This window comes from Roseococcus sp. GW821-FHT12F05 (assembly GCF_058806835.1).
Genome location: NZ_JBXAQB010000024.1, coordinates 1 through 56,238 on the forward strand (window position 1 = coordinate 1; position 56,238 = coordinate 56,238).

Consider the following 56,238-nt stretch of genomic DNA (forward strand, 5'->3'; position numbering starts at 1 on the left):
TCTGCAAATGCTGGACAGCCGAGCCTGAACGATTCAGCCTCGATCCAACCCATCAAATGCCGGGACTAAACACCTAGCACCCCAATTCCAATTGCCGATCTGCGGCCGCCCTGCGCACAGCCGGTACCGAGACTCAGTCCTGAGGAAGCAGCTTCGCCAGCGTCTCGCGCAGGGCCTTGATGAAGCCCCGCCCGGCATGGGGAAGAGGTTGCGCGGCCGGCGTCAGCAGCCAGGCCTCCATGCTCAGCGGCGGATCGAGCGGGCGCATCGCGAAGCGCCACCGCTTCGGCTCCAGCGCCATGAAAGGATCGATCACCGCGGCACCCAGCCCGGCATCGACGAACATGCAGGCGATGAGCGGGTAACGCACGGTGATCTCGGGCTGCTGCCGCACGCCATGCGCCGCGAGATGCTCGCCCACCACGTCGCCGATCGGGGTGCCGCGCTCGTAGGAGATCAGCGGCACGCTCTGCAGCGCGGCGACGGGAACCACCCTGCGCTGCGCCAGCGGCGAGCCCGCCGGCAGCGCCACGGCGCAGGGAAAGCTGCCGAGCCGCTGCGCCAGGACGGCCGGATGCGAGACCGGGAACTGCGTCAGCCCGATATCCGCCTGGCGCAGCGCGATGCGGTCCACCACGAAGGGATGCGCCGTGGTCAGCATGTCCATCCGCGCGCGCGGATGGCGGGCGCGGAAGCGCGCCACCGCGGCGGGCAGCGCCACCGCGCCGAAGCTCGGATTGGCGGCGATGCGCAGCGTGCCGCTGCTGCGGCCCAGCGCCGCCGCCAGCACCGCCACGCGCTGCATGCCTTCGAGCGCGGCTTCGGTCTCCTCACGCAGGGCCTCGGCCTCGGGCGTGGGCAGCAGCCGCGTGCCGCGCCGCTCGAAGAGCAGGTAGCCCAGCACGTCCTCCGTGTGCTTCAGCACGCGGCTGATGGCGGGCTGCGAGACGTGGAGCAGCTTGGCCGCGCCGGTCATCGAGCCGGTCTGCATCACCGCGCGGAACACCTCGGCCTGGCGCAGGTTCATCCTCGATCCATAACCTCGCGTTGGGGGGAGGCGACATATCCGAATGCCGCTGCATAGCACGCACCGCTAAGCTCCTCCACGACAGGCAGACAGACAGGGGCAGCGCGGATGGCGGATGACGCGATCATGGTCGGGACGAGGCCGGGTGAAGCCTCCACGGGCGTCCCCGTCATCGATATCTCTGGCCTTTTCTCCAGCGACGCCGAGGCCCAGCGCGCGGTCGCCCGGCAGATCGACGATGCCTGCACGCGCATCGGCTTCTTCTGCATCACCGGCCACGGCGTGGACCCCGCCCTGCAGCAGGCGATCCGCGAGGCCTCCCTGGCCTTCTTCGACCGGCCCGAGGCGGAGAAGCAGCGGGTGGAGCGCCGCCCACCCTCCTATCGCGGCTACATCCCGCTCGCGACCGAGGGCCTCGCCCGCAGCCTCGGCCGCGCCGGCGCCGCGGCGGATCTGAAGGAGGCCTTCAGCATCGGCCCGGTGGACGTGCCGCAGGACGCCTACCACGCCGCGCCCGCCGCCGCGCCGCATTTCGCCACCAATGTCTGGCCCGCCGAGCCTACTGCCTTCCGCCCGGCCTTCGAGGCCTATTACCGAGCCCTGTCCGCCCTTTCGCAGCGCCTGCTGCGCGGCTTCGCCCTGGCGCTGGACCTGCCTTCCGACTGGTTCGCCGACAAGGTGGACCGCCACATCAGCAACCTCCGCGCCCTGCATTATCCGCAACAGGCCGCGCCCGTCGCCGAGGGCCAGATCCGCGCCGGCGAGCACACCGACTACGGCGCGCTCACCATCCTGATGACAGACCGCAACTCCGGCGGGCTCGAGGTGCTGAACCGCGACGGGACGTGGGAGGCCGTGCCGAACCTGCCGGGCAGCTACGTCGTCAACATCGGCGACCTCATGGCGCAATGGACCAACGACCGCTACGTCTCGACCCTGCACCGCGTGGCGAACCCGAAGCAGGCCGAGAATGTGGGGCGGCTCTCCATCGCCTTCTTCCACCAGCCGAACCACGACGCGCTGATCGAGTGCATCCCCACCTGCCTCGCGCCCGGGGCGGCGCCGCGCCATGCGCCGATCACCTCGGGCGACCACCGGCTGATGAAGGTCTCGCGCGCCAACCAGCCGGCGACGATGCGCTAGAGCTTTCTTCGTTCGCAAGGGCTCACTGCGAAAGCTCTAGCCTGTTGTTTTGAGAGCATGATTCACGCCTCCGGTGTTTCCACCTGCGGCGATCATGCTCTAGCCGGGGCCGACGGCCCCGCAAGATTCTGACGGGAGAACGCCAGCCACCACAAAGGAGGTTGGTACGATGCAGATGAACCGCCGGCATGCCCTTCTGGGCGGAGCCGCCCTCGCCGCCGCGCCGCGCCTCGCCCAGGCGCAGAGCCGCGCCGAGACGCTGCGGCAGGTGACGGGCAACACGATCAACACGCTCGACCCCACCATGCTGGGCTCGACGCGGGAATCCTTCGGCCTCTCCATGGCGGTCTACGACCGGCTGCTGGCCTTCGGCCGCAAGCCGGTGCCCGGCGGCTTCACCTTCGACCACGGCACCTTCCGCGGCGAGCTGGCCGAGGCCTGGGAGGTCTCGCCGGACGGGCTGCGCATCACGCTGCAGATGCGCCAGGGCGCCACCTGGCACGACGGCACGCCCGTCACCGCGGCCGATGCGAAATGGTCGCTCGATCGCGCCGTGGCGGCGCCCTCGCTCGCGCCGGGCGCCATGGCGACGGGCTCGCTCACGCGCGTGGAGCAGTTCCGCGTCGTCGGCCCCATGACGGTCGAGGTGCTGCTGGAGAAGCCGGACCGCCTGGCGCTGTCCGAGCTCTGCATCCCCTACTGCATCATGGTGAACAGCACGCTCGCCAAGCGCCACGCCACCGCCGACGACCCCTGGGCCATGCGCTGGATGAAGGAGAACACGGCGGCCAGCGGCGCCTACACGGTCGAGACCTTCCGCCCCGGCGAACAGGTCGTGCTCCGGCGCAACGAGAGCTGGAAGGGCGGCATCGACGGCAGGCCCGCCGCCTTCCGCCGCATCATCGCCCAGACCGTGCCCGAGGCCGCGACGCGCGCCACGCTGCTGGAGCGCGGCGACGCCGACATCTCCATCGACCTGCAGGCCAGCGACGTGCCCGCGCTCATCCAGCGTGGCCGCGTCAAGCTCTTCACCGTGCCGGAGAGCAACGGCTTCACCCACATCTCCTTCAACACGCAGCTCGCGCCCTTCGACAACCCGAAGCTGCGCCGCGCGATCGCCGCGGCCCTGCCCTATGCCGATATGTTCCAGGCCGCGATGTTCGGCCGCGGCGCGCCGCTCTTCGGCGGTACCTGGAGCGAGGAGCCGCCGACCATCGCCTTCCCCCAGCCCATGCCGCTCGCGACCGATCTCGGCCGCGCCCGCGCGCTGCTGGCCGAGGCGGGCTTCCCGAATGGCCTCTCCACCACCTTCGCCTTCAGCGTCGGCCAGGCGCAGCGGGCCGAGCCTATGGCCGCGCTGCTGCAGGAATCGCTCGGCCGCATCGGCGTCCGCGTGGAGCTGCAGAAGATGCCGGACGCGCAGTTCAACAGCTTGGAGGCGGAGAAGCGGCTGCCCTTCTACACCGACGGCGGCGTCGCCTGGCTGCCCACGACGGACTACTATTTCCGCCTCTACTTCACCGGCAACCAGCGCTGGAATTTTTCCAGCTTCGAGAATGCCGAGATGAACGCGCTGGTGGCGCAGGCGCAGTTCGAGCTCAACTCCGCGGAATACGAGCGCATCTGCAAGCGCATGATCGGCATCCTCGGCGCCGAGGTGCCGCAGGTCATGATGTGGCAGCCCAACCACGAGGCGGTGATGGCGCACAGCATCGAAGGCTACGCCTACCACCCCTGGCGGCAGATCGATTTTCGCGACCTTCGCCGCGCATGAGCAGTGGAAGCCGCGTCGCCGTCGTGACCGGCGGCGGCTCGGGGATCGGGCGGGCCACCGCGCTGCTCTTCGCGCGGGAGGGGATGCGGGTCGGGATCGTGGACCGCGACTTCGAGGCGGCGGCCGCAGTGGCAGCGGAGATCGCGGCGGCGGGCGGCGAGGCGGTGGCACGCGGCAGCGACGTCGCCGAACCGGAGCAGGTCGCCGCCGACGCCGAAGCCGTGCTGGAACGCTGGGGTCGCATCGACGCCCTGGTGACGGCCGCCGGCTTTTCCCGCGCGGGCTCCGCCCTGACGGTCTCGCCCGAGGACTGGACGGCGGTGCTGCGCACCAACCTCGACGGGAGCTGGCTCTGGGCGCGGTCGGTGCTGCCCGCGATGCGGGCGCAGGGCGGCGGCAGCATCATCCTGATCGGCTCCGCCATGGCGCAGAGCGGCGGACGCAGCAACTGCGCCTATGTCGCCTCCAAGGGCGCCGTGGCGGCGCTTGCCCGCAGCATGGCGCTGGACTTCGCGGCGGACGGCATCCGGGTGAACACCATCCTGCCCGGCGCCATCCACACACCGCTGCTGGAACGGAGCTGGCAGCGCGCATCAGATGCAGCGGCAGCGCGCGAGGTCTCGGTCGGCCGGCACCCGGTCGGACGGCTTGGCCGTCCCGAAGAGATTGCGGCCGCGGCCCTCTACCTCGCCAGCGACGCTGCAGGATTCACCACCGGGACGGAGCTCGCGGTGGATGGCGGGTGGCAGGTTCGATGAACGCGCCCGGCCCCATGGACGGCGTGGCGGCGCTGGCCGCCCGGGCGCGCGATGACCTCCGGCGCATCGCCCATCCCCGGCCGCCCTGGACCGAGCCGCGGATCGGCCCGGACGGGCAGCCGGCGCTGGACGTGCTGATCGTCGGCGCGGGGCAATGCGGGCTCGGCATCGGCTTCGCCCTGCAGCGCGCGCGGGTGGAGAACGTGCTGCTGGTGGACCGGGCGCCGCGCGGGCTGGAGGGCCCCTGGCTGACCTATGCGCGCATGCCGACGCTGCGCTCGCCCAAGGACTTCACCGGCCCCGATCTCGACGTGCCGAGCCTGACCTACCAGTCCTGGCACGAGGCGCGCTATGGCGAGGCGCATTGGCGGGCGCTGCACCTCATCGTCAGGCAGGACTGGGCCGCGTACCTGCTCTGGCTGCGGGATACGCTGGAGCTACCGGTTGAAAACGGGCTGGAAGCGGTCGACATCGCGCCCGCCGGCGGCGGACTGCTCCGCGTGGCTCTGCGCGACGGGGACGGCGGCGTCACGCAACGCCACACGCGCAAGGTCGTGCTTGCCACGGGGCAGGAGAGCGCGGGCTGCTGGTGGATGCCGAACTTCGTCGATGCCCTGCCCACCCGCTTCCGCGCCCATGCGGCGGACGCGATCGATTTCGCCGCGCTCGCGGGAAAGCGCGTCGCGGTGCTCGGCGCCGGCGCCTCGGCCTTCGACAACGCCGCCATGGCGCTCGAAGCCGGGGCAGCCGAGGTCCACATCTTCTGCCGCCGCGCCGAACCGCAGGTGGTGCAGCCCTATCGCTGGATGACCTTCGCCGGCTTCCCGCGCCATCTTGGCGACCTGCCGGATGAATGGCGCTGGCGCTTCATGAGCCGGGCGCTCGGGATGCGCGAGGGCTTTCCGCAGCACAGCTACGACCGCTGCGCCACCCATCCGCAGTTCCGCCTCCTCCGCGGCGCGCCCTGGACCGGCGCCCGCATTTTGGACGGCGAGGTCGAGCTCGCGACGCCGCTCGGCCCGCACCGCGCCGATTTCCTGATCTGCGCGACTGGTGTCGAGATGGACTTCGCACAGCGGCCGGAGCTGGCGCGCCTCGCCGGCAACATCGCCCGATGGGCTGACTGTTACACGCCGCCCGAGGCCGAATGCGACGAGAGGCTGGCGCGCTTCCCCTACCTCGCGCCCGATTTCGCGCTGCTGCCGCGCGATCCGGAGCGCACGGCCTGGATGCGCGACATCCACCTCTTCAGCATGGCCTCGACCATGAGCCACGGCCCCTCCGGCTCCTCCATCAACGCCATGACGACGGCGGTGCCGCGGCTGGTGCAGGGCCTGACGCGCGGGCTCTTCTGCGGCGACGTTGAGCGTCACTGGGCCTCGCTGCTGGCCTATGACGAGGCACAGGCGGTCGTACCGCCGGCGTAGAGCGGGATGACCGAAGGCGCGCAGGCGCCGCAGGTCTGAATCCCGCGATACAGCAAGGACGACTCAGTGGAAGGTCCGGCCGCCATCCACCACCATCGCCACGCCCGTCATCATCGCGCTCTCGGTCCCCGTGAGGAACAGCGCGGCCTGCGCGACCTCCTGCACCGTGACGTTGCGCTTCAGCGCGTAGTGGCTGCCGTCGCCGGCGACGCCCTCGGTCATCGGCGTCTCCACCATGCCGGGGCACAGCGTGTTCACACGGATGCGCGGCGCGAGCTCGCGCGCCAGCGCCCGGCCGAGGCTGATCAGCCCGCCCTTGGAGGCGATATAGGCCGAGGCCGGCGGCCCCGCGGGCACGAGGCCCAGCGCGGAGGCGACGTTGACCACCGTGGCGAAGGGCGCCTCGCGCAGCCAGGGCAGGCTCGCGCGCAGCACCAAGTAGGGGCCGAACAGGTTCACTTCCACCACGCGCCGCCACTCTTCGGGCGGCAGCTCCGCGAGTCCGCCGATGCGGAAGAGCCCGGCGCAGTTCACCACGGCGTCGATGCCGCCCATGCCCGCAGCCGCCTGCGCCAGGGCCGCCCCCAGCTCGGCCTCGTCCGTGATGTCGAGGGGCAGCGCCGCGGCGCCGGTCACGGCGGCGACCTCCCGCAACGCATGGGCGCTGCGGTCGAGCAGGGCGAGCGCCGCGCCCTCGGCCGCGAACAGTGTCGCGATGCGCGCACCGATGCCCGAGGCCGCGCCGGTCAGGACCACCTTCCGGCCGCGCAGGCGGCCGGCCGGCGGCGGCGGATCGAAACTCGGGGCTCTCTCGGTCATCGGCTCGGCTCCATCGGTGGCGAGGCCCATGACAGCAGCTTTTGGCGCGCGTGGCGCGGGCCTCAGCCCTCCGCGGCCTTGTGCAGGATCTCGTCCGGGGTGGAGGACACCACCTTGACGTAGCGCGGCTTGAACGCCGCGGGACCACCCTCGATGTGGCGGATGAAGGTGGGCTTCATCTCCTTCAGGATCGGCAGGATGCGCGCGTGCTCCTCGATGCTTGCCCATTCGGCGATGAGGTAGAATCGCAGCGGATCCTCCACGTCGCGGCAGAGCACGCCATCCTTCACCTGCGCGCTCGACTTGTGCATCGGGTTGCCGTCCGAATAGTCGAACTCCTCGAACTCGCGGACGAACTCCTCCTCCATGCCCGGCTTGATCCGGAAATCGTAGATGTGGAGGAAGTTGCCCCTCAGGGCCAGCGGCTCCTGCGCCATCGCGCGCTCTCCTTCTCGTCGGATATATGCTGGTATACTGATGAAATTGACGCAAGCCCGAAAGGGCGCCTAGAGTGCCGATAGGGTGGCATACTGAGCATCACCCGGCGATCGGCCGCACATCCCGGAGCGCTTCATGGCCTGGCAGAAGGTCGCCGCCCTCGCGGCACTCACCGATGGTGGCGTCGACAAGGCCGAGCTCGACGGCACGCCCATCGCCCTCTTCCGCAGCGGCGGCCAGGTGCATGCCACCCACGGCATCTGCACCCATGCGCTCGCCCTGCTGGCCGAGGGCTGGGTCGAGGACGGCAAGGTCGAATGCCCGCTGCACCAGGGGCTGTTCGACATCCGCACCGGCCGCGCCCTCTGCGCCCCGCTGACGGAGGATCTGCGGACCTATGCCGTGAAAGTCGAGGACGGCGAGGTGCATGTGGACCTGGAGCGGCCGGCCGAGGCCCTCCCGCTTGCCTCGATCACCGACGCGGCCCCGGCCGTGGCGCGCGCGGAGCGCGTGGTGGTGGCCGGCGCGGGCCAGGCGGCGGCGGCGGCCATCCGCGCCCTGCGCCATCAGGGCTTCGGCGGCGAGATCGCGCTCGTCGGGCAGGAGGTCCATCTGCCCTACGAGCGACCCGCCCTCTCGAAGGCGATGCTGGCCGGCGACGGCACCCTGCCCCCCTGCCGGCTGACGGAGGCCGAGGCCCGGGCCTTCGATGTCGCCCTGCACCTCGGCACCCGCGTCGAGAGCGTGGACGCGGCGGCGCGCCAGGTGGTGCTCGGCGACGGCAGCACCTTGCCCTACGACAGGCTCCTCATCGCCACGGGAGGCCAGGCACGGCGCCTCGCCGTGCCTGGTGCCGAACATCCCGGCGTGCTGCATCTCCGCACGCTGGAGGACGCCCGGGCGATCGCGGCGGCGCTGGGCCGCGCCTCGCGCGTCGCCATCATCGGCGGCGGCTTCATCGGGCTGGAGCTCGCCTCGGCGGCCCGCGCCCGCGGCTGCGCCGTCACCCTGATCGAGCGCGAGCCGGAGCTGATGGCGCGCCTGCTGCCCGCGCCGCTCGGCGCCGCCTTCCGCGCCCTGGCAGAGCGCCACGGCGTCACCGTCCGGCTGGGCGAGGCCGTCCGCGCGATCGAGGCCGAAGGCGCCCATCTCTCCGTGCTCACCTCGGCGGGCGCCGTGCCGGCCGATGCCGTGCTGGTCGGCATCGGGCTGGACGCCGCCGCGCCGCTCGGCGCGGCCGCCGGCTGCGCCATGGAGGCGGGCTCCATCCTCGTGGATGCGGAGGGCCGCACCAGCCTACCCGGCATCTGGGCCGCCGGCGACTGCGTGGTCCTGGACGAGCCGGTACACGGCCGCCGCCTCCGGCTGGAGAGCTGGCAGAACGCCGAGGAGGGCGGCACTGCCGCCGGCCGCTCCATGGCCGGCGCCGCCGGCGCTCCCCCGAAGCGCCCCTGGTTCTGGACGGACCAGTTCGGCCTGAACATCCAGATGCTCGGCCTGCCCGGCCCCGGCGACCGCGTGGCGCTCAGCGGCCCCGCCGCCGAGGCCGGCGCCGTCTACCGCACCGTGGACCGCGCCACCGGCCGCCTGACCGGCCTGATGGCCTTCCATGCGCCCCAGGCGATCCGCGAGGCGCGCGACGCCTTCCTCCGCAATGCCGGCTTCGATCCGGCCGCCCATGACGCGCATTGGCTCGATGAAGAGGCGCCCCCCACCCCACTGGAGACCCCGACGATGGACGGTATCGGCGACATCCCGCTGCGGCAGCGCTTCCTCTGGCCCGCCGAGGGCCTCACCGCGATCCCGGACTGGGTCTACACGGACGAGACCGTCTACCAGCGCGAGGTGGAGCGCATCTTCCACGGCCACACCTGGAACTACGTGGCGCTGGAGTCCGAGATCCCCAACACGGGCGATTTCATCCGCTCGAACGTCGGCCCCACGCCCGTCGTGGTCTCCCGTGCGGAGGACGGCTCGATCCACGTCTTCGAGAACCGCTGCACCCACCGCGCGGCCGAGTTCTGCCGGGAGCTGGACGGCAACGTGAAGGAATTCGTCTGCCCCTATCACCAGTGGAGCTACGACCTGAAGGGCAACCTCGCCGGCGTGCCCTTCCGCCGCGGCGTGAACGGCCAGGGCGGCATGCCCGCGGATTTCGACGCCTCCAAGCACGGGCTGAAGCGCCTCACCGTCACCACCCATCGCGGCGTGGTCTTCGCTTCCTACGCCGAGGACATGGAAAGCTTCGCCGACTATCTCGGCCCCGAGGTGCTGCGCGAGTTCGAGGCCACCTTCGACGGGCGCAAGCTGACCATCCTCGGCCATTACCGCCACACGCTGCCCGGCAACTGGAAGCTTTACCACGAGAACCTGAAGGATCCGTATCACGCGACGCTGCTGCACACCTTCCTCGTCACCTTCGGGCTGCTGGTGGCCGGCAACAAATCCCTGATGCTGGCCGACGAGTCCGGGCGCCACGGGGTGATGGCCTCGGCCAAGTCCGACACCTCCAAGCTCTCCGCCGATTCCAAGAAGGAGATGCGCGCCTACAAGGAGGGCATGACGCTGCAGGAGCCGCGCTTCATGGACTTCGTGGAAGAGTTCGACAGCCCCTGGTCCGTCACCATGTCGACCATCTGGCCCAACCTGATCGTGCAGCGCGAGATGAACACGCTGGGCATCCGCCAGATCATCCCGACCGGCCCGCATGAGTTCATCATGAAGTGGACCATGTTCGGCTTCGAGGGCGACAGCGACGAGATGACCCGCCACCGCCTGCGCCAGGGCAACCTGATGGGCCCCGCCGGCTTCCTCGGCCTAGAGGACAACGAGGCCATCAAGTTCGTGCAGGACGGCATGCGGAACGTGCCCGGCGGCGGGCACATCGTGAAGCTGGACCCGGCGGTGGAGGCCGGCACCTCCGACACCCTCATCTCCGAAGCCGCCATCCGCGCCATGTATCGCCACTGGCGCCAGGAAATGGGGCTCTGACGATGCTGGACTCGCCCGCCACCCTGGCCGACCGCGAGGCCCGGATCGACCGGCTGCTCCTCAAGGAGGAGGTGGAGGCCTTCCATGCCGCCTACTCCACCGCGCTGGACGAGTTGCGCCTGGCCGACTGGGCGGAGATGTTCACCGAGGACGGCTTCTACGTCGTCATCTCGCGCGAGAACCACGACCGCAAGCGACCGGTCGGGCTGATCTACTGCGAGGGGATCGGCATGATCCGCGACCGCGCCTTCGCTTTGGAGAAGACGGCGATGTTCGCGCCGCGGTATCTCCGCCATATCGTCAGCAACACGCAGATCCTCGGGCCGGAGGAGAAGGGCGAGGTGCGCGCACGGGCGAACTACATCGTCCTCCAGGTCCTGTTCGACCGACCCGACGCCACGCTGCACCAGCTCGGCCGCTACGAGGACGTGTTCCGCCGCGTGGACGGGGAGCTGAAGCTGGCCTCGCGCCGCTGCATCTACGATAGCCTGCTGGTGCCGAACGCGCTCTGCATCCCGGTCTGAGCGGCCGGATCAGGCCTCGTTCGCCTTAGGGAGCCGGAGCTCGGCACGGCCATGGTGGTTGTTGGCATCGACCAGGCGCATCAGCGTCTCCACCAGGCCAAGCCGCTCCTTCTCGTCCAGCGGGGAGAGGAAGCGCTCCTGCGCGCGGCTCATCGCCGCATGCATCTCCTTGGTCAGCTTCAGGCCGGCCGGCGTCAGCCGCGCCACCATGGTCCGCTGGTCTCGCGTCCCCCGCTTGCGGCTCACCAGCCCGCGCCGCGCCAGGCGGCTCAGCACGTCGGCCACGTTGGTGCGATCGATGCCGACCTCGACGGCCAGCGTGATCTGGTCCGCGTCGGGGTTCAGCGAGAGTGTCGTCAGCAGCCCGTACTGCACGGGCGTGATGTCGAAGCCGGCGCATTCCTCCTGGAACAGCGCGTAGTGGATCTGGTTCAGCCGCCGCACGAGATAGCCCGGGCGGCGCCACAGCGGCAGCCGCTCGATCAGCTCGCGCAGCTCGGGGTTGGCGACCGGATCGGCGGGATCGGCCTGGGCCTCCGCCTTGCGCGGAACCCGCTTTCGCCGCGCCGGCGGGGTGACGACGTTCATGATGGATCTACCCTGTTCATCCTCTCCCGGAGGAAAGACACGAGAATCGCCGGGATCATACCGCCCGGCCTGCGCAGGAGCGAGACGCCCATTGACGCCAACCGGCATTTTCCTCAGCATACCCCCTAATTCCGGACGCCAGAGCCGGGGATGCCAGTCGTGATCAGGGGGTCGTGATGGGCGAGGGACAGGGTTCCGTCCTGGAGGGCGAGGCGCGCGAAGGCATCGGCGCGCGGGTGCGACGCAAGGAGGATGCCCGCCACCTCGCCGGCCGCGGATGCTTCGTGGGCGACATCCAGATGCCCGGATTGCAGGAGGTGGCCTTCCTCCGCTCGCCCGTCGCGCATGCCCGGATCACGCGCCGTTCCAAGCCGCAGGGCCGGGACGATTCGGTGATCTTCCAGGCGGAGCTGGCGGGCGTGATCCCGATGACGGTCCGCTCCACCATCCCGGGCTACAAGGTCTCCGACTACCACGCGCTGGCGGCCGACCGCGTGCGCTTCGTGGGCGAGCCCATCGCCATGTGCGTGGCCGAGACCCGCGCCCGCGCCGAGGATCTCGCCGAGGCCGTGGAGGTGGAGTTCGAGGAACTGCCCGTCATCGCCTCCTGCGAGGCCGGCCGCGCGCAAGGTGCCACGCTGCTGCACCCGCATTGGGGCGACAACTTCTTCCTCGAGACGCGCTTCGACAGCGGCCTCGATCCCGTGGCCGCGAGCGCGCCGGTGCGCGTGGACCTCACGCTCTCCACCGCGCGCCAGACCATGCACCCGATGGAGGGCAAGGGCGTGCTGGCCTGGTGGGACCATCGCGCTGGGCAGCTCGTGGTCCACACCTCGACGCAGGTGCCGCATCTGATCCGCACGGGTCTCGCGGAGATGCTGGGCATCAGCCAGGGCATCATCCGCATCGCGCCGCCCGATGTCGGGGGCGGCTTCGGCTACAAATGCATCCTCCAGCCGGAGGAGATCTGCGTCGCCTGGCTGGCGCTGACCCGCAAGACGCCCTTCCGCTGGACCGAGGACCGGCGCGAGCACCTCACCGCCGGCGCCAATGCGCGCCAGCATCATTACAAGCTCACCGCCTATGCCGACGCGCGCGGCCGCCTGCTCGGCCTCGACGCCGAGATCATGGTGGACACCGGCGCCTATTCCGTCTGGCCCTTCACCGCCTGCCTGGAGGCCGCACAGGCTGGCGGCAACCTGCCCGGCCCCTACGACCTCAAGGCCTATCGCTGCCACGTGCTCTCGGTGGCCACCAACAAGCCGCCCTTCGCGCCCTATCGCGGCGTGGCGCGGCCCGGCGTGTGCTTCGCCATCGAATCCGTCATCGACGCCGTCGCTAAGGCGGTGGGGCGCGAGGCCTGGGAGGTGCGCGCCGAAAACCTCGTGCCGGGTGCCGCGATGCCCTACACCAACATCACCGGCAAGCACTACGACAGCGGCGACTACCCCGCCTCGCTCGAGACCGTGCGCCAGATGATCGGCTTCGAGGCCTTCCGCGCCGGCCCGCGGCGCGACACGAAGGGCCGCCACCTCGGCATCGGCTTCGCCACCTACACCGAGCAGTCCGCGCACAACACCAAGGTCTTCGCCGCCTGGGGCCTGCCGCTGGTGCCCGGCTACGAGCAGGCCATGGTGAAGCTCACGCCCGACGGCTCGCTGGAGGTGCGCTCGGGCATCCACACCATCGGCCAGGGGCTAGAGACGACGCTGGCGCAGGTCGCGCACGAGATGACCGGCGTGCCCATCGCCGATATCCGCGTCACCCTCGGCGACACGGCCACCACACCCTACTCGACCGGCGCCTACGCCTCGCGCGGCATCGTCATGGCGGGCGGCGCGGTCTCGCGCGCGGGGGCGAAGGTGGCGGAGCGCATCAAGGCCATCGCGGCCCATCTGCTGCAGGCCGAGCCCTCCGACATCGCCTTCCGCGGCGGGCGCATCCATGCCGGCGCCGCGAGCCTCGGCTATGCCGATATCGGCCGCGCCTGGTACCTGCGCCCGGACCAGCTGCCCGAGAACGCCGACACCGGCGGGCTGGAGGCGACGGAGGGCTACAAGCCCGCCGTCGACACCGGCGTCTTCTCCTATGCCAGCCACGCCGTGAGGCTTGCCGTGGATGCGGAGACCGGCCTGGTGGAGATCCTGGACTACGTCATCTCCGAGGATTGCGGCCGCATGGTCAACCCGATGATCGTGGAGGGCCAGACCTATGGCGGCGCGGCGCAGGGCATCGGCAGCGCGCTCTTCGAGGAGAGCCCCTATGACGGCCACGGGCAGCCGCTGGCCTCCACGCTGATCGACTACATCCTGCCCGGCCCGACGGAGCTGCCGCGCTTCCGCATCCATCACAGCGAGACGCTCTCGCCGCACACCGCGCACGGCATCAAGGGTGTGGGAGAGGGCGGCGCCATCGCGCCCGCCGCGGCCATCGTCAACGCCATCAACGATGCACTGGCGCCGCTCGGCGCCACGCTGCGCGACATCCCCGCGAGCCCCGAGCGCATCCTGCGCGCGCTCGACGCCGTGGCAGCCGAACACGCATGAAGCCCATCGCCTTCGACTATGCCCGTGCCTCCAGCGCCGCCGAGGCAGTCGCGCTGCTCGCCGCCGCGCCGGGCGAGGCGCGGCTGCTCGGCGGCGGCCAGTCGCTCGGGCCCATGCTGAACCTGCGACTGGCCCGCCCCGCGCGCCTCGTCGACATCAAGCGCGCCGGCCTGTGCGTCGTGGAGGGCGATGCGCGCGCGCTGTCCATCGGCGCGGGCTGGACGCATGCGGCCATCGAGGACGGGCTGGTGGAGGATCCGGCGCGCGGGATGCTGCGCCACGTGGCCGGCGGCATCGCCTACCGCGCCGTGCGCAACCGCGGCACGCTGGGCGGCTCGCTCGCCCATGCCGATCCCGCCGCCGACTGGGCGAGCACCATGGTGGCGCTCAGCGCGACGATGGTGCTGCATAGCCCACGCGGCGCGCGCCGCGTGCCGGCGGAGCGCTTCATGCTGGGTGCCTTCGCCACGGTGCTGGCGGAGGACGAGATCCTGGCCGCGGTGGAGCTGCCGCGCCTCTCCGCCTCTGCGCGCTGGGGCTACCACAAGATCTGCCGCAAGACCGGCGAGCTCGCCAAGGCGATCGGCGCCGCCGTCCTCGACCCCGAGCGCGGGGTGGCCCGCGTGGTGGCCGGCGCCACGGGCGGCGCTCCCGTGCTGCTGCCGGCCGCCGGCGCCCGGCTCCTGGCGGAAGGCACAGGAGCCGCGGCGCCCGGCCTCGCCGAGGAACTGGCCTCCCTTCTGCCCGGGCTCGATGCGATGTCCCGCCGGCAGCTCACCGTCTGCGCGCGGCGCGCGCTCGAACAACTGGCAGAATTCTCCGCATGATGCAGATCGCCCTGGAGGTGAACGGCCAGCGCCATTCCGGCCTGGTGGAGCCCCGCACGCATCTGGCGGACTGGCTGCGCGGCACGCTCGGCCTCACCGGCACGCATCTCGGCTGCGAGCAGGGTGTCTGCGGCGCCTGCACCGTGCTGATCGACGGCGTGCCCCAGCGCTCCTGCATCGCCTATGCCGTGGATTGCGACGGCAGCACGGTCACCACCATCGAGGGCTTCGACGCCGACCCGGTCATGCAGAAGCTGCGCGAGGCCTTCTCCGCGCATCACGCGCTGCAATGCGGCTTCTGCACGCCGGGCATGCTGATCTCCGCGCGCGACGTCGTGCTGCGGCTGGGCGAGGTGCCGGAGCGGCGCATCCGCGAGGAGATGTCGGGCAACCTCTGTCGCTGCACGGGCTATGTCGGCATCGTGGAGGCCATCGGCGCGGTCTGCGCCGGCCGCGCGCCGCAGCCGGCGGCCGAACCCGTGACCGTGGCCGTGGCCGTGCTTCCCGTGTCGGCGCCCGTTGCGGTGGAGGTGGCGCCGATCGCCGCTGCGGCCTCGCTCGGCGGCGATGCGACCACGATCGAACAGGCCTTCCGCATCGAGGCCGCGCCGGATGTCGTCTGGCAGGCGATGTCCGACCTGCGCCGCGTCGTGGCTTGCCTGCCCGGCGCGCAGATTGACGAGATTGTGGGCGACCGGCTCTCGGGCCGGATGCGCGTGTCGCTCGGGCCGATGAAGGTGGCCTTCGCGGGCCAGGGAAATTTTCGGCTGGACGACGCCGCGCGCGCAGGACGGCTCACGGGGCGCGGGCGGGACGGCGGCTCGAACTCCTCGGCCGAGGGCGATGTGCGCTGGCGCGTGCGGGCCGCCGGGGAAGCGGGCGCCAGCGTCGTGACGGTCGCCCTGTCCTGGCGGCTCTCCGGCCTCCTCGCGCAGTTCAGCCGCGCGAGCCTCGTCAGCGATCTGATCGGACGTCTCGTGGCGCAGTTCGCGGCGAATCTCGAGGCCGATCTTGCCGGGCGGGCGCCGGCGGCCGGGGCGAAGCCACTCAACGGGCTTGCCCTTCTATGGGCGATGCTGAAGGCGAAGCTGTTCGGAAAATGACGGCGAGCCGTGGCCCGCTGCTTGCATAGGGTTTTACGAAATTAGGGGGTATGCTGATGTTCCGCCGCGACATCGAAGCCCAGCCCCCTCGAGGAAGAGGTGCCGCTGAAGAATGACGATGCAAGACATCCCCCGACGCGCCCTGCCCGCGCTCCTCGGCCTGCCCTTCATCGCCGTGCCGGCCCGCGCCGCGGACCGCGTCACCGCCCGGCTCGACTGGGCCACCTGGGGCGTCCACGCGCCCTTCCACCTCGCGCTCGCCAGGGGCTGGTTCGAGCGCCACGGCATCCTCGCGCAGTTCGAGGACGGCAACGGCTCCGTCGCCACCGTGCAGATCGTCGGCAACGGCCAGTTCGACCTCGGCCATGCCGCTCTGGCACCGATGATGATCGCGCGCGGCCGGGGCGCCACGGTGCGCGCCGTGGCCGCCTTCCTCCGCCAGAACGACATCGGGCTGATGCTGCCGGAGAACGCCGGCATCACTTCCATCCCGGCGCTGCGCGGCAAGAAGCTGGCCTATACGCCGGGCTCGCTGGAGACCCCCTTCATCGACCGCTTCCTCGCCGCCGGCGGGCTGAAGCGCGACGATGTCGAGGCGATCAGCGTGGATGCTGCGGGCAAGGTCGGGCTCTACGTCAACAACCGCGCCGACGGGATGTTCTCCAGCATTCCCTTCACCCTGCCCCTGGTCCGCGCACAGAGGCCCTCCAGCGCCATCCGCTTCGCCGATCACGGGCTGTCCTTCCCGAGCTTCGGCCTCTTCGCCACGGAGCGCGCCGTCGCGGAGAAGCGCGACGCGCTCACCCGCTTCGCGAGCGTCGTCGCCGGCACCTGGGCCTATATCCTCGACGGCCACGAGGACGAGGCGGTGCGCGCCATCATCGCCCCGCGGCCGCAGGCGCGGCTGCAGCCCGCGATCCTGCGCGAGCAGATCGAGCTCATCCGCGGCTATGTCGCCACGCCCGCCACGCAGGGCCAGCCCTTCGGGACCATGGCGGAGGGGGACTGGCGGGAGGCCGCGGGCAACCTCGCCGGCGCCGGCCAGATCCCCGCGGCGGAAGCCCCGGCCAGCTACTTCACCAACGAGCTGCTGAGCCCACGCATCATCGAGGATCTCGCCAAAGGCGCCGCCGGTGCCGCCCCTCGGTGAGGCGGCGCCCTTCGTGACGGGGGACACCGACATGAAGGCTCCCTTCATCGAGGCACGCGGCGTCACCAAGCGCTTCGGCAGCGTGCTGGCGCTGGACGACGTGAATCTCGCGATCCGGCCGGGCGAGTTCGTCGCGCTGCTCGGCCCCAGCGGCTGCGGGAAAAGCACCTTCCTGCGCTGCCTGGCCGGGCTGGAGACGCCCAGCGCCGGAGTGCTCAGACTGGTGGGCGAGCCCGTCACCGCGCCGCCCCGGGAGCTCGGCATCGCATTCCAGCGCGACGCCCTCCTGGAATGGGCCGACGTGCTGGACAACGTCCTGCTGCCGGCCGATTTCGCCGGGCTGAAGCGGCGGGACCATGTGGCGCGCGCCCGGGAGCTGCTCGCCATGGTCGGGCTCGGCGACTTCCTGCACGCCTATCCGCACACCCTCTCCGGCGGCATGCGCCAGCGCGTCGCCATCTGCCGCGCGCTGCTGCTCAAGCCGCCCCTCCTGCTGATGGACGAGCCCTTCGGCGCGCTGGACGCCATGACGCGCGACCAGCTCAACATCGACCTGCACCGGCTCTGGCGCGAGACGCGCATGACGGTGGTCTTCGTCACCCACTCCATCCCGGAGGCGCTGTTCCTCTCCACCCGCGTGATCGTCTTCGCGCCAAGGCCCGGCCGCCCGGTGGACGACATCGCGGTGGACCTGCCTCCGCATCGCCGGCTGGCGGTGCGCGAAACCCCGGAATTCGCCGCGCTCAGCCGCAGGCTGCGCGCGCGCTTCGAGGCCATGGGGCTGCTGCATGAGTAGGAAAGCCGCCTGGCTCCTGCCCTGGCTCGGCGCCGTCGGCTTCGTGCTGCTCTGGGAAGCGGCGGTACGCGCCCTGGCCCTGCCGGCCTTCCTCATCCCCGCGCCCAGCCTCGTGCTGGCCGACATCCTGGAATTCCCGGGCTGGTTCGCCATGCAGGCCGCCGCCACCACCCTGATCACCCTGGCCGGCTTCCTCGCCGCCGCGGTGCTGGGCGTGGCCTTCGCCGTGGCCATCGTGGAATCCCCCACGCTCGACCGGCTGCTCTTCCCGCTCTTCGTCGCGCTGAACAGCGTGCCCAAGGTTGCGATGGCGCCGCTCTTCATCATCTGGTTCGGCACGGGCGCCACGCCCAAGATCGCGATCGCCTTTCTCATCGCGATCTTCGCCGTGGTGATCGATGCGGCGCTCGGCCTGCGCTCCGTCCCGTCCGACGTGCTGGACCTCGCCCGCGCCCTGCGCGCTCCGCGCTGGAAGGTCCTGCTCCGTATCCGCCTCTTCGCCGCCCTGCCCTCGATCTTCGCGGGGCTGAAGGTGGCCATGTCGCTCTCCCTGGTCGGCGCCATCGTGGGCGAGTTCGTCTCCTCGCAATCCGGGCTCGGCCACGTGATCCTCACGGCCCAGGGACAGTTCGACACGCCGCGCGTCTTCGCGGCCCTCCTCATCCTCTCCCTGCTCGGCGTCGTCCTGATCGGCGGCGTGGATGCTCTGGAGCGCCGGGCCATGCCCTGGCGCCATGCATCGACGCGGCGGGCCCGCCGCAGCGACAAAGCGGACGCGGCCGCCCCAGTCCCCGCGCCATCCAGCAGAGGAGCCTGAACACCATGAATCGTCGTGGAATGATGCTTGGGGCCGGCACCGCCGCCGCGGCCGCCGTCCCGCTCGCGACCCCTGCGCTGGCGCAGGCCCAGCCCGTCGTGCGCTGGCGCATGGCCACCGCCTGGCCGAAGAGCCTGGACGCCCTCTACGGCTCCGCCGAGGCGCTCTGCCAGCGTGTCGGCGAGGTGACGGAAGGCCGTTTCCAGATCCGCTGCTTCGCGGGCGGCGAGATCATGCCGCCGCTGCAGGTGCTGGACGGCGTGCAGGCCGGCACGGTGGAATGCGGCCACGTCCTCTCGCCCAACTACATCGGCAAGAGCCCGGCCTTCGCCTTCGACGGCGGCCTGCCCTTCGGCCTCAACGCGCGCCAGCAGGCCGCCTGGCTGCAGGAGGGCGGCGGGCTCGCGCTCATCCGCGCCTTCTACCGCAAGATCAACGTGGTCCCGGTTCCCTGCGGCAATGTCGGAACCCAGATGGGCGGCTTCTACCGCAAGGAGATCCGCGGCGTAGAGGACCTGCAGGGCCTCAAGATCCGCATCGGCGGCCTGGGCGGCACCATCCTGGCCAAGCTGGGCGCCGTGCCGCAGCAGCTCCCCGCCTCCGACATCTACCCCTCGCTGGAGCGCGGCACGATCGACGCCTCCGAATGGATCGGCCCTTACGACGACGAGAAGCTCGGCCTGCACCGGGTGGCACCCTACTACTACTCGCCCGGCTGGTGGGAGGGCAGCGCGGCCATCACCGCGCCGGTCAGCCTCCCCGCCTGGGAGGCCCTGCCCGCCAGCTTCAAGCTGGCCTTCGAGATGGCGGCCAATGAGCAGTACTTGCTGATGCTCGCCCGCTACGACGCCCGCAACCCGGACGCGATGCGCCGGCTGCTGGCCGGCGGCACGCAGCTGCGCATCTTCCCGCGCCCGGTGCTGGAGGCCGCCTACCGGGTCTCCTTCGAGACCTTCGAGGAGATCGCCGCGCAGAACGAGGATTTCCGCACGCTCTACGGACCCTGGAAGAGGTTCCTCGAAAGCTCCAACCCCTGGTTCCGCGTGGCCGAGGCCACCCTGGACGGCTTCCGCTTCAGCCGTGAGGTGCCCGCATCCCGCTAGGCCGCACTCCGGCGCAGATGTCCGTCGCCGGCGAAAGGGCGGGGCTTCTCTGCTGAAGTGACCGTGCCATCAGAGGGCCCCTCTCCGGGCAGCACGCCGAGCTGCTCCGCTAGGATCGCGTCCGACAACACACCGGATGCGCAAAGGACCCACGAAATCCATGAGATGGCGTCCTCAACGATCTCCAAGGCCGGCATCAAGCGGGAGGCGGCCGCGTCAGGCCTAGCATGCTGGCGAGACAGACGGTTGCGACGCGGCGTTGACATCGGGGTTGGTCGCCTGGTGTCAACTTGGTGCGGTTCAATCGTGGAGACCCGATCCGCGCGCGATCCGGCCGGTGCGCAGTTCGCGCGCGGCCTCTCCACTATCGGCCAATGCGGCACGCCACTCCGGCATCGCAGCGAGTGACTCGAAGCAATCCCAACCTGGCGTCATCGCGACGGGATCATCGACCGCGACGATTTGCTGCAGCTGGCGCCAACCCGCCCCCCGGCGCGCGCAATTCCCTCGCCAGCGCCTGCAAAGCGTCGCGCAGCGCGTCGGCGTCTCCCGCGGTCCGGCAGACGAGGCTTTCCCGGATGCCGGCCACCTCCGCCTGCAACCCCCGGCCCTTCGGTGTGAGCGCGATGCTCAGCTGCCGCTCGTCCGCCGGATCGCGCGAGCGGCACACCAGTCCTCGCGCCTCCATGCGCTTCAGCAGCGGCGTGAGCGTGCCGGAATCGAGCCCCAGCCGCTGCCCGATCGCCTTGACCGTTGTGCCTTCGGCTTCCCACAGCAGCACCAGCACAAGGTATTGCGGATAGGTCAGGCCGAGCGGTTCCAGGAGCGGGCGATAGGCCGCGGAGAAGGCGTGGTTCGCCTGATAGACCGCGAAGCAGAGGCGATCCTCAAGGCGGCTGCTGTCAGGGCTTCTCCTCATGGCTTCACACTATCGCCGGATTTTCTTTTGCGCCCGATGAATTTGTGTATGATTAAATTGTGCACAATATGATGCCAGCCATCCCTGGCCATCATCTCCCCAAGGAGACTGCCATGCTCGTCGATGTGAAATACACGACTGAAGCCATCGCCACCGGCGGCCGTGTAGGCCGCTCCCGGACGGCGGATGGAGCGCTGGACGTAGCGCTCTCGAGGCCCAAGGAACTCGGCGGCGCCGGCGGATCCGGCACCAATCCCGAGCAGCTTTTCGCCGCGGGCTATGCCGCCTGCTTTCTCAGCGCGCTGAGCTTCGTCGCGGGGCAGGAGAAGCTCCGCCTACCGGAGGACGCCACCGTCGCCGCGAAGATCGGGATCGGTCCAAGGTCGGAAGGTGGGTTCGGTATCACCGCCTCGCTCACCGTCTCGCTGCCCGGGGTTGAGCATGCGGTCGCCGAAGCGTTGGTGCACAAGGCGCATCAGATCTGCCCCTACTCCAACGCCACGCGAGGCAACGTGGATGTCGGCTTGACTGTTACCTGAAGCACGCACGGGAGATGGCGCTCCGGTCGCGGCACAGACCGGTCCGGCGATTGCGCTTATTTGCCCGTCTTGGGTATCGCGACGGGGCCGTAGCCCCGCCTGATCAGCCTCACCGCGCTGCCGCGCGCGGCAGGCGACCGGTCAACGCCCGCTTCGCTCGATGTTCCACAGCACCGGGAAGCCGAAATCGATCACTCCACGCAGTTCGGCGCGCCAGACGGCCGGGCTCGCGAACTGGCCCGAGACCGGAAAGATCGCGTGGTCGATGGAAACGCGTTGCAGCTCGCCGGCAATCTCGCGTCGGCGGGCCGGATCGCCTTCCGCCTCGAAGCGCTCGATCAGCGGCGTCATCTCCGGCACGCAATAGCCCCAGGGGGAATTGTCGGTGCAGTTGTAGCCGACGGCAGGATTGCTCAACGGATTGGCGAAGTCGAAGCCGGTGTAGATAATCGGCAGCAAGCTCCATCCCCCCTGCTCCAGCGGCCGTCGCTGGATCCAGCGCTGCGCCAGCGACGACCAATCAGAGGTCTGCACATCGAGGTTGAAGCCGGCCTGGCGCAGCCGGTCGATCATCACCAGGCCGATCGGGTTGATCAGCGCGGAATCGCCCGGATGCATCAGCACCACGCGCTCGCCATTGTAGCCGGCCTGGCGCAGCAGCTCGCGGGCGCGGGCGATGCTCGTGTTGCGCATCGGCTCGGTGCCCGTCTCACTCGCATAGAAGGTGCCGCAGGCGTAGATCGAGAGGCAGTCGCGTTGCGCGAACTCCGGCGGCACACCCTCGGCGGCGATGATCTCATGGCGGTCCATAACCTGCTGGACGGCGCGCCGCATCACCACATTGTCGAAGGGCGGCTGGCGATAATTGATACTGATGCCGCCGATGATCTCGGCGCCGCCGCGTGCGCGGGCGAGCACGAGATTGCGATCGCGCTGGAACGTCGGGATGTAGTCGATCGGCGCGTATTCCAGATAGTCCACCTCGCCGCGCTGAATGGCGGCAGCGCGCAGCCCCGGATCGGCCATGTTCACGAACTCGACGCGCTCCATCCGCGGCATCTTGCCGCCGGCGAGGCCATCGGCCGGCTCGGCGCGCGGACGATAGCGCGGGTTGCGGACAAAGACGGTGCGCTCGCCGGGGATCCATTGGTCGCGCAGGAAGAGAAACGGGCCGGAGCCAACCACTTCCGCGACGGGCGTCGTCGGCGGCGTGTTGGCCGCGAGCCGCGCCGGCATGATCATGGGCACCTGCACGCTGGGCTTGCCCAGCGCCTCGATCACCAGGCCGAAGGGTCGCGACAGCTCCAGCACGAAGGTCTTCGCGTCGACGACGCGCAACTCCCTGGTTGCAGCCATCAGCCGCCTTCCCAGGGAATCGCGCTGACCCCAGCGGCGAATGGAGGCGACGCAGTCTTCCGCCGTCACCGGTGCGCCGTCGCTGAACTCGAGGCCGTCGCGCAGCGTGAAGGTGTAGGTCATCCCGTCATCGCTGATGCGCCAGTTGTCGAGCATCTGCGGGCGGAAGCGGCCCTGGCTGTCCATCGAGATCAGCGCGTCGAAGACCATGTAGGAGAAGTTGCGGGTGACGAAGGACGGGCCGGCGATCGGGTCCAGCGTCTGGAGCCCGACGTTGAGGACGAGGCGCAGCGGGCGTTGCTGCTGGGCTTCGGCGGCGGGCGCGACCAGAGTCGTGGCGGCGAGCAGTGCCGTGGCCAGGGCGGCGCGGAGCTTCACGAGGGGAGGAGCCATTCACATCGTCCTTCAGGATGAGAGGTGCGTCACGAAACAGGGGGGAAGGGCTGGCGCAGGCCACGGGCCTCCAGAAGCGGCATGACCTCCGTGAAACGGCCGAGGCCGTCCTCGAAATCGACCCAGGTCAGCAGCACGCCGTCGAGACCCGCATCGGCGAGTTGCTCGAGCCGCTCGGCAATGTCTTCGGCTCGGCCGACCAGGCCGGAGCCGCCGGCTCCGGCCGCAAAACGCTTGCGAAAGGCGCGCACGGCCTCGGGCGATTGCAGGATCTTGGTCTGACCGCCCAAACCCGCGCTCCAGGCATCGAGGCTCGGGCCGTCCTCCCGCTCCACGGCGAAGTGATGGAGATAGGCTTCCGCCTCGGCGCGGGTCTCGCGCTGGACGCAATAGGCATAGGTCCAGACCTGCACCTCACGGCCGTAGTCGCGCCGCGCCATCTCCTTGTAGGCGGCGATCTGGGCCGCGATATCCGCCGTGTCCTCGGACCGTAGGATCAGGAAGCAGACATCGGCGAATTCGCAGGCAAAGCGCTGGCCGCGGTCGGAGCCGCCGGCATTGATGATGGGCGGACCCGGCTGCTGCAGCGGCTTGGGCATCGAGGAGCCCCTGACGATGCGGAAGAAGCGGCCCTCATGCTCGAACTCCGCCTCCTCCCGCCAGAGGCGCTGAATGACCTCCAGCCATTCCTGCAGGTGGTCGTAGCGCGCGTCATGCTCGGCGAAGGACGCGCCGAACATCTCAAGCTCCGGCTTGTTCCAGCCGCCCACCACATTGAGCGCGAAGCGGCCGCCCGAGATGATGTCGATGGTGGCCGACTGCTTGGCCGCGGTGATGGGGTGCAGCGTCGGCGCGTGCGAGGTGGCGATCACCGTCATGTGCCGCGTCGCCTGGGCGATGCCGGCGCACCAGGTGAAGGGGTCGAGCACGACGCCGCTGGGATGCAGCGGCTTGCCCGGGATGTAGCCCTTCCACCGCGCATAGGCGAGGACGGCCTCGAAGCCGAGCTTGTCGGCCATCTGCGCGGTCTGGACCGAAGCCTGCCAGCTGGGGCGATAGGCCTCGGGCACCAGGGTCTGCGCGGCACCCTTGCCGTTGGTGCCGAAGATCCCGAGCTTCATCCGGTTGGCGCTGAAGAGCGCGTTCCGGGCCGGTGCAGGTTCTGCAGGTCCGGGCATCAGACGGAGACCGGTGCGATCTGACGGATGACCCAGGCGGCGGTCGCAGTCAGCGCCGCATCCGTGTGGGGCTGGCCGATCACCTGCACGCCCACTGGCAGGCGGGAGACCGCTAGGAGCGGCAGGGTGATGGCGGGACAGCCGAGCACCGAGGTGCAGGCGTTGAAGGAGGGCAGCCCCGTGGTGTGTGTGACGCCGGAATCCTTCAGCTTGTTGTCCAGGGCTGGCGCGGGGCCGATCGAACTCAGGCTGATCAGGCCGTCGGCCAGGCCCGCGATGGCGGCGAAGGCACGGCGGGCTTCGTCGCGCAGATTGAGCGCGAGGCGGTAGTCGTCGCGGCTCATGGCACGCGCAAGCTCGAGGCGCGACATTAGGCTGTCGCTCAGGCCCAAGCCGTAGCGCTCGATCAGGTTCTCCAGCGTCCAGCGCAGCTCGTAGCCGCAGATGTCGCGGCAGAGCGCCAGGCTGACACCGATCGCCTGCTCGAATTTCTCGATCAGCGGGTTGTCGGTGCGGCGAAGGATCGTGACGCCGGCGTCGTGAAGCTGGCCGAGGATCTTCTCGAAGCCGCCCATGGTGACGCTGTCGGTCTGGTCCCAGCCCTCGCTCTCCATGACGATGAGAGTGGTCGGCTTCACGGCCGCTCGCGGTGCCGTCTCGCCGTAGAGGCCGGGATGGCCGGGATCGCCGCCGGCGCGCCGGGACATCTCGAAAGCGACGGACCACATGTCCTGCAGGCAGCCGGCATGCACCCCGATATGGCTCTGGCTGAAGCCCAGCCGCTCGCCGCGGTGGATGGCGCCGAAGGTCGGCTTGATGGCCGTGTTGGCGCAGAAGCCGGAAGGGCGGATCACCGAGCCCACCACCTGCGAGCCGAGGGCCGCCGGCACCATCGCCGCGCCGATCACCGCGGCGGAGCCCGAGGACGAGCCCCCGGGCGTGTGGTCGGGGTTGAACGGGTTGGTGGTCGGCCCCGGATGCGACATGCCGAGCTCCGTCGTCACCGTCTTGCCCAGGACCACCGCGCCGGCCTGACGCAGCGCCATCACGCTCGCGCTGTCGGCATGCGTCTGCGCGCCCTTGAAAAGCGGCGAGCCGTGCTCCGTCGGCATGTCCTTGGTCTGGAAGAGATCCTTGATGCCGACGGGCATGCCGTCGATCGTCGAGAGCGGCGTGCCGGCCTTGTAGCGGGCGCTCGCCGCATCGGCGGCGGCACGGGCGCCGGCCTCGTTGATGGTGACCCAGGCCTTCACGGTGGGCTCGCGCGCGGCGATCACCTCCAGGCAGCGTTCGAGATAGGCGCGTGGTGTGTCGCTGCCGTCCAGGAAGCGCGGCACCGCATCATGGAAAGTGAGCGGCTTGAATGTCGCGGGATCATAGCCGGAGGCGGGCTTGGCGCTGAGGTTCGTGTCAGGGGGTGTCATGGCGAGCGTTCCAGGGAACCATGTGGAGGGAAAGACGCGACGGCGAGTTCAGCCGTGCATCTGCGTGGGGCGGCGATGGCGCGCGCAGGCCGCTCATCCCATCGCCTCCTCACCGGGCGCACGCGGTGGGTTGCGCGAGGTGAGCCAGCCGCCATCCACCACAAGGACCTGCCCTGTGATGAAGGAGGCATCGTCCGAAGCGAGGAAGGCAGCGACCGAGGCGATCTCCTCGGGCCTGCCAGCCCGGCGCAGGGGCGTGGGTTCGACGATGGCCTTGATGTAGTAGGGCTTCGTCAGATGCTTCTCGGTCATCGCCGTCTCGATCACCCCGGGGGCGATCGCATTGACCAGAATACCGTCCGATCCCAGCTCGGAGGCGAGCTGCCGTGTCAGCTGCGCGACGCCCGCCTTCGCCACGGCGTAGGCGGTGGTGCCGGGGTAGCCGGCGAGGCCGAGCGTGGAGGAAATGCTGATGATCCGCCCACCGGGCCGCGTCAGATGGGGCAGGGCATCGCGCGTGATGCGCAGCACCACCTTGAGGTTGGTATCGATGAAGCGGTCGATGAGCTCGTCGTCGGATTCCATCAGCGACTTCGAGCCGCCGATGCCGGCATTGTTGACCAGGATGTCGAGGCGGCCATAGGCCTTGAGCGCCGCCTGCATGACGGTCCCGCCGGCACCCGGCGCGCCGAGGTCGGCGACGAGGCCCAGCGCATCCAGCGATGCGGCGGTGGCCAGCACGTCCTCGCTGCGATCCACCAGCAGGAGCCGCGCCCCCTCCGACGCCATGCGCTGCGCGATAGCCGCCCCGATGCCCCGTGCGGCCCCCGTGACGATGGCCACCCGGCCGGCCAGGCGCCGCAATTCAGGCAAGACGGCCTCCTTCGCTGGGGAGCGCGCAAGGATGGCCGCCGCGGCGCTTCGTCACATTCAAGCCCGTGGAGAAAGGAGTCGGCATGTGGCCCTCAGGCGTCTTCGCGAATTGCGTCGGGCGCGGATGCGAGGGCTTCAGCGCCGAAATCCCACCAGAGCCCCGCCACGAGGCCGAGACCTTCGCGGAACAGCGAGCCAAGCCCGTGCTCGTTCGGTCCATGCTGGCTGCAGCCGCCATAGGATAAGGGGATCCAGATCACGGGCGTACCGAGCGTTTGCCGGAACAATTCGGAGGGGCCGGAGGCCCCTATATTGGGGACGATGTTGGCGCGCCGTCCGGCGGTCCGCTCCATCGAACGCACAATCCGTTGGACCCAGGGATCATCGGGATCGGTGCGCGACGCAAGGAATTGCTGACGCTCGGTGACGGGGCGGATCTGCACCATGGAGAAGCCGCGCGCATCGAGATGCGCGCGCAGCGACGGCACCAGCCCCTCCGCGGACACATCCACCGTGTGCCGCACCTGGATGCGCGCACGCGCGGAACCTCCGACGGCATTCACGGGATTGGCAGGCTCTCCACTGATCGAGGCGAGCACGACCACGCTGGTCCACATGAAGATCCGCTCGGCCCGGGTCATGCCGGGCTCGCCCCAACCTGGATCGGCGGCGGGCGCACCCGGCAGATCCTCCGTGACGACGGCGGCGCAGGCCGCGCGCACGGCTTCCGGGATGGATTGCGGTGTCCAGCCAGGCACCAGGATGCGCCCGTCCTGCGAGACGATGCTGGCGATCGCGTGGGAGAGGATGACGCCGGGATCGGTCAGCAGGCCGCCCCAATGGCCGGAATGGAAGCCGCCCTCGCGCAGTTCGATGACCAGATCCATGGCGACGCCACCGCGCGTCCCCAGCGTCACTTCCGGAATGGTCGTCGATTGCCGCAGCCCATCGAAGGCGATGAAGACGTCGGCGGCGCAGAGATCGCGGTCGCGCTCCAGAATCTCCTTCAGCCCGGGCGAGCCGGCTTCCTCGCCGGTCTCCACCATGAGCTTCACGTTGAAGCCGAGGCGCCCCCGCTCCGCGAGCACGGCCCGCAGCGCATCGATAGCGACAAGATGCTGGCCCTTGTTGTCGACCACGCCGCGCCCGTAGATGCGATCGCCTTCGACCTTGACGGTCCAGGGATCGAGATCCTTGCGCCACAGTTCGGGCAGGGCGCGCACCACGTCGCCATGGCCATAGATCAGCGCCGTCGGAAGGGATGGATCTTCCACGCGGCTGGCGAGCATCACAGGGCCGTGCTGGGGCTCGGGATTCTTCAGAAGGTGCACGTCGAAGCCAAGCTCGGCCACCATCGGGCCCAGGACATCACAGGCATAGAACTCGAGGTCTGCCTTGTGGCTGGGAGGGTGGCTCTCGGTCGGGACGGCCACGAGTGTCGTGAGCCGATCGACAAAGGTTCCATCGTCGAAGCTGGCTTGCGCGCGCGATATCGCGGCGTCGCGGGTTCCACCCATCATTCAGTCCTTGCACGTGCTCATCTCCGCCGTCGGATGACGGCGGAGAGCGGTTTCCTCGATTGATGCGGCGCGTCAGTCCATCTGGATGCCGGCCGCGCGGATGACGGTCCGCCAGCGATCGGCATCGAAGCGGATGAAGTCCTCGAGCTGGGCGCGGCTGTGTTCCATGCGGGAGAGACCCATCTCGGCCATCTTGCTGGTGAACTCCGGATGGCTGGTCACGGTCGCCATGGCCTGGTTCAGCTTCTGAACCACGGGCGCCGGCATGCCGGCCGGCCCCATCAGCCCGATCCAGCCGTAGAAGTCATAATCGGGCACGCCCTGCGCTGCGATCGGCGTGACGCCCGGCGCGAAGGGCGACGGCTCCTTCGATGTGACGCCCAGCGCCCGCAGCCGGCCCGCGCGGACCTGGTCGGCCACTTCGACGATGGCGGTCGACATCATCATCACCCGCCCCGCCAGCAGATCGCTCATCGGGGAGGACGAGCCGCTGTAGGGCACGTGCGTCAGCTCGACGCCGGTCAGATAGGCGAAGAGCGCGACCGCGAGATGCGCCGTCGAACCATTGCCGAGCGATCCGTAGAAGATCTTGCCGGGATTGGCCTTCGCATAGGCGATGAGACCCTGGATATCGTTGACGGGCAGCGAGGGGTTCACGACGAACAGGTGCGAGCCGATGGCCATCCCCGCCACCTGGGTGAAGCTCCGAACCGGGTCGTAGGCGAGGTTCCGGTAAAGGTTGGGCGCAATGGTGAGCGGCCCGGCATTGGAGATGCCGAGCACGTACCCGTCAGGCGCCTGGCGCGCGATGAAATCCGTCCCCACGGTGCCCCCCGCGCCGCCGCGGTTCTCCACGATGACGGGCTGTCCGAGCACCGGCAGCAGGCGCTCGGCGGCAAAGCGCGCGACGAGGTCCGATGAATTGCCCGGCGGATAGGCGACCACCAATCGTATGGGCTTGTCGGGGAACGCCCCCGTCTGGGCGATCGCCGGCCGCGCCAGCGCTCCGCCCATCCACGCCGCGCCACCCGCGAGAGCGCGCCGCCGATGGATCAATCTCGTCTCAGTCATACAGCCTCTCCTGACCTGGTCGGATGGGTGGCTGGCGCTCCGATTTTTTGTCTTTGGGCCCAGGCGTCACAGCGCCCGGCCGAGGTCGATGCGCCGCAACGTCGCGCAAGCAGGCCGAGGAACAGGCCCTCGGCACCGACCAGCGGAAACGGCGGAACGGCGCTGACCACGGCAGGGCTCCTGTTTCGGGACCGAAGGGCGCATCGCACCCCTCGGGCCGAAGCCTAATGCATCGATCTGATTTTTGACAAGCTGAATGTCATTATGTCAGACAAAAAATTGAATGAGCGAACGACCCCGTGGGTCGAGGTGCCGGCGCTCGCTCCCGGCAGACAATCAGCTAAGGTGAGGCGGATGAGCGGCACGGCGAATCGCATGAGCGAAATGAAGGACGACGCGCTGCTCGTGGCCGGTCAGGCCGTCAGCCTCCGATCCCTGGTGGCCGACCGGCTGCGCCTCGCGATCATCACGGGTCGCTTCCGTCCGGGGCAGCAGTTGCGGGAACGGGAACTCTGTGAGCTGACAGGGGTGAGCCGCCCGTCGCTGCGCGAGGCCTTGCGCCAGCTGGAGGCGGAAGGCCTCATCACCACCATCCAGCATCGGGGGCCTGTGGTGACCGCCTTGACCTCGGAGGAGGTCGGTCAGCTCTACGATCTGCGTCGGGTGCTCGAGACTTTCGCGGCGCGGGAGTTCGCGCGGCTGCGCCAGCCGGCCGACCTCGCGGCGCTCCAGGACGCCATCCGGCAGCTCAACGAGGTGGAGGCCGCGGGCACGCCCCTCGCCATGCTGGAGGTCGGCACCCTGCTCTACCGCGCGATCGCGGCTGGGAGCGGCAATCCTTATCTGGCCCAGGCGCTCGGGGCCCTGCACAACCGCATCGCATTGATCCGCTTCATCTCGCTGCACCGGAGGGATCGCGTGACCAGCAGCTTCGCCAAGCTCCGCGCGCTGAGCGCGGCGATCATCGACGGCGACGAGGCCCTCGCCGAACGGCGCTGCGCAGAGCTGCTGGATGGGGTTGGGGCGACCGCCAAGATGGTTGTCGAGGCCGGATACCAGCTCCCCGGCACCGGCCATGATGCCGGGTTTGCGGCCTGACCCTCGACCGCAGGCCCCCTGCCTTCGGCCGTAAGAGGACACCGCGGAGGGGCGCGACGCGTCAGGCCGCCTGCACCAGATGCCCGTGTTCCGATGCGCCGCCGATCTGCTCCGAGATCACGTCGCGGATGAGCTGGCACAGGCTCTGCGGTTGCGGCCGCTCCGCATGCGAGAGCAAGTAGGCTATTCGGATCAAACTCGGTCCGATAATCTTGCGAATGCGCAGGCGCCCCTGCTCGCACTCCCGCCTCACCACGGCGTAGGGCAGCACGGTCGCGCCCTCCCCGTCCTCGACCGCATTCTTCACCAAGGTCATCGAGGTCAGCACGCTGTGGATCTTGAGCGTGATCCCAGCGATGGCGGCTTCCGCCTGCAGCTTATCGACGAGCTGCCGCGTGAGGAGCGGGTCGGCGATGATCAAGGGCAGATCGGCCAGATCCACGAAGTTGACGGCGGAGCCGATCGCCGGCTCGTCCGGCGCGACGGCTTGAACCAGATAGAGCGCCTCACGCAGGATTTCCTCGCGGCGCACATGGGCCGACACCGGGCCGTCACAGGCAATCGCCAGGTCGATCGATCCCTCCGCCACCCAGTCGTTGAGGTATTTCGACGGGGCTTCGGCCAGGTCGACGCGAAGATTGCTTCCACTCGCCTCGACGCGTTGCAGCAGCGGGCGGGAGAGCATGACCGCCAGGCTCGGCGCCAGGCCGATCTTCACGGTGGCCTTGGCGGAATGGGCACTCTCCCTGAACTCGAGAAAGGCCGAATTCACCCCCGCGAGAATCGTCTCGGCGTGCCGCAGCAGGCGCGCGCCATGCGTCGTCAGAGCCACGCCGCGCGAGTGCCGCGTGAGAAGCGGCACGCCAAGTTCCTCTTCCAGATTCCGGATTTGCAGGCCCAGAGCCGGCTGGGTGAGGTGCAGGACTCCGGCCGCGCGGGAGAAGCTCCCCAGCTCGGCAATCTTGCAGAAGGAACGGAGCTGACGGATTTCCACGGCAGCGGCCTCCATAGATCAATCAGGAAGGGAACGAGCGAGAAGTTCAAATCGGCAATCGCACGTGACGAGCCGATCATGTCACACTTTCAGTCTAGCTGATCGTCTGACAGAATGCGATAAATAGCACTTACGGGAGCGATAAGCTACACTTCCAGCGAGCGCGAATTGGAGCGGATTCCTATGCAAGATGCGGAGCTTCACGTTGCGAGCCAGGCCGTCACGGTTCGGGCCATGGTGGCCAACAAGCTCCGCGCGGCCATCGTCAGGGGGCATTTCCACCCCGGTCAGCAGTTGCGCGAGCGCGAGCTGTGCGAACTGACCGGCGTCAGTCGCCCTTCCCTGCGCGAGGCTCTCCGGCAGCTCGAGGCGGAAGGTCTCATCACGATGATGCCGCATCGGGGACCCGTCGTCGTCGCGCTCACCGCGGAGCAGGTCGATCAGATCTACACGATGCGCCGGCTGCTCGAGACCTTTGCCGCCGGCGAGTTTGCCCGGCATCGCCCGACGAAGCCGCTTGAGGACCTTTGCCAGCTCGCACAAGGGCTCGATAGGGCGGAGGCGAGCGGAGATCCACTCACCATGATGGCGTCGGGGACAGCCTTCTACAATGCGGTCGCGGCTGGGGGAGGCAACGCCTACATCCAGGAGACGCTCCTGCTGATCCACAATCGCCTCTCGGTGATCCGATACCTGTCCCTGCACGACCCTGCGCGGGTGGAGCAGAGCTTCAAGGCCATTCGGGCCATGTGCGGCGCGATTATCGCCGGCGACGCGGAACGGGCCGAGCGTCTTTGCGGCCAACATCTCGACGCGGCCGCCAAGATCGCCAGAGCGATCGTCGAGGCAGGGTACAAGGTTCCCGCAGAAAGCCATCTCGCCGCGGCCTGAACGTCACTGCGCCCGCTCGATGGGCGACGATCACGTCAGGATATCGGCCGCGCAATTTTGTCAGACATCATGATTGACACACGAAGTTGAGCGAGAAACCATCGCAGGGCGGGAAGATCCGCTCACGGCCGGATGGTGTGCATGGACGATTCAATCCTGATTTGGGGAGCCGGCGCGATCGGAGGGACGATCGGCGCCCATCTGGTCCGCGCGGGCAAGCAGGTCACCTTCGTCGACGTGGCGGCGGACCATGTCGCTCAAATGGCGCGCGAAGGCCTTGCGATCGAAGGCCCGCTGGGCGGCTTTGCGGTGGAGGCACAGGCCACCACCCCGGACCGTTTGACAGGCGCCTTCGCGACCGTCCTCCTCGCCGTCAAATCGCAGCATACGGCGGAGGCCTGTCGATCGCTGCTGCCCCGCCTCGCGCCGGATGGCTTCGTCGTCTCATGCCAGAATGGCCTGAATGAATCGACGATCGAATCGATCGTCGGTCGCGAGCGAACGGTCGGCGCCTTCGTCAATTTCGCGGGCGACTATCTGGCACCCGGCCGCATCACCTATGGGCTTCGCGGCACCTTTGCCATCGGCGAACTGGATGGGCGCACCACGCCGCGCATCCATGCGCTCCGCGATCTCCTGCGACTTTTCGAACCCGATATCGTCGTCAGCACAAACATCTTTGGCTTCCTCTGGGGGAAGACCTCCTACGCGGCCGTGCTCACGGCATCGGCGCTGACACACGATCCGATCGCAGACTTTATCGGGGCGCCGAACCGCCGGCATCTGATCACATGTCTCGTGCAGGAAGTGCTGAGCGTCGCCGTGGCGGAGGGTGTCAGGCCTTTGGGTTTCGATACCTTCGAAGCGGACGCCTTCGTGGCGCGCGATGCGGCGGCGATCCATGCGAGTCTCGATGCCCTGGCCGCCTTCAACCGAGGGACCGGCAAGACCCATAGCGGCATATGGCGGGATCTCGCGATCCGGAAGCGCAAGACGGAGGTCGTGGAGCAATTCGATCTTGTCCAGCAGGCGGCGCGCCGGCATGGCCTGCATCTCCCGCTCGCCACCAGGCTTGTCGAGCTCATCAGCGCCATCGAGAGCGGGATCTCGGAACAGGGCGATCACCTGGCCGATGCGCTGGGCGCTCTTGCGACCCAGATCTATCCGTAGCGGCTTCTGCCCAGAAGCTTGATCGTCTTGTCATTCGAGCGACCGGATCGCTAGGCCGCCACGCCCACCCGCCGGTAATCCCGCGCGAAGTACAGCAGCGCCGCATCCACGCCCTCGCCGAGCCGGATCGCCTCGATCTCGGCGAAGACCACGAGATGCGTCCCCTTCTCCACCATGTCCGTGATGCGCCCGTCGAAGGCGACCATCGCGCCGTCGAGCGCGGGCGCACCGGTGGCCAGCGCGCTCCAGCTTCCGTTCTCGAAGCGAGCCTCGCCCTCCACGCCGGTGAAGCCCGCGAAGATGCCCGAGAGCTCCTCCTGCTCGGCCGCCAGCGTGTTCACGCAGAGCACGCCATTGGTGCGGAAGGCCTCCACCGAGGAAACCGTGCGGTTCATGCAGACCAGCAGGGTCGGCGGGCTGTCGGTCACGCTGCACATGGCGCTGGCGGTGAAGCCCGCGCGCCCCGCCGGCCCATCGGTCGTAATGATGTTCACGGCGGCGCAGAGCCGCGCCATGGCATCCCGGAATTCCTTGCGCTCGACGGGCATCACCGCTCCTCACCGCATCTGCCGAAGTTGAATGCCGCGCCGCCCCTCAGACGCGGCCCCCATCCACCGAGAGCACCTGCCCGGTGATCCAGCTCGCCTGCTCGCTGGCCAGAAACAGCGTAGCATGGGCGATATCCTCGGCGGCACCCAGGCGGCCTGTGCTGAGCTGCGCGAGAACCCGGGCCTGGCGCTCCGGCCCCCACCCGTCCCACTGCCGCTGTGAATCGAGGTTCGAAAGAATGAAGCCCGGGGCAACCGAATTGACCGTCACGCCCTGCGCGCCAAGGCCCACCGAGAGCTGCTTGGTGAGGCCGATCGCCGCATGCTTCGCACTCGTATAGCCGTGGAGGCCCGTCAGGCTGGCACGGAGCCCTGCCCCCGACGAGATGATGATGATCCGACCCCAGCCCGTCCTGGCCATGATGGGGGCCGCGGCCTGGGAGAGCCAGAGCGCGCTCTTGACGTTCGCATTCATGATGCGATCCCAGTTCTCGTCCGTGATGCCCTCGAGCGGCACTCCCGCGCCGCCGGATATTCCGCCGGCCGCCAGGGCGAGAACATCCAGGCGGCTCTCCTGAGCGGCGATCTCGGAGACAAGCGCACTCGATGCGGCTCGATCGGAGAGATCGACCACATGCGCTGGTAGGTTCATGGCGCGACCCGCCTCTTCCACCCGCGGATCACGATCCACCAGATGGACACGCGCGCCCGAATCACGAAAGGCGGCAGCGATGGCCTCGCCGATCCCCTGCGCGGCGCCGCTTACGAGCGCGACGCGCCCATCGAATCTGATTTCCATCTCGTGCCTCATTCATGGTGGCTGGGGGCCATCGCGCACCCTTGATGCCTCAGGCTTGGTTGCCCGCCGCTTGTCCCTGCTTCGAGGGGCAACCCGAAGCTACCAGGAATAGTCGCGGGATTCCGGCTGCGACCAGATCCCCTCGCGCTCAAGAATATCGAAGACCGGACCGAGCCGAAGCACCTCGTCCGCTGCCCAGAGGGGCAGCCGGAACAAGACCCCTCGCAAGCCCCAGCGCCGATGGGCCTCGATGAGCTGTTCCGCCACCTCGGCCGGCGTGCCCGTGAAGGCCGGGAACTTGAGGGGCGTCTTCCGCTCATTCCTCAGCTTGCCGATCTGGCCGGTCCATTGCCGACCGGCCTCGTTGTCGAGGCTGGCCATCAGCTCCTCGAACAAGGCTGTCGCCTCGCCTGGCGCGTCGCGAATGAGCAGATCCGCGACGACGAGCGCCTCCGGCGGATACGGCCGGTTCGCCTCGGCTGCACGCCGCGCGAGGTCCTCCCGGACGGCCGTGACGTCGGAGAGGAGCGGCGGAGAGGCGAAGAGATAGTCGCAATGGGTGGCCGCAAACTGACGGCCCCGATCCGATGCCCCCGCGCAGACGAAGACCGGGCGCTCCGGCGGATAGGGCCCCTTCAACTTGCCATGGGAGCGATAGTTGGGCCCGGTGTGCTCTGTGCGGCGCGTTGCGTCCCAGAGTGATTCGATGACGGCGATCGCTTCCTCCGCGGCATCGTACATCGCCGCGCTCGCCGGCAGTTGCTCGAAGCCGAACAGGCTCGCCTCGTAGTCGCGGTAGCCGTTGACGATGTTCCAGCCCCATCTGCCGCCGCTCAGCCAATCGAGATTGGCGCCGAACCGCGCGATATGCGCGGGATGGAAGAACGTCGTGTGCAGGGTCGAGATCACGCCGAGATGCTTCGTCGCCATGATGATCGGCGTGGCCAGGATGAGCGCGTGAATGCCGGGATCCTGGAAGCCGATCCGCGTTCCCTCCTCGGAGCTCGGGGCATAGCCGTCGCCGAGAAGCGTCAGATCGAGGCCGACCTCCTCGCAGGCCCGGGCTAGCGCCAGATGGTTCTCGAGATCGAGAACATCCGGGCTGAGCGCGGAGATCTTCTCCGAGGGCAGCAGGGTCCGCGCGCCCGGCCAGAAGATCCCGAACCGCATGGTCGCGTCCCAGACCCGCGGCTTTCTGGACGAGGCCTCCGGGACGGTGATCGACCGCGACATGGACATTCTTGACATGGGTGCCTCAGCAATTGGGAAGTGGCGACGTCCGGCTGTGCGGGTGTGTCGCAGAATGCTCGCTTGAAGAACGAAATATCGCGGGATCGATCGGTTCGACCGTCCGCGACACTCAATGTCGAGATCAGTCCGCGGCGTTGTCCCGCGCGAAGCGGGCGATCTCGCCATGCGATGCGAACCACACGCTGCCAAGCGACTTGGCGTAGCGGATCAGCTCCTCGACGATCCAGATCCGCGAGCGGTAGGTGATCACATGGGGATGCATCGTGAGCTCGAAAATGCCGCTTTCGGCATAGGCGGCGTCGAGCTCGCGCTTGAAGATATCGAAGACATCCGCGGGCGGCGTGTAGGGGCGCAGGCCCTGAAAGCGGTTCATGATGAAGTAGACCGCATCGTCGCGAACCCACTCGAAGGGCATCTCGACGACGCCGGTCGGCTCGTTCTCCAGCAGCAGCTCGTAGCAATCATCGTCAGCGCCGAGCGAGGAATCGTATTCGAGGCCGATCTCCTTGAGGAGCGGCAGGGTGTTCTCGCTGAAGTCGGCTGAAGGGCAACGGATGCCGTAAGGACGCGTGCCCGTGATCTTCTCGATCGTGTCCAGCGAGCGCAGCATCAGGTCGCGCTCTTCCGCCTTGGGCAGGATGGAATTGAGCTCGTGAATCCATCCGTGGATGCCGATCTCGTGACCTTCGGCGACGATGCGCCGCTGCTCATCCGGATGCAGGAGCGCCGTCACAGCCGGCACGTAGAAGCTGGCGGGAACATCGTATTTCTTCAGGAGCGAGAGAATGCGCGGGATCCCGACGCGGTTTCCGTACTGACCCCAGGCCAGGCGCCCGATCGACTTTCCGCCTTCGCGCAACTCGCTGGTCTCGTGATCCGAATCGAACGACAAGGCGATCGCGCAGCGCGCGCCGCCCTTCCACGCCACGGGCTTCAGGCGGCGCCCGGCCCGACACCGATCCACCAAGCGACGCCACGTCTCCTCGGGCCACTGCCAAGGCTCCGACTTCTGCTCATCCAAGGCCACGCGCGATCCTCACCGATGTCTTCGATGGAAGAGACGCTAGGTGCGCGGGTGAAGGCGGTCCAACTCGAATTTCCTACGGCAGCTAAAAGCCGGGCTTTTGCCTTGTCATTTCCAAGTAAATTTCGGATAATTTAATAATATTCCACAATTACGGCGCCGATAATCCGAACTTCCAAAGTCTATATGGTTTCCCCGATGAGGCTTTGGAAGGTATCTGATGCAGCATGACCTCAATCTGCATCTCCGCCGTGATCGGCGACAGCAGGTACCGCTCGAAACCGGTGTCGGCGTCGCGAAACATCTGGCATTGATCCTGGCGGACACCGGCGGAATCGACGGTGCCGCGGGACGATAACAATCCCGTCAACGCCACCGCCGGTGAGCAGGCGATGCAGTCGCTCGCCGGGAGCCGGTGCCCGTATCGTCGGACCTGATCCGTGAGGAGGAACACCCTTGATGATCTCAACGAATGGGGGTCCGTGACGTGAAGAAGATCCATTCGGGCACCAACATTGCCCGCTATCAGATCGGCGACGTGACCGTCGTGGCGTTGCGCGATGGGTATGTGGACATGCCTGCCAGCCGGCTGCGCCGTGAGGGCGATCGGCCCTTCGGGGCACAGCTGCCTGCGGAGACGCTCGTTGACGGAAGGCTACGACTGTCCGTCAACGCCTACCTCATTGTTGAGCGCGGTCGGCATATTCTCATCGACACAGGCGCCTCCAACGCGTGGGAACCGACCATGGGGTTGCTGCTCGTCGCGCTCGCCGAAGCAGGGATTGCCCGCGAGACAATTGACACGGTGGCCTTCACGCACACTCACATCGATCACGTCGGTGGCCTCGTGGCACCGGATGGATCCGAGGCCTTTCCGAAGTTGTCTCACCTCTACGTCCCGGAAAACGAGATCCCGCTCTTCGGGCGTCATGAAAGGCTGGCGCGGTTCGCCGGCCGATGCCAGGCCTTTGGAGACGGATTTGCCCTGAGCAGCAGCACCACCGCGGTTGCAGCCCATGGTCACGAGCGGGGGCATACGGCCTTCGAGGTTCATGAGGGAGGCGAGACGCTGCTGATCTGGGGCGATATCGTACATGTCCCGTCGATCCAATTTGCGTGGCCGGAACTCACCTGGGAATTCGACGCTGACCAGGCGGCGGCGCGTGCGAGCCGGCAAAGAATCCTCGATCGGGCCGCAAACCCGTCCGTCGCTGTCGCTGGCGCGCATCTCGATTTTCCCGGAGTGGGCCACGTCAGTCGAGCCGGCAAGGGCTACGCGTTCTCGCCCATCTAGCGATCGGGCGATCCGTGGAAATTCCCTCAGCCGATTGGCGTCCTTGCGGCAGCGGCAAGCACACAGTCACAGGGTGAGAGCTGCGCAAACCTCCCCGGCGGAGTGTTTCTCGACAGTCCGGAGTGTCGTCAGCGCAGCGCGCGCCCGGCCGTCGCCCAGAACGGGGCTCACCAGCTGCAGGAACTTCCGGTCCGCATCCGCGTCGCTGAAGCCGCCTGCTTCGGGGCTGCCCGCGGGCTGTACGACATTTGCTGTCAGCGTCTTGCCACTCGCGGTCAGAACGTCGACGCGGACAGGGAGCTCGGCCTTCTCGAAATAGGCTTTGTCGAACTCCGGCTCATGGACGAGCTTCACCGTCTCGACCAGGCGGCGCACCTCGGGATCGCTGAGCTGCGCCTCGCGCAGGCCGAGCTCCGGGGAATGACCCGCCAGCTCGAGGGCCGCCACGTAGCGCGCGTTGAACTGCGCATCGACGATCGTTGCGGGCGGATCTCCGGCGAGGCTGCAAGCCAGTTCCCGGAAGCCCGTGACGTGGACCTTCTCCACCACCTGCCCTTCGAGCTCCGGCTTCAGCGCCCGGATCGCATCGATCATGGTGTGGGTCCAGCGGCAGCAGGCATAGGGCTTGAAGCCGACGTCGTGGATCAGCCAGAGCTGCCCCAGAGCCTCGGTGGCAAGCTCCGGGCGGTATTGGTCGGAACCGCACATGATCCAGAAGCCGTGCGGCCCATCGAAGATCTCCGGGTCTCCATGGTAGCCGCGCAACGCCAGCAGCGCCGAAAGGACGGCCGTCGAGCTCGCGATGCCATAGGGATTCTTGACCCAGGAATAGGGCCGCGCCGCGTTGAGGAATTTGCGGCCGCTCGGTAGCGGCGCCTGCGCGCCGGTCAGGCCGAAGGCGGTGCGGATCCGATCGGCCGGCAGCTTCATCAGCTTCGCGGCCACGGTCGCCGCGCCGAAGGCCTGCCAGGCGGCATAACCCATCACGGCGGCTGTGCGAGCAGGTGAAGGCCGGACAGCACGCCCGATACGCAGGGAGACCTCGAACCCGGCGATCACGGCGTTGAGCAGCTCGGCGCCCGACGAGCCCTCCGCCATCGCCACAGCGAGCGCGGGCGGGACCACCGTCGCACCGGGATGCGAAGGTGCGCCGGCGCGAAAGGAATCATCGAAATCCAGGGCATTGGCGGCCTGCGATCCAAAGCAAGCCGCGGCGGTAACGCTGAGCTTCCGGTCGGTGCCGGGGATGGAGATCGTGCCCTCGCCAGATTCTGCCGCCAGCACGTCGATGAGGATGCGCATGGGCTCTAGTTTGAGGCTGCCGATCAGGCAGGCGACGCTGTCGATGATGCAGGTTTTTGCGTGCTGCTGGATGATGTCGGGTACCGCGCCAAGCTCGATTTCGGCGACCCATTCGGCCAATCGGGCGGCCGTCGTCGGCAAAGGGGCGATGGCATTCATGGGCGATCTCCGAGCGGTGGGTTGTGGGTGTTCAGGCACGCGGGCCGACGCCTGGGCGCGATCTCTCGCGTGCACTGCGAATGCTCGGGCACGGCGCTTGAAGATTGCGGCGCGCGATGTTGGGGCGGGGCCGATCCGTTGCCGGTCTCCATGACGCCACGACCAGATCGTTATCCGCGGTGCCCGCCACACCTTCTGTGCGCTCCAAACGGCGCGACGCCCTCTCGCTGGCTCTGACCATCCGTTGAGCATCTCGATTTTTGTCATACAAACTGTCAAACAACTTGTCAATCAACAATAGCGCCGATAGTGTCGCTCTTGAAGGGCGCGGATGGGCCGTTGCCTGGCAGTGAAGTCCACTGAGCTGGAGCCATGCCGGACATCCGTCCGCTCTTGCCGCTGAAGCTCCGCACGCCCCGAAAGCGGCCGCGGAAGCGCATGCTTGCAACTGCCGCCGACCATTTCGGGAACGATTGAGATGCTGGATTCGACCGCCACGAGAGCGAACTCGCGCAAACCGCGGAACTGGGATGGCTCGATGCGCTTCGGCCTTTTCTGGCCGAAGGCGCGGACGATGCTGCCTTCCGCCAAGATGGCGTCGCTCAATCCCGACCCGCTGGACCTCGAGATCCATCTCGCCTTGGCGCGTGCCTGCGAGGAGGTTGGTCTCGATCTCGTCCTGCTCGGCGATGGCTACGCCCCGAGCTCCGAGGAAGGCAGCAGCTATGGCTTTCAGGACCCCTCCGGCCACGCGATCATCCTGTCGGCACCGCTGATTCAGGCGACGAAGCATCTCGGCGTCATCACGACGCTGCACACGCAATTCTTCCATCCGGCGCAGATCGCGCGCTTCGGCTCACATTTCGACTGGCTGAGCGGCGGGCGTTGGGGCTGGAACATCGTCAACGGCTATCGCGACTACGAGGCGAGCCTCTTCGGCATCGAGAAGCTGCCGGACGGCAATGCCCTCTATGACGCGGCGGAGGACGCTGTGCACATCATCGAAGGCGTGTGGAACGGCAAGGGTCGGGTCGACTACGCCGGTAAATACTTCAGCTCGCGGGGCAAGATGCGAGGCCCCTTCCCGCCGGAGCGCCCCGTTTTCGTCTGCGCAGGTGCGTCCGAGCGCGGGCGGCGGTTCACGGCGACCCATTGCGACTATCTCTTCGCCTCGCCGGCCTCCCTCGCCGACCTGCCCGCCGTGCACGCTTCGCTGCGCGAGCATGCCCATGCGGCTGGGCGGTCCAGCGCACCGGAGGTTCTGGTCGTCGCCGACCTTCTGGTTCGCGACGAGCCAGGCCTGGCCACCGGCATGATGGAAGACCTGATGGGCAGCATCCAGGGCGAGTCCGGCAAGCAGTGGGCCGCACAGATGGCGGTGCTGCGAAAGAACCCGAACACGCCCAGCCAGTTCCCGGCCTTCGCGGGCACGCCGGCCGAGATCGCCGAGCAGATCCTGGCGGCACGCGCGCAGCATGGCCTGAACGGCATTCTCTTCCGGCTGCCGCTGTGGTCCGCGGAAGAGATGCTTCGCGTGCGGCCTGTCTTCGACCTGCTCGCCAAGGCCGGCGTGTGGGTGGCTCCGGAAGCGCGCGCCCATTCCTGGTGATGGCCATCAGTCAGACCGTGCCGGCAGTTCCGTGGCGTCATTGAAGGATGGGTGATGAATATCAGGTTTGACGGGCGAGTGGCGCTGGTCAGCGGCGCCGCGCAGGGAATCGGCCGCGCCATGGCCGTGGCGTTTCGCGATGCCGGCGCGCGGGTGCATCTGGTGGATCTCGATCCAGGCATCGAGCAGGTTGGCCGCGAGCTGGGGATGCCGTCTCATGTCCAGGATCTCTCGGACCAAAGGGGTTCCGCAGCGCTGATCGGCAAGGTGGCGGAGGCGGAAGGCCGGCTCGACATCCTTGCCCTCGCGGCGGGCGGAATCTGTGGCCTTTCGGACTTGTCTCTGGCGGACATCACCGACGCCAACTGGGACCGCATCATGGGCGCGAATGTGAAGAGCGCGATCTGGCTTTCCCAGGCCGCGGCGCCCGTGATGGCCAAGGCCGGCTGGGGCCGGATCGTCATCATCTCCTCCGGCGCCGGTCTGCGCGCCAGCCGGACGGGGCTGCATGCCTATACCTCGTCGAAGCATGCGGTCATCGGGCTGACGAAACAGCTTTCCGTCGGGCTTGGCGGGAGCGGCATCACCGTGAATTCGGTTGCGCCCGGGCTCATCCCCGCGACCCCTGACGCCCGCCGGCAATGGGAGGGCTACAGCGCCGAGAAGAAGGCTCAGGTCCTGTCGCAGCTCAGCACCGATCGCCTGGGCGTGCCGGAGGACATCGCGAGTGCCACCCTGTTCCTCGCGAGCGAACAGGCAGGCTGGATCACCGGACAGGTGGTCTCGGTGGATGGCGGCCGCGCCTAGCGCGAGGCGGTCTGACGGCACGTGCGGGCGCAAGCCCCAAAACAACCTCAGAGGACGCTGGCACTGAACCGTCGTCGGGAGACCTTACAATGAACTCACGCAGCTTGATGACTTCCACGGGCCGGCGCGCCCTGCTCGCTGGAACCACCGCCGCTTCGCTCATACAGCCTGTCCGCGCGCAGACAGGCATCTGGCCGGACCGGCCGATCCGGCTCGTCGTCGCCTACCCGCCTGGCGCCGTCTCGGATCTCGTCGCGCGCTTTGCCATTGAGCGCATGACGACATTGCTTGGTCAGACGGTGGTCATCGACAACCGGTCGGGCGCTGGCGGCACCGTCGGCACAGAGTATGTCGCGCGCTCGCAGCCGGACGGCTACACGCTGGTCGTTTCCACCTCGGGCCCATTGACCATTGCGCCGAGCCTCTATCCAAGCCTTGGCTACGATCCTCTGAGGAGCTTCACGCATATCGCGCCGCTCGCGATCGGACCGCATGTCTTTGTGGTGAATCCGTCCTTGCCGGTGCGCAACATCCAGGAGCTGATCGCGTACGCCAAGGCCAATCCCGGCGCTTTGTTCCATGGCTCCTTCGGCAATGGATCGAGCTCCCACCTGGCAATGGCGCTTTTCGCGAATCTGACGGGCATCGAGCTGACACATGTGCCCTATCGCGGCTCTTCCGCGGCGATGGGCGACCTGCTCTCTGGGCGGCTCATGCTGATGTCCGACACCGTCATTGCGACGCGGGACCTCGTGCGAGACGGCCGGCTGCGGGCCTTAGGCGTCACCTCCCGAGAGGCCTCGTCCTTCATGCCGGGACTTCCGTCGATCGCGCAGCAGGGCGTGCCGGACTACGAGTTCTACGGTTGGCTTGGCATCGCGGGCCCAGCCGGTATTCCCGCACCGATCGTGCAGAAGATCCATGAGGCGGTGACGACGGTCACGCTCCACCCGGATTTCGACCGGCGGATGGCCGATTTCGGCCTGTCCCGCATGCCGCACAGCCAGGCGGAACTCGAAGCCTTCATCGCGGCCGATGCCGCGCGCTGGCGGGATGTGATCCCAAAGGCGGGCATCCGCCTGGACTAGGAGTGGCACGCGGCGCCCCCTCACCCCGGGGCACCGATCCATGCCCAGTCAATCCGTCAGGATGGCCGCCGCCTCCCGCAGGGCATGGGCGATGCGATTGCGCGCGCGTCGTGCCGAGACGGCCAGATGCTTCGCCGCATCCGTCCCAGGCTGCGCTGCCGCCAGCCGCCGCAGCGGGTCCAGCACCGGCCAGGCCGAGAGCGGCAGGGCGGGATCATGCACGAAGCGGTCGCCGCGCGTGTGGTCCAGCGGCACCAATGCCCGGCAGAGCCGCATCATGGCGGCGTTCAACCGCTCCGCGGGCCAGGAGGCACGGGCTCGCGCCAGCGCGGCACCGAGCGCGGCGATACAGGCATCGAGCTCGTCGAGCGGCAGATCGTGCGCGGTCGTGCCGCCGAGCTTGCGCAACTCCGCCTGCAGCGAGGCGAGCTGTGCGGCCTGGTCGATCGGCAGCACGGGATCGGTCAGCAGCCGGTCGAGGATCTTCAGATAGATCCGTGCATCCCGCGCCAGGTTCTCCGGGTCGATCTTGTCCAGCAGGTCGCCCGGCGTGTGCCACCACCAGCCGAGCGCATGGCGCAGCTTCACATTGCCTGGAACCTGCTCGCTGAAAGCCATGAACATAGCGGGGATGCCGATCCCCCAGAAACTTTCGTCGCCGCCGCGGCCGATGCGCTTGCCCTTCAGTGTCTGCCCGGATTGCTTCGCGATGACCCCGGCGGCGAAGCCGGTGAGTTCCGTCGCGGTGGGCGCCTCGGAGAGGATGCTGGCGCCCGCCGCGCCCACGCTGTCGATGTTCACATGCACGGCGCAGCGGCGCTCGAGCTCATCCCAGTGGGTGTCGGCATACCAGGAGGAGCTCGAGTACCGGCCGTGCGAGTGGCCGGACCAGAAGCAGAGCCTTAGGCCGCGCCGCCAGGCGCCGCGCGATTGGGCACAAAGGCGGGCCACCTCCATCATGGTGATGTTAGCGGTGCCATTGTCCATCACGCCGAAATACCAGGTGTCGTGATGGCCGGAGAACAGGATGAAGGGCTCGTCCTTCGCGGCCGGATCGGCGGGCAGCTCGGCGACGAGGATCGGCGTCTTCCTCCAGCCGGTATCCACCTCCGCGTGCAGGGTGAGCGCAGGTGTCTCGCCACGCGCCAGCGCCTCGCGTAGCGCTGTGCCGTCCGCCTCGGAGACGGTGCAGGCGACGGTGGCGGGCATCTCCGCCATGGTCTCGTCGGAGGGATTGCCCCAGACCGGGGAGATGCACATCTCGTGCAGGTGCTCGTGCGGGCTGATGTGCAGCTGGCCCACCGCGCCGGCGCGCGAGGCACGCTGAGAGACGCCGGGAGTCGCGATGCCCTCGGCCAGGACGATGCATCCGGTCACGTCCTGCTTCGCGAAATCGGCGTCCGTGCCCTCGCCGACATAGACCAGCCGACCCGTCGTCCCCGCCGCGGGTGACGAATGGGACATGGAATGGGTGATGGCCTTCAGCGCGCGGCCATCGGCCGTCACGCTCGCCTTGCGCGGCAGGGAAATATAGGCGTCGTGCTTGATCAGCGAGGTGGTGTAGCCGTAGCTGTCCATGACGTCCCGGATATAGGCGAGGCTTTCCGCCTCTTCCTTCGAGCCGCTGAGCTTCACGTACTGCGCGATATGGGTCAGGTGGCGCATCATCAGGGCGCTATCCACGCCCTCCAACGCGACATCCCGCAACGCGGCCTCGATCACGGTGCTCATGTTCTTCTCTCCTCAAACAGCGGGGACGAGCCCGCCGAGTTCGTCGGCCAGCTCCGAGCCGATCGTGCGTTGCCCCGCCTCCACAGCCTGGATGAGGGTGATGAGCCGGTCGATACAGGGGGTCGGAACGCCATGTCGCCGCGCTGCGGCCTGCACCGGCGCCAGTTGCGCCGTGACGTCCGTCCGCCGCTTGCGCACCGCGAGATCGCGCCAGATGCCGCTGCGCGGCTTGCCCGTGCCATTGTTGTATTCGACGAGCGCGGCCAGCGAGGCATCCATCGCCGCCCGGTCATTCCGCAGGAAGGCAACGGGATCGAAGTTGTCGAAGCCGATCGGCGTCACCTTCTCCGCAGCGGCGATGGAGAGGATCTCCTGCACCAATGCGATGATGAGGGATCTGCGACCGGGATCACCGATGAACCCGGAGATGGTATCGTTGGTGAGGGCGGAGGCCTTCAGGATGCCGCCATAGCCGGCCTTGCCCCAGAGATAGCCGAAAATATTGTCGCTCAGCACAGCTTCAGGCTCGAAGAGCTTCAGCATCTCATGCAGAGCCTGGATCCGCGGCGTGGTGCGGCCGTCCAGCTCGCCCACCACCACAGCCCCGCGCACGCCGTAGGTGATGCGCCCCGGCTCCTGGTAGTCCGCGCCGAAATTCACGAAGGCGCCGATCGTGCGCTCGCGCCCGACGATGTCGGCGATCACCAGTTCGTTGAGGCCGTTCTGGCAGGAGACCACCACCCCGTCCTCAGCGAGAAAGGGAGCCAGCGCCCGGGTGGCGGCTTCCGTATGATGCGCCTTCACCGCGAGGATGATGAGCTTGTGCCGGCCTGTCATCGCCTCCGGCACGACCGCCGGTCCGCCGGCAACGAACTGGTCCACCGGTCCTTCGATCCGCAGCTGCCGCGCTGCAATCTCACGGACATGCTCGGGCACGACATCCACGAAGAGCACGTCACGTCCGGCCCGACCGAGATGGGCGCCAATGGTGCCGCCGATGGCGCCGCTGCCCCAGATCACAACAGGTCCGGCCATCTCGTCGTCCTTCCAGTGTCCTGCGGCGGTCACGCCGCGATGCCCGGGGCGGTCATGGTTCCGGGGATGCGGTAGCCTGCCTCGACAATGGTCCTGGCCGACTTGCTCACGGACTCCAGGTGCTCCGTGCAGAGCCGCTCGGTGAGGGCTTCGTCGCCGGCGATGATCGCGTCACTCAGCGCGCGGAGCGCGGCGAATGTCTGCGCGATCCGCACGGGCTGATGCAGCGAGACGAAGCGGATCAGCGCGATCCGATTGTGCAATGCGCCGAGCGACTGGGCGAGATACGGATTTCCGCTTCCTGTCGCGATGGCTCCATAGAGAAGCGTGCCGACCTGCAGCATATCGAGCGGCGTTCCGGCTGTCTCCACGTCGCCCAGCCGGCTGACCGCCTCCCGCAGCGCCGCGATGTCATCGGGATGCCGGCGACGGGCGAATTCCCGCGCCGCGAAGGTCTCGAGGACGCGGCGCAGGTCGTAGAGCTGGCCGACCTCCTCCGAAGTGAGGACCGTCACCATGGGCCCGCGATGGGGTGCAGTCGTGATGAGACCTTCCGCATCGAGCTGGCGCAGCGCCTCGCGCAGGGACGGGCGGCTTACGCCCGTCAACTCGCAGAGTTCCCGCTCCCGCAATTGCTGGCCGGGGCGAAAGCGGCCGGTGACGATGGCCAGGCGCAATCGCTCGACGACCAGCGAGCGCAAGCTGACGGATTGGCCCGTCACCAGCAGGGCCTCGTCCTTCACACCCTCGATCTGATCCGGCGCGCCGTCCATTCCCACTCCGCCATCATCATTGCGCGGCAGCAGCACAGTATTCGACCCGGACACGAAGATCGATCCGCTCACCATAAATTTGTCTTACAAGTTGACAAACAAACCGTCAATGCATGTGCGGAAGCTTCCTGCCTGCTGGGCGCGATGTGGAGACGCATGGATTGACGGTTCAGGCAGCCCACCTTCGCCGTCGCAGGGCTCCAGTCGCCGCTCCGGCTGTAGATGCCTTTTCGGAGCCGCTCGATCCACGAGCTTGTGTCACATGATCCTCCGAACACTCCTGCCGCATTGCGCAGTCCGCATCGTCGCGCAGATTTACGGAAAATCGCGACGCGGACTGGCCTTCGTCCCTTGCAATCCACGACAGATCTAGCGCGGCGGCAGGCGGAGGCCAGCGAAGCGAATCAATCCATCCGGCGAGGGCTGGAAGCCCGTGACACCGGCGCGCAGGCCCCAGAACCAGCGGTAGTGATAGAGCATCATGATCGGCCGATCGGCCAGCCACTGCTCCGCTGCCGCGTGATACTGCACCCGCCGCTCGGCTGGATCGGTGCTTTGCCGCGCGGCGGCGAAGGCGGCATCCACCCGCGGGTTGCTGTAGCCCATGCGGTTCAGGAAGCCGTCGGTCGCGATCCACAGCGCGATATTGCCGTCCGGATCGGGGCGGCCGGACCAGATGCCGAAGGCCACGTCGTATTGCCTCGCCTCGGCGCGGCCCACCATGGTGGCGGCCTCCAGCGTCTCGATCCTCACCCGGAAGCCGGCCTCGGCCGCCATGGACTGGATGATCTGCGCGACCTGCGATTCGACCGGGCTGTTCGGCGTGAGCAAAGTGAAGGCCGGGTTCGGCTGGCCGGCCTCGCGCAGCAGGGCCTTCGCCCTCTCGATGTTGCGCGCGGGGGCGGAGAGGTCGGTGAAGTGATAAGGTGTGCCTGGCGCCTCGGGCTGGTTGTTCGGCACGAATAGGCCTTCCAGTGCGACGCGGTTGATGATCTCGCGGTCGAGGGAAAGCTCCAGCGCCTCGCGCAGCCGCGGATCGCGCAGCGCGCCGGTCGCCGTGTTGAAGTAGATGGACTGATAGGCGATCGCCGTGGACTCCGCGATGCGGATGCGTGAATCGCGCCGTGCGCTGGCGATGTCGGACGGCGTCACACGCTCGATCAGATCGAGCTGGCCGGAGCGCAGATTCAACAGCCGCACCGTGTTGTCGGGCACCGGCAGGATCACCAGCCTCTGGACATGGATGTTCGCCGCGTTCCAGTGCTCCGGCACGCGCTCCATCTCGATGCGGTCCTGCGGGATGCGGCGCACCAAGCGGAACGGACCTGAGCACACCGGCTCGTCGGCGATGCGGCTGCCGAGCCGCGCCAGCGCGGTGGGCGATAGGATCATGCCGGAGCGGTCCGACAGCACCGAGAGCAGCGGCGCGTAAGGGCGATCCAGCCGCAGGATGACGGTACGCGGGTCCGGCGCCTCGACCGCAATGACGGGCCGCAACTCGGACTTGCGGACGGATTCGGGCGCGGTGCGGTAACGGTCGATGTTGATCTTCACCGCCTCGGCATCGAGCCGCGTGCCGTCATGGAAGCGGCCGTCCTCGCGGATCGTGAGCCTGAGCGTGCGGCCGCCATCCTGCCATTCCCAGGCCGTCGCCAGCTCCGGCTTGAAGGACAGGTCTGGCCCGACGTCGAGCAGGCGGTCGCAGAGCGCCGTGAAGACCACGCGATCCACGAAGGCACCCGAGCGGGCGGGGTCGAGCATGTTGGGATCGGAGCCGATGCCGATGCGCAGGGTCTGCCCGGCCGCCGGCAGGGCGAGCGTCACGGCGAGCAAGACGATGGCCCGTAGGCGCATGTGCGATTCCGATCAGTTCGAAGCAGGTCGCTGGCCGAAGGCTACACAGCTTCCTGGAGATGACAAAAGGCATCACCCAAACAGTCTCCGGAGATCCCGGAGCGGTTCAGGGAGGCATCACGTCCTCCAGCGTCGGCAACGCCGACACATCCTCCCAGCGCGGCAGAATGTTCGCGTCCCGCAACATCTCCACTTTTCTTATAATTTATATAATGCATTCTGATCTCGGCGATGCAAAGAGCGCCACAGGGACGGAACGGATGAAATTCGGGAATCCGATTTGGACGGCCCGGCGCCTCGGCAGGAACCGCCGCGGCGGCCGCTGACGGCACATCAGAAGCCAGAACCCGCTTCAGCGGGAAAGGGAGAAACAAGACATGCTTCCAGTGACGATATCCAGGATGCGCCGCAGAGCGGTTCTGTTCTCCGCGAGCCTCGGAGCCACGCTGGGCGCGCCCGCGATCGCGCGTGCCCAGGGCCGGTTTCCGGCCCGCCCGGTTCGCGTGATCTGTGCTTACGGAGTGGGCGGCACCGCGGATGTCGTCGCACGCATCCTCTGCAACTGGATGTCGCAGAACACCGGACAGCAATTCGTCGTGGAGAACCGCGGCGGGGCGGCCGGAACCATCGCGGCCAATGCCGTCGTCCATGCGCCCGCGGATGGCTACACGCTCCTCTACGACGCCACCGCGCATTCGGTGAATCCGTCCCTGTTCGGAGCTCGCCTCCCCTACAACACCGAGCGGGACCTCATGCCCGTGTTCCTCTCCATGGTCGCTCCCAACACGATCAATGTGCACCGGGACTTCGAGGCACGAACGGTGCGCGAGCTCATCACCCTCGCGAAGGCGTCGCCGGGCGGCCTGGATGCGGGCTCCACGGGCGTCGGCTCGGCGCAGCACATTTCGCTCGAGCTGTTCAACAAGATGGCCGACGTGCGCATCAACCACGTGACCTATCGGGATACGCCGGCCGTCAGGAACGACATGCTGGCCCGGCGCATCGCCCTGCACCTCGCGAACGTCCCAGGCTCCGTGCCGGTGCTCCAGATGCCGGAGGCGCGCGTGCTATGCCATGCTGGGGTCGTGCCCGTGGAAGTCCTGCCCGGCGTCGAGGCCATCGCCGCCACCCTGCCCGGCTACGAGACCTACGAGTGGAACGGCATCTTCGCGCCCGCGGGGACACCGGGCGAGGTCATTCGATATCTGAACACCACCTTCAACCGCGCCATCCAGGCGCCGGCCGTCGCGGAGCTCCTGAAGACGCTCGGCGCGGTGACCCGTGCGAATACGCCCGACGAATGCGCCACCTTCCGGCAGGAGCAGATCGCCTTGCATGGCCGCATCGTTCGCGAGGCCAATATCCGGGTCGAATAGGCGTGGGGAGAAATGGGCGGCCAGCCGCTTCCTGTGCGCGACGCCGTGCGCAGGAGGCAGGGCCTCGGCTGCCGCCCACGCATCGTTCATCGGGGACGCGCACGCGGCCTCCCCCCCCCCCCCCGCCGCGGATTGCCGTGGGCAACGTCTTGAAGTCTCATGACCCGGCGCTGCGCCCCACAGGTCGCAGGCCTTCGGGGGAAGAACACCATGAATCTTGACACCGCCGTGAACGCGGAGGACATGCGCGCACTTGCCAGATCCGCACTCCCCAGGATCGCCTTCGACTTCATTGACGGCGGCGTGGCGGACGAAGAAGGCCTGGCGGAAAACCGTGCGGCATTCCGGCGACACAGGCTGGTTCCGCGCTATCTCGTGGATGTCAGCCGGCGCGACCAGACGGTGGAGATCTTTGGCAACCGATATGCCAGCCCGATCGGAATCTCCCCGATGGGCATCGCAGGATTCTTTCGGCCCGGTGCCGATCTCATGCTCGCGCGAGCCGCGGCCGGGGCCAACGTCCCCTACATCATGTCCAGCGCCAGTTGCGATTCCATCGAGAGCGCCATGGCGGTGGCGCCGGACACAACCTGGTTTCAGATCTACGGCACCAAGGATTCCTCGATCGTGGAGGATCTCGTGCGGCGCGCGGCCGCGCTCCAGGTCAAGGTCCTTGTGCTGACCATCGATACCCCGATCATCGGCGGGCGCGAACGCAACATGCGCAACGGCTTCACACGACCGTTGAAGCTGACGCCGGGCATCATCCTGCAGGGACTGCTGCGGCCGCGCTGGACCCTCGGTTTCCTCAAGAGCGGCGGCGTGCCGATGATGGAGAACTGGAAGCCCTACAGCGTGGAGAAGGACGCCAACTCGGTGGCCGACCTCTATGGCTCGCAGACGCCGGCGCCGGCGCAGACCTGGGAGGTTCTGCATCTCGTCCGCCGACTCTGGAAAGGACCCCTGCTCGTGAAGGGGGTGCTTCATCCCGAAGACGCGCTGATCTGCGCTCAGGCCGGCGCCAATGGAATCATCATCTCGAACCACGGCGGGCGGCAGCTCGACAAGGCGCCAGCGCCGCTCGACGTCCTGGAGGATATCAGGGCGAGCGTCGGCGACAGCATGGAGCTCATCATCGATGGCGGCATCCGCCGGGGGAGCGACATTGTCGTGGCCTTGAGCCTGGGAGCACGGATGTGCACCTTCGGCCGGCCCGCGATGTTCTCCGTCGCCGCGGCGGGCCAGGCTGGCGCCGCGAAGCTCCTGCACCTCATGCGCAACGAGATCGACATGACCCTGGCCCAGATCGGATGCGCGTCGCTTGACGATCTCGGTCCGCACCGCCTGGTTTCGGCGACGCGCCACAGGGAACAGGATCCGTCGTGAGGGCTTCGGCGTTGCCCTCCGGCCGGAAGCGGAATGGCGTCTCGCCATCCTGGCGAACACGCGGCACTCTATGAACAGGGAGAAATTGTCCATGGACGACGTGACCATCAGACCGGCGACGCAGCGTGCCACGAAGACGGCATCCGCGAGCAGCTTCACAGGAACGGTGCTGCAGGACTCCTTGGCGACACCGGCCGCGCCATCGCGCACGAGCGCCACATTGGTGACGTTCACGCCAAGCGCGCGGACCAACTGGCATACGCACAAGACACGGCAGGTGCTGTTCGCCACGCAAGGCACCGGCATGGTGCAGGTCCGAGGCAAGCCGCCCCAGCTTCTCCGCGCGGGTGACGTTGCCGAGGTCCCGCCCGGCCTGGTGCACTGGCACGGTGCGATCGCGGGGCACCTCTTCGCGCATATCTCCTTCGTCGAGACCGATGGCCCGGACAACACCACCTGGATGGAGCCGGTGGCTGAAGCCGAATACCAGAAGGTCGCCGTGGCACCGGTCTAGGATCGGACAGGAAGCGCCTGTTCGCGGCGTGTTGCTACCGCGAGGAGTGGTTGAGTCCGAGATCCTCTCGCCGTGCAGTAGCGCGCCTGCGCGCCAGGCATCACGGCTGTAGCGCGGATTCATTCTTCGTGGCCCGCTTTCTCCGCAGGCGGATTCGCGAGCATGCGCCGCTTCGGAAAGCGCATCCTTGCCAGGCTCAACTTCCGCCTGATCCGAGAAAGGCGACCACCGGGCGATGGCCCCCGTCATGCCAGGCAATGGCCACACGTTGACTTGCCGGCTAGGCCGTCCTCAAACTCCCCACCAGGGAAACACCGCGAAGTCACCGGCTGACCTGCTCCCGCCAGGAGCCAGCAGGAAGGCAAGTCCTTGGTTTGCTCCGGTTTCGGGCACGCCAGGGCACGGGCCTCGGGGACTGTTCGCGATGATGAATCTCATGATGATGCCCAACGCGACGGGCGCCCATCTCGGCGGCTGGCGACATCCCGACGCCTGGCCCGGCACGGTCATGAAGCTCGACTACGTGATCGAGGCCGCGCGGATCGCCGAAAGCGGCAAGTTCGATGCCGTCTTCCTCGCCGACGGCAATGCCGTGCGCGAGATGGACAAGCCCACCCTCTTCGCCGCGAATTTTCCGTCCGCCCGCCCCGCCGGCTTCGAGCCGACCACGGTGCTCTCCGCCGTCGCAATGAAGACTGACCATATCGGCCTCGTTGCCACCAACACCACGAGCTACGACGAGCCCTATTCCGTCGCGCGGCGCTTCGCCTCCATCGACCACATCAGCGGCGGCCGCGCCGGCTGGAACGTCGTCACCTCGCAATATGCCGGCGACGCGCTGAATTTTTCCCGGGATGAGAATTTCGCCCGTGACGAGCGCTACGAGCGCGCGGAGGAATTCGTCGAGGTCGCGAAGGGCCTCTGGGATTCCTGGGACGAGGACGCCTTCCCGCAGGACAAGGCCACCGGCCGGTACCTCGACCCGTCCAAGGTCCATTACCTCGACCACAAGGGCGCGCATTTCCAGGTGAAGGGACCGCTGAACATCGCGCGGCCGCCGCAGGGCCATCCCGTCGTCTTCATGGCCGGCCAGTCGGACCGCGGCCGCGAGCTCGCCGCGAAGCATGCGGATGGGATGTTCGGCGCCGGCGATTCCATGGAGAGCTGCCAGAAGGCCTATGCCGACATCAAGGCGCGGATGGCGAAGTACGGCCGCGCGCCGGACAGCCTGCGCTTCCTGCCCGGCATCAGCGTTTTCACCGGCGAGACGGAGAAGCAGGCCGAGGATTTCTTCCAGGAGCTGCGCTCGCTGATCTCGCCCTCGCTCGGCGTGCACTACCTTTCCAAGATCGTGGACAAGGACCTCAGCGGCTACAACCTCGATGCCGAGCTCCCCGAGGTCCCGGAGAACGTGAAGAGCGGCACCAGCCTGCGCACCTACGTCATCGAGATGGCGCGCCGCGAGAAGCTCACCATCCGCGAGACCTACGAGCGCGTTCTGCCCTCGCTCGGCAGCCCGGTGGTGAAGGGCACGCCGGACAAAGTCGCCGACAGGCTCGAGGAATGGTACCGCGGCAAGGCCTGCGACGGCTTCATGGTGTCCCAGGCGGTGATGCCCCGCTCGCTGAAAGCCTTCGTCGGACTGGTGGTGCCGGAGTTGCAGAAGCGCGGCCTCTTCCGCAGGGAGTACGAGGGCGCGACGCTGCGCGAGAACATGGGCATCCCGACGCCACCCAACCCGCGCCTCGCCGCGGGCAGCTTGGCGGCCGAGTGATGCGCGGGTTCACGCGGCGCGGGGCGCTGGCCCTCGGAGCAGGAGCGACGCTGGCGGGCGGCGCCGCTGCGCAAAGCCCGAAGCGGCTCATCGGCGTGATCGAAGAGGATCCGCCCTTCTTCAACCTGGCCATCAGCTCGGGCATCTCGAGCTCCGTGGCCAGCGCTCCCGTCTACAGCGCGCTGACACGGATGGATTCCCAGGGCCGCATCACGGGCGACCTCGCCGAGCGCTGGGAGATCTCGCCCGACGGCACGACCTACACCTTCCACCTGCGGGACGGCGTCTTCTGGCATGACGGGCGGCCCTTCACCTCGGCCGACGCGCAGTTCTCGATCGGCGAGCTCAACTCCAAGCTCAACCCCTATCGCGGCGCGCTGAAGGCGATCGACCGCATCGACGCCCCCGACGCGCGCACGGTGGTCCTGCGGCTGAAGCACCCGCAGGCCTCGCTGATGTCGAGCCTGCACAATTTCTGCGGCGCCATCCTGCCCAAACACCTCTGGGAAGACACGGACCCGATCCGCAATCCGCACAACAAGAACCCGATCGGCACAGGCCCGTTCCGGTTCGTGAGCTTCGCGCCCGGCGACCGCATCACCTACGCGAAGTACGACCGCTACCACGTGCCCGGAAAGCCCGTCTTCGACGAGGTGATCCTCCGCATCATCCCCGATCCCGCGGCGCGCATGGCGGCCTTCACGCGCGGCGAGATCGACATGGTCTACACCAGCGCGCTGCCGGCCACCGAGATTCCGCGCGTCTCGCGGCTGCGCGGCGTGGCGCTGAAGTACAGCCAGGTCACATCCTCGGCCTATCAGGCCTACATCAACCTGCGCAACGCGCCCTATAGCGACGTGCGGGTGCGCCGCGCGCTGTTCCATGCGATCGACCGCAGCTTCATCCGCAACAGCGTCTTCCCGAACCTCTCGCGCAACATGGTCGGCCCCGTGCCGCCCAACTCACCGCTCTACAACGACCGGCTCGCCGACTACGCGCTCGATCCCGCCCGCGCCAACGCGCTGCTGGACGAGGCGGGGCAGCCGCGCCGCGCGGACGGAACGCGCTTCGAGCTGCGCTACCTCTTCGGCGCCGCCGACCAGCCGGCGCGCAAGATCGGCGAGATCATGGCGCAGAACCTGGCGGCCGTCGGCATCCGCGTGGTGCTGATGCCGCTGGACCGCGGCACGCTCATCCAGCGCGCCTATGTGAACAGCGACTTCGACATGGTGATCACGAGCTTCGCGCTCGGCCCCGATCCCGACGTGGGCGTGGAGCGCTTCTACAACTCCAACAACATCTACAACGCGCCGGCGGTGAACGTCAGCCCCTACCGCAACGCCGAGGTGGACCGGCTCTTCGACGAGCAGCGCGTGCAGACCGACCCCATCAGGCGCAAGGAGATCTACGACCGCATCCAGGAGATCGTCTGGGCCGACGTGCCGGTCTTCCCCTTCTGCTTCTACAACCTGCCCGGCGCTGTCCGGGACAGCTTCGCCACCGGCGTCTTCGAGGCGAGCGACGCGCCGCTGCGCGAGGATTTCGCCCACGCCATGCCCACGGGACGCTGATGGGGCGGGGCCTCCTCGCCCTCCTGCTCCGGCGGGCGATGCTCTCCATCCCGCTCGTCCTCGCGGTGGTGACGCTGACCTTCTTCCTGATCCGCCTGGCGCCCGGCGACCCCGCGATGATCCTCGCCGGCGACGCGCCGACGCCCGAGTTCCTCGCGCAGATCCGCGCGGAATACGGGCTGGACCAGCCGCAATGGCAGCAGTTCCTCGCCTGGATGGGCAAGGCGGCAACAGGCGATTTCGGCATGTCGATCTATCTGGGGCGGCCGGTCTTCGACGTGATCCTGGACCGCTTCCCGGCCACGCTGCTGCTGACGCTCGCCTCCATGGCGCTGGCCTCGCTGATCGGCATCACGCTCGGCGTGCTGGCCGCGAAGCATGCGGGCACGCGGCTCGACGCGACGATCAGCGCCGGCTCGCTCATCGGATATTCCGTGCCGGGCTTCTGGATCGGCCAGCTCCTCGTCCTGCTCTTCGCGGTCGAGCTGGAATGGCTACCGGCGAGCGGCATGACCTCGGCGCGCGAGACCTACACGGGCTTCGCCCATGCGATGGACGTGGCGGCGCATCTCGTGCTGCCGGCGGTGACGCTCGCGATCTTCCTGCTCACCATGATCGCGCGCTTCACGCGCACCGCGATGATCGAGGCGCTGCAGCAGGACTTCATCCTCGTCGCCGCGGCCAAGGGCGTCTCGCCGCGCGGGCTGCTCTGGCACCACGCCTTTCGCAATGCGGTCGTTACCACCGTCACGGTGATCGGGCTGGAGTTCGGCGCGGTGCTCTCGGGCGCTGTCGTGGTGGAGATCGTCTTCGGCTGGCCCGGCCTCGGCCGTGTCTTCTACGACGCCATCAACCGCCGCGACTTTCCCCTGCTGACCGGGGCCTTCATCTTCTCCTCCGTCGTGGTGATCGCGGCCAACACGGTCTCCGACCTGGTCTGCGCGGCGCTCGACCCGCGGATTCGCCGCTGATGCCGAGCGACGCCGCAAGCACGGTCCCCCTGGCGCGCCCGGCCCGGCTCCGCCGCCCGAGGATGGGGCGCATCCCGGCCTCCAGCGCCATCGGCTTCCTTCTCGTCGGGATCAT

At 68.3% G+C, this 56,238-nt stretch carries 50 protein-coding genes (1 of these 50 only partly in view); 29 read left to right on the top strand and 21 right to left on the bottom strand.

Going from position 1 to position 56,238, the window contains the following annotated elements; translation table 11 throughout:
* Positions 1-133: 133 nt before the first annotated feature.
* Positions 134-1,027: a LysR family transcriptional regulator gene (locus tag AC1ROY_RS32640; RefSeq protein WP_493153130.1), complete on the bottom strand. Its 894-nt coding sequence runs from the start codon at positions 1,025-1,027 to the stop codon at positions 134-136.
* A gap of 108 nt (positions 1,028-1,135) precedes the next feature.
* Here AC1ROY_RS32640 and AC1ROY_RS32645 point away from each other — a divergent pair, with 108 nt between their 5' ends.
* The 4 genes from AC1ROY_RS32645 (at position 1,136) to AC1ROY_RS32660 (ending at position 6,129) form a co-directional block, all read left to right on the top strand.
* On the top strand, positions 1,136-2,170 hold the full coding sequence (locus AC1ROY_RS32645; RefSeq protein WP_493153131.1) for an isopenicillin N synthase family dioxygenase: 1,035 nt from the start codon (positions 1,136-1,138) through the stop codon (positions 2,168-2,170).
* Positions 2,171-2,339: 169 nt separating this feature from the next.
* Entirely contained in the window at positions 2,340-3,944 is a 1,605-nt protein-coding gene (locus AC1ROY_RS32650) for an ABC transporter substrate-binding protein (RefSeq protein ID WP_493153132.1), read from the top strand.
* On the top strand, positions 3,941-4,702 hold the full coding sequence (locus AC1ROY_RS32655) for a glucose 1-dehydrogenase (RefSeq protein ID WP_493153133.1): 762 nt from the start codon (positions 3,941-3,943) through the stop codon (positions 4,700-4,702). Before AC1ROY_RS32650 ends, AC1ROY_RS32655 begins: the two co-directional genes overlap by 4 nt.
* Positions 4,699-6,129, top strand: a complete 1,431-nt coding sequence (locus tag AC1ROY_RS32660) for an NAD(P)-binding domain-containing protein (RefSeq protein ID WP_493153134.1) — start codon at positions 4,699-4,701, stop codon at positions 6,127-6,129. Before AC1ROY_RS32655 ends, AC1ROY_RS32660 begins: the two co-directional genes overlap by 4 nt.
* 63 nt (positions 6,130-6,192) lie before the next feature.
* Here AC1ROY_RS32660 and AC1ROY_RS32665 read toward each other — a convergent pair whose 3' ends face one another.
* Entirely contained in the window at positions 6,193-6,948 is a 756-nt protein-coding gene (locus AC1ROY_RS32665) for an SDR family NAD(P)-dependent oxidoreductase (protein ID WP_493153135.1), read from the bottom strand.
* A gap of 62 nt (positions 6,949-7,010) precedes the next feature.
* Complete coding sequence (locus AC1ROY_RS32670) at positions 7,011-7,385, bottom strand: hypothetical protein (RefSeq protein WP_493153136.1); 375 nt, start codon at positions 7,383-7,385, stop codon at positions 7,011-7,013.
* A gap of 136 nt (positions 7,386-7,521) precedes the next feature.
* Here AC1ROY_RS32670 and AC1ROY_RS32675 point away from each other — a divergent pair, with 136 nt between their 5' ends.
* Together AC1ROY_RS32675 and AC1ROY_RS32680 are read left to right on the top strand one after the other, a co-directional pair.
* Positions 7,522-10,377: an FAD-dependent oxidoreductase gene (locus tag AC1ROY_RS32675; protein ID WP_493153137.1), complete on the top strand. Its 2,856-nt coding sequence runs from the start codon at positions 7,522-7,524 to the stop codon at positions 10,375-10,377.
* A gap of 2 nt (positions 10,378-10,379) precedes the next feature.
* A complete protein-coding gene (locus tag AC1ROY_RS32680) occupies positions 10,380-10,901 on the top strand; it encodes an aromatic-ring-hydroxylating dioxygenase subunit beta (RefSeq protein WP_493153138.1) in 522 nt (173 codons plus the stop codon).
* A 9-nt stretch (positions 10,902-10,910) separates the two neighbouring features.
* On the opposite strand, the gene AC1ROY_RS32685 is transcribed toward AC1ROY_RS32680, so the two are convergent.
* Complete coding sequence (locus AC1ROY_RS32685) at positions 10,911-11,489, bottom strand: MarR family winged helix-turn-helix transcriptional regulator (protein WP_493153139.1); 579 nt, start codon at positions 11,487-11,489, stop codon at positions 10,911-10,913.
* Between the two features lie 176 nt (positions 11,490-11,665).
* Here AC1ROY_RS32685 and AC1ROY_RS32690 point away from each other — a divergent pair, with 176 nt between their 5' ends.
* From AC1ROY_RS32690 to AC1ROY_RS32720, 7 genes are all read left to right on the top strand, one after another.
* Entirely contained in the window at positions 11,666-14,035 is a 2,370-nt protein-coding gene (locus AC1ROY_RS32690; RefSeq protein WP_493153140.1) for a xanthine dehydrogenase family protein molybdopterin-binding subunit, read from the top strand.
* Entirely contained in the window at positions 14,032-14,862 is an 831-nt protein-coding gene (locus AC1ROY_RS32695; protein ID WP_493153141.1) for an FAD binding domain-containing protein, read from the top strand. Before AC1ROY_RS32690 ends, AC1ROY_RS32695 begins: the two co-directional genes overlap by 4 nt.
* On the top strand, positions 14,859-15,965 hold the full coding sequence (locus tag AC1ROY_RS32700; RefSeq protein ID WP_493153142.1) for a xanthine dehydrogenase family Fe-S subunit: 1,107 nt from the start codon (positions 14,859-14,861) through the stop codon (positions 15,963-15,965). Before AC1ROY_RS32695 ends, AC1ROY_RS32700 begins: the two co-directional genes overlap by 4 nt.
* A gap of 112 nt (positions 15,966-16,077) precedes the next feature.
* Positions 16,078-17,115 carry an ABC transporter substrate-binding protein gene (locus tag AC1ROY_RS32705; protein WP_493153143.1) on the top strand — a complete coding sequence of 346 codons (1,038 nt, stop codon included), beginning with the start codon at positions 16,078-16,080 and terminating at the stop codon, positions 17,113-17,115.
* On the top strand, positions 17,099-17,911 hold the full coding sequence (locus AC1ROY_RS32710) for an ABC transporter ATP-binding protein (protein WP_493153144.1): 813 nt from the start codon (positions 17,099-17,101) through the stop codon (positions 17,909-17,911). Before AC1ROY_RS32705 ends, AC1ROY_RS32710 begins: the two co-directional genes overlap by 17 nt.
* A complete protein-coding gene (locus tag AC1ROY_RS32715; RefSeq protein ID WP_493153145.1) occupies positions 17,904-18,728 on the top strand; it encodes an ABC transporter permease in 825 nt (274 codons plus the stop codon). Before AC1ROY_RS32710 ends, AC1ROY_RS32715 begins: the two co-directional genes overlap by 8 nt.
* Before the next feature lie 5 nt (positions 18,729-18,733).
* A complete protein-coding gene (locus tag AC1ROY_RS32720) occupies positions 18,734-19,831 on the top strand; it encodes a TRAP transporter substrate-binding protein (RefSeq protein ID WP_493153146.1) in 1,098 nt (365 codons plus the stop codon).
* Between the two features lie 445 nt (positions 19,832-20,276).
* Here the strand turns inward: AC1ROY_RS32720 and AC1ROY_RS32725 are convergent, their stop codons facing one another.
* Complete coding sequence (locus AC1ROY_RS32725) at positions 20,277-20,750, bottom strand: MarR family winged helix-turn-helix transcriptional regulator (RefSeq protein ID WP_493153147.1); 474 nt, start codon at positions 20,748-20,750, stop codon at positions 20,277-20,279.
* A 113-nt stretch (positions 20,751-20,863) separates the two neighbouring features.
* Here AC1ROY_RS32725 and AC1ROY_RS32730 point away from each other — a divergent pair, with 113 nt between their 5' ends.
* Positions 20,864-21,289, top strand: a complete 426-nt coding sequence (locus AC1ROY_RS32730) for an organic hydroperoxide resistance protein (RefSeq protein WP_493153148.1) — start codon at positions 20,864-20,866, stop codon at positions 21,287-21,289.
* Between the two features lie 141 nt (positions 21,290-21,430).
* On the opposite strand, the gene AC1ROY_RS32735 is transcribed toward AC1ROY_RS32730, so the two are convergent.
* The 6 genes from AC1ROY_RS32735 to AC1ROY_RS32760 form a co-directional block, all read right to left on the bottom strand.
* Positions 21,431-23,038, bottom strand: coding sequence for an ABC transporter substrate-binding protein (locus AC1ROY_RS32735; protein WP_493153149.1), 1,608 nt, complete (start codon positions 23,036-23,038; stop codon positions 21,431-21,433).
* A 29-nt stretch (positions 23,039-23,067) separates the two neighbouring features.
* Positions 23,068-24,216 carry an LLM class flavin-dependent oxidoreductase gene (locus tag AC1ROY_RS32740; RefSeq protein WP_493153150.1) on the bottom strand — a complete coding sequence of 383 codons (1,149 nt, stop codon included), beginning with the start codon at positions 24,214-24,216 and terminating at the stop codon, positions 23,068-23,070.
* Complete coding sequence (locus AC1ROY_RS32745; RefSeq protein ID WP_493153151.1) at positions 24,216-25,640, bottom strand: amidase; 1,425 nt, start codon at positions 25,638-25,640, stop codon at positions 24,216-24,218. Before AC1ROY_RS32745 ends, AC1ROY_RS32740 begins: the two co-directional genes overlap by 1 nt.
* A gap of 93 nt (positions 25,641-25,733) precedes the next feature.
* Positions 25,734-26,513 (bottom strand): SDR family NAD(P)-dependent oxidoreductase, encoded by a 780-nt coding sequence (locus AC1ROY_RS32750; protein ID WP_493153152.1) that lies wholly within the window; start codon positions 26,511-26,513, stop codon positions 25,734-25,736.
* A gap of 92 nt (positions 26,514-26,605) precedes the next feature.
* Positions 26,606-28,030 (bottom strand): M20/M25/M40 family metallo-hydrolase, encoded by a 1,425-nt coding sequence (locus AC1ROY_RS32755; RefSeq protein ID WP_493153153.1) that lies wholly within the window; start codon positions 28,028-28,030, stop codon positions 26,606-26,608.
* 75 nt (positions 28,031-28,105) lie between these two features.
* Positions 28,106-29,104, bottom strand: coding sequence for a Bug family tripartite tricarboxylate transporter substrate binding protein (locus AC1ROY_RS32760; protein WP_493153154.1), 999 nt, complete (start codon positions 29,102-29,104; stop codon positions 28,106-28,108).
* Between the two features lie 354 nt (positions 29,105-29,458).
* Here AC1ROY_RS32760 and AC1ROY_RS32765 point away from each other — a divergent pair, with 354 nt between their 5' ends.
* Positions 29,459-30,202, top strand: a complete 744-nt coding sequence (locus AC1ROY_RS32765; protein WP_493153155.1) for a GntR family transcriptional regulator — start codon at positions 29,459-29,461, stop codon at positions 30,200-30,202.
* Between the two features lie 61 nt (positions 30,203-30,263).
* Here the strand turns inward: AC1ROY_RS32765 and AC1ROY_RS32770 are convergent, their stop codons facing one another.
* Entirely contained in the window at positions 30,264-31,196 is a 933-nt protein-coding gene (locus AC1ROY_RS32770) for a LysR family transcriptional regulator (RefSeq protein WP_493153156.1), read from the bottom strand.
* A 234-nt stretch (positions 31,197-31,430) separates the two neighbouring features.
* Between AC1ROY_RS32770 and AC1ROY_RS32775 the strand changes: the two genes are divergently transcribed.
* Together AC1ROY_RS32775 and AC1ROY_RS32780 are read left to right on the top strand one after the other, a co-directional pair.
* Positions 31,431-32,087: a GntR family transcriptional regulator gene (locus AC1ROY_RS32775; RefSeq protein ID WP_493153157.1), complete on the top strand. Its 657-nt coding sequence runs from the start codon at positions 31,431-31,433 to the stop codon at positions 32,085-32,087.
* A gap of 141 nt (positions 32,088-32,228) precedes the next feature.
* Entirely contained in the window at positions 32,229-33,257 is a 1,029-nt protein-coding gene (locus tag AC1ROY_RS32780; protein ID WP_493153158.1) for a ketopantoate reductase family protein, read from the top strand.
* Positions 33,258-33,307: 50 nt separating this feature from the next.
* On the opposite strand, the gene AC1ROY_RS32785 is transcribed toward AC1ROY_RS32780, so the two are convergent.
* The 4 genes from AC1ROY_RS32785 to AC1ROY_RS32800 all read right to left on the bottom strand — a co-directional run bounded on the left by AC1ROY_RS32785 (position 33,308) and on the right by AC1ROY_RS32800 (position 36,882).
* Positions 33,308-33,805, bottom strand: coding sequence for a flavin reductase (locus AC1ROY_RS32785; protein ID WP_493153159.1), 498 nt, complete (start codon positions 33,803-33,805; stop codon positions 33,308-33,310).
* A 46-nt stretch (positions 33,806-33,851) separates the two neighbouring features.
* A complete protein-coding gene (locus AC1ROY_RS32790) occupies positions 33,852-34,604 on the bottom strand; it encodes an SDR family NAD(P)-dependent oxidoreductase (protein ID WP_493153160.1) in 753 nt (250 codons plus the stop codon).
* 99 nt (positions 34,605-34,703) lie between these two features.
* Positions 34,704-36,020: an LLM class flavin-dependent oxidoreductase gene (locus tag AC1ROY_RS32795; protein WP_493153161.1), complete on the bottom strand. Its 1,317-nt coding sequence runs from the start codon at positions 36,018-36,020 to the stop codon at positions 34,704-34,706.
* Positions 35,977-36,882 carry a polysaccharide deacetylase family protein gene (locus AC1ROY_RS32800; RefSeq protein WP_493153162.1) on the bottom strand — a complete coding sequence of 302 codons (906 nt, stop codon included), beginning with the start codon at positions 36,880-36,882 and terminating at the stop codon, positions 35,977-35,979. The genes AC1ROY_RS32795 and AC1ROY_RS32800 overlap by 44 nt, the downstream gene beginning before the upstream one ends.
* Before the next feature lie 217 nt (positions 36,883-37,099).
* On the opposite strand from AC1ROY_RS32800, the gene AC1ROY_RS32805 reads away from it, so the two are divergent.
* Positions 37,100-37,237 carry a hypothetical protein gene (locus tag AC1ROY_RS32805; protein WP_493153163.1) on the top strand — a complete coding sequence of 46 codons (138 nt, stop codon included), beginning with the start codon at positions 37,100-37,102 and terminating at the stop codon, positions 37,235-37,237.
* Between the two features lie 129 nt (positions 37,238-37,366).
* Positions 37,367-38,173 carry an MBL fold metallo-hydrolase gene (locus AC1ROY_RS32810; RefSeq protein WP_493153164.1) on the top strand — a complete coding sequence of 269 codons (807 nt, stop codon included), beginning with the start codon at positions 37,367-37,369 and terminating at the stop codon, positions 38,171-38,173.
* A 66-nt stretch (positions 38,174-38,239) separates the two neighbouring features.
* Here the strand turns inward: AC1ROY_RS32810 and AC1ROY_RS32815 are convergent, their stop codons facing one another.
* A complete protein-coding gene (locus AC1ROY_RS32815) occupies positions 38,240-39,634 on the bottom strand; it encodes an MmgE/PrpD family protein (RefSeq protein ID WP_493153165.1) in 1,395 nt (464 codons plus the stop codon).
* A 478-nt stretch (positions 39,635-40,112) separates the two neighbouring features.
* On the opposite strand from AC1ROY_RS32815, the gene AC1ROY_RS32820 reads away from it, so the two are divergent.
* From AC1ROY_RS32820 to AC1ROY_RS32830, 3 genes are all read left to right on the top strand, one after another.
* A complete protein-coding gene (locus tag AC1ROY_RS32820) occupies positions 40,113-41,243 on the top strand; it encodes an LLM class flavin-dependent oxidoreductase (RefSeq protein ID WP_493153166.1) in 1,131 nt (376 codons plus the stop codon).
* 78 nt (positions 41,244-41,321) lie between these two features.
* Positions 41,322-42,050, top strand: a complete 729-nt coding sequence (locus AC1ROY_RS32825; RefSeq protein WP_493153167.1) for an SDR family NAD(P)-dependent oxidoreductase — start codon at positions 41,322-41,324, stop codon at positions 42,048-42,050.
* An 89-nt stretch (positions 42,051-42,139) separates the two neighbouring features.
* Positions 42,140-43,138 carry a Bug family tripartite tricarboxylate transporter substrate binding protein gene (locus AC1ROY_RS32830; RefSeq protein ID WP_493153168.1) on the top strand — a complete coding sequence of 333 codons (999 nt, stop codon included), beginning with the start codon at positions 42,140-42,142 and terminating at the stop codon, positions 43,136-43,138.
* A 48-nt stretch (positions 43,139-43,186) separates the two neighbouring features.
* Here AC1ROY_RS32830 and AC1ROY_RS32835 read toward each other — a convergent pair whose 3' ends face one another.
* The 4 genes from AC1ROY_RS32835 to AC1ROY_RS32850 form a co-directional block, all read right to left on the bottom strand.
* Positions 43,187-44,869, bottom strand: a complete 1,683-nt coding sequence (locus AC1ROY_RS32835) for a M28 family peptidase (protein ID WP_493153169.1) — start codon at positions 44,867-44,869, stop codon at positions 43,187-43,189.
* Between the two features lie 12 nt (positions 44,870-44,881).
* On the bottom strand, positions 44,882-45,904 hold the full coding sequence (locus AC1ROY_RS32840) for a ketopantoate reductase family protein (protein ID WP_493153170.1): 1,023 nt from the start codon (positions 45,902-45,904) through the stop codon (positions 44,882-44,884).
* 29 nt (positions 45,905-45,933) lie between these two features.
* On the bottom strand, positions 45,934-46,677 hold the full coding sequence (locus AC1ROY_RS32845) for a GntR family transcriptional regulator (protein ID WP_493153171.1): 744 nt from the start codon (positions 46,675-46,677) through the stop codon (positions 45,934-45,936).
* 369 nt (positions 46,678-47,046) lie between these two features.
* Positions 47,047-48,531, bottom strand: a complete 1,485-nt coding sequence (locus AC1ROY_RS32850) for an ABC transporter substrate-binding protein (RefSeq protein WP_493153172.1) — start codon at positions 48,529-48,531, stop codon at positions 47,047-47,049.
* Between the two features lie 401 nt (positions 48,532-48,932).
* Here AC1ROY_RS32850 and AC1ROY_RS32855 point away from each other — a divergent pair, with 401 nt between their 5' ends.
* The 7 genes from AC1ROY_RS32855 to AC1ROY_RS32885 all read left to right on the top strand — a co-directional run.
* Complete coding sequence (locus AC1ROY_RS32855; protein WP_493153173.1) at positions 48,933-49,907, top strand: Bug family tripartite tricarboxylate transporter substrate binding protein; 975 nt, start codon at positions 48,933-48,935, stop codon at positions 49,905-49,907.
* Positions 49,908-50,117: 210 nt separating this feature from the next.
* A complete protein-coding gene (locus AC1ROY_RS32860) occupies positions 50,118-51,293 on the top strand; it encodes an alpha-hydroxy acid oxidase (RefSeq protein ID WP_493153174.1) in 1,176 nt (391 codons plus the stop codon).
* Positions 51,294-51,384: 91 nt separating this feature from the next.
* Positions 51,385-51,807, top strand: coding sequence for a cupin domain-containing protein (locus tag AC1ROY_RS32865; RefSeq protein ID WP_493153175.1), 423 nt, complete (start codon positions 51,385-51,387; stop codon positions 51,805-51,807).
* A 424-nt stretch (positions 51,808-52,231) separates the two neighbouring features.
* Positions 52,232-53,581 carry an LLM class flavin-dependent oxidoreductase gene (locus AC1ROY_RS32870; RefSeq protein ID WP_493153176.1) on the top strand — a complete coding sequence of 450 codons (1,350 nt, stop codon included), beginning with the start codon at positions 52,232-52,234 and terminating at the stop codon, positions 53,579-53,581.
* Positions 53,581-55,152, top strand: a complete 1,572-nt coding sequence (locus AC1ROY_RS32875; RefSeq protein ID WP_493153177.1) for an ABC transporter substrate-binding protein — start codon at positions 53,581-53,583, stop codon at positions 55,150-55,152. The genes AC1ROY_RS32870 and AC1ROY_RS32875 overlap by 1 nt, the downstream gene beginning before the upstream one ends.
* Positions 55,152-56,123 carry an ABC transporter permease gene (locus AC1ROY_RS32880; RefSeq protein WP_493153178.1) on the top strand — a complete coding sequence of 324 codons (972 nt, stop codon included), beginning with the start codon at positions 55,152-55,154 and terminating at the stop codon, positions 56,121-56,123. Before AC1ROY_RS32875 ends, AC1ROY_RS32880 begins: the two co-directional genes overlap by 1 nt.
* Positions 56,123-56,238, top strand: partial view of an ABC transporter permease gene (locus AC1ROY_RS32885; protein ID WP_493153179.1) — the beginning only. 757 nt of this gene lie beyond the right edge of the window; only the first 116 of its 873 coding nucleotides appear in the window; it begins with the start codon at positions 56,123-56,125; its stop codon lies off the right edge, out of view. Before AC1ROY_RS32880 ends, AC1ROY_RS32885 begins: the two co-directional genes overlap by 1 nt.

What these genes read in the sequence shown, in the direction of transcription:
- AC1ROY_RS32640 (WP_493153130.1), bottom strand. Translation starts at nt 1,027, where the DNA reads ATGAACCTGCGCCAGGCCGAGGTGTTCCGCGCGGTGATGCAGACCGGC.
- AC1ROY_RS32645 (WP_493153131.1), top strand. Translation starts at nt 1,136, where the DNA reads ATGGCGGATGACGCGATCATGGTCGGGACGAGGCCGGGTGAAGCCTCC.
- AC1ROY_RS32650 (WP_493153132.1), top strand. Translation starts at nt 2,340, where the DNA reads ATGCAGATGAACCGCCGGCATGCCCTTCTGGGCGGAGCCGCCCTCGCC.
- AC1ROY_RS32655 (WP_493153133.1), top strand. Translation starts at nt 3,941, where the DNA reads ATGAGCAGTGGAAGCCGCGTCGCCGTCGTGACCGGCGGCGGCTCGGGG.
- AC1ROY_RS32660 (WP_493153134.1), top strand. Translation starts at nt 4,699, where the DNA reads ATGAACGCGCCCGGCCCCATGGACGGCGTGGCGGCGCTGGCCGCCCGG.
- AC1ROY_RS32665 (WP_493153135.1), bottom strand. Translation starts at nt 6,948, where the DNA reads ATGACCGAGAGAGCCCCGAGTTTCGATCCGCCGCCGCCGGCCGGCCGC.
- AC1ROY_RS32670 (WP_493153136.1), bottom strand. Translation starts at nt 7,385, where the DNA reads ATGGCGCAGGAGCCGCTGGCCCTGAGGGGCAACTTCCTCCACATCTAC.
- AC1ROY_RS32675 (WP_493153137.1), top strand. Translation starts at nt 7,522, where the DNA reads ATGGCCTGGCAGAAGGTCGCCGCCCTCGCGGCACTCACCGATGGTGGC.
- AC1ROY_RS32680 (WP_493153138.1), top strand. Translation starts at nt 10,380, where the DNA reads ATGCTGGACTCGCCCGCCACCCTGGCCGACCGCGAGGCCCGGATCGAC.
- AC1ROY_RS32685 (WP_493153139.1), bottom strand. Translation starts at nt 11,489, where the DNA reads ATGAACGTCGTCACCCCGCCGGCGCGGCGAAAGCGGGTTCCGCGCAAG.
- AC1ROY_RS32690 (WP_493153140.1), top strand. Translation starts at nt 11,666, where the DNA reads ATGGGCGAGGGACAGGGTTCCGTCCTGGAGGGCGAGGCGCGCGAAGGC.
- AC1ROY_RS32695 (WP_493153141.1), top strand. Translation starts at nt 14,032, where the DNA reads ATGAAGCCCATCGCCTTCGACTATGCCCGTGCCTCCAGCGCCGCCGAG.
- AC1ROY_RS32700 (WP_493153142.1), top strand. Translation starts at nt 14,859, where the DNA reads ATGATGCAGATCGCCCTGGAGGTGAACGGCCAGCGCCATTCCGGCCTG.
- AC1ROY_RS32705 (WP_493153143.1), top strand. Translation starts at nt 16,078, where the DNA reads ATGACGATGCAAGACATCCCCCGACGCGCCCTGCCCGCGCTCCTCGGC.
- AC1ROY_RS32715 (WP_493153145.1), top strand. Translation starts at nt 17,904, where the DNA reads ATGAGTAGGAAAGCCGCCTGGCTCCTGCCCTGGCTCGGCGCCGTCGGC.
- AC1ROY_RS32720 (WP_493153146.1), top strand. Translation starts at nt 18,734, where the DNA reads ATGAATCGTCGTGGAATGATGCTTGGGGCCGGCACCGCCGCCGCGGCC.
- AC1ROY_RS32725 (WP_493153147.1), bottom strand. Translation starts at nt 20,750, where the DNA reads ATGAGGAGAAGCCCTGACAGCAGCCGCCTTGAGGATCGCCTCTGCTTC.
- AC1ROY_RS32730 (WP_493153148.1), top strand. Translation starts at nt 20,864, where the DNA reads ATGCTCGTCGATGTGAAATACACGACTGAAGCCATCGCCACCGGCGGC.
- AC1ROY_RS32735 (WP_493153149.1), bottom strand. Translation starts at nt 23,038, where the DNA reads ATGGCTCCTCCCCTCGTGAAGCTCCGCGCCGCCCTGGCCACGGCACTG.
- AC1ROY_RS32740 (WP_493153150.1), bottom strand. Translation starts at nt 24,216, where the DNA reads ATGCCCGGACCTGCAGAACCTGCACCGGCCCGGAACGCGCTCTTCAGC.
- AC1ROY_RS32745 (WP_493153151.1), bottom strand. Translation starts at nt 25,640, where the DNA reads ATGACACCCCCTGACACGAACCTCAGCGCCAAGCCCGCCTCCGGCTAT.
- AC1ROY_RS32755 (WP_493153153.1), bottom strand. Translation starts at nt 28,030, where the DNA reads ATGGGTGGAACCCGCGACGCCGCGATATCGCGCGCGCAAGCCAGCTTC.
- AC1ROY_RS32760 (WP_493153154.1), bottom strand. Translation starts at nt 29,104, where the DNA reads ATGACTGAGACGAGATTGATCCATCGGCGGCGCGCTCTCGCGGGTGGC.
- AC1ROY_RS32765 (WP_493153155.1), top strand. Translation starts at nt 29,459, where the DNA reads ATGAGCGGCACGGCGAATCGCATGAGCGAAATGAAGGACGACGCGCTG.
- AC1ROY_RS32775 (WP_493153157.1), top strand. Translation starts at nt 31,431, where the DNA reads ATGGTGGCCAACAAGCTCCGCGCGGCCATCGTCAGGGGGCATTTCCAC.
- AC1ROY_RS32780 (WP_493153158.1), top strand. Translation starts at nt 32,229, where the DNA reads ATGGACGATTCAATCCTGATTTGGGGAGCCGGCGCGATCGGAGGGACG.
- AC1ROY_RS32785 (WP_493153159.1), bottom strand. Translation starts at nt 33,805, where the DNA reads ATGCCCGTCGAGCGCAAGGAATTCCGGGATGCCATGGCGCGGCTCTGC.
- AC1ROY_RS32790 (WP_493153160.1), bottom strand. Translation starts at nt 34,604, where the DNA reads ATGGAAATCAGATTCGATGGGCGCGTCGCGCTCGTAAGCGGCGCCGCG.
- AC1ROY_RS32795 (WP_493153161.1), bottom strand. Translation starts at nt 36,020, where the DNA reads ATGGCGAGATCGCCCGCTTCGCGCGGGACAACGCCGCGGACTGATCTC.
- AC1ROY_RS32805 (WP_493153163.1), top strand. Translation starts at nt 37,100, where the DNA reads ATGCAGCATGACCTCAATCTGCATCTCCGCCGTGATCGGCGACAGCAG.
- AC1ROY_RS32815 (WP_493153165.1), bottom strand. Translation starts at nt 39,634, where the DNA reads ATGAATGCCATCGCCCCTTTGCCGACGACGGCCGCCCGATTGGCCGAA.
- AC1ROY_RS32820 (WP_493153166.1), top strand. Translation starts at nt 40,113, where the DNA reads ATGCTGGATTCGACCGCCACGAGAGCGAACTCGCGCAAACCGCGGAAC.
- AC1ROY_RS32830 (WP_493153168.1), top strand. Translation starts at nt 42,140, where the DNA reads ATGAACTCACGCAGCTTGATGACTTCCACGGGCCGGCGCGCCCTGCTC.
- AC1ROY_RS32835 (WP_493153169.1), bottom strand. Translation starts at nt 44,869, where the DNA reads ATGAGCACCGTGATCGAGGCCGCGTTGCGGGATGTCGCGTTGGAGGGC.
- AC1ROY_RS32840 (WP_493153170.1), bottom strand. Translation starts at nt 45,904, where the DNA reads ATGGCCGGACCTGTTGTGATCTGGGGCAGCGGCGCCATCGGCGGCACC.
- AC1ROY_RS32845 (WP_493153171.1), bottom strand. Translation starts at nt 46,677, where the DNA reads ATGGACGGCGCGCCGGATCAGATCGAGGGTGTGAAGGACGAGGCCCTG.
- AC1ROY_RS32850 (WP_493153172.1), bottom strand. Translation starts at nt 48,531, where the DNA reads ATGCGCCTACGGGCCATCGTCTTGCTCGCCGTGACGCTCGCCCTGCCG.
- AC1ROY_RS32855 (WP_493153173.1), top strand. Translation starts at nt 48,933, where the DNA reads ATGCGCCGCAGAGCGGTTCTGTTCTCCGCGAGCCTCGGAGCCACGCTG.
- AC1ROY_RS32860 (WP_493153174.1), top strand. Translation starts at nt 50,118, where the DNA reads ATGAATCTTGACACCGCCGTGAACGCGGAGGACATGCGCGCACTTGCC.
- AC1ROY_RS32865 (WP_493153175.1), top strand. Translation starts at nt 51,385, where the DNA reads ATGGACGACGTGACCATCAGACCGGCGACGCAGCGTGCCACGAAGACG.
- AC1ROY_RS32870 (WP_493153176.1), top strand. Translation starts at nt 52,232, where the DNA reads ATGATGAATCTCATGATGATGCCCAACGCGACGGGCGCCCATCTCGGC.
- AC1ROY_RS32875 (WP_493153177.1), top strand. Translation starts at nt 53,581, where the DNA reads ATGCGCGGGTTCACGCGGCGCGGGGCGCTGGCCCTCGGAGCAGGAGCG.
- AC1ROY_RS32880 (WP_493153178.1), top strand. Translation starts at nt 55,152, where the DNA reads ATGGGGCGGGGCCTCCTCGCCCTCCTGCTCCGGCGGGCGATGCTCTCC.